Consider the following 56,952-nt stretch of genomic DNA (forward strand, 5'->3'; position numbering starts at 1 on the left):
GGCCGGTTCCGGCCGGCGTCGCCGGGGCGGTGCCGGGGCCGTCGTTCTTTTGTGTGGCAAACCCGGGCATCCCGTACCCCGTGAGTGGGGGAGGGCCCGTGCGCGCTTCTTCCGAGTGGCCGCGCACTGTTAGAGTCCGTGGAGTTCCCTTGTAGGCTGCGCGTAGGCTCGCCTGTGCCGTCTGTACGGGAGCCCGAACCGCAAACTCCCCATTCAGGACCGACCCTCCCGCCGACGACGCGCGGGAGGCGCAGGAGGCACCGTGCTCAGTGCGTTCGCGCGGGCGTTCCAGACGCCCGACCTGCGCAAGAAGCTGCTGTTCACGCTGGGCATCATGGTGCTGTTCCGGCTGGGCTCGCACATTCCCATCCCGGGCGTGAGTTTCACGGCCGTCAACGAGTGTGTGAAGGACACCCGGAACAACGGCCTGTTCGGGCTCGTCAACCTGTTCAGCGGTGGCGCGCTCCTCCAGCTGACGATCTTCGCGCTCGGCATCATGCCGTACATCACCGCGAGCATCATCCTCCAGCTCCTCACCGTCGTGATCCCGCGACTGGAGGCCCTGAAGAAGGAGGGGCAGGCCGGTACGGCGAAGATCACCCAGTACACCCGCTACCTGACCATCGCGCTCGCCGTGCTCCAGGGCACCGGCATCGTGGCGACGGCCTCCAGCGGTGCGCTGTTCTCGGGTTGCCCGCTGGCGAACCAGATCGTGCCCGACACGTCGGTGTTCCGGATCGCCGTCATGGTCATCACGATGACCGCCGGCACCACCGTCATCATGTGGCTGGGCGAGCTGATCACCGACCGCGGCATCGGCAACGGCATGTCGCTGCTGATCTTCACCTCGATCGCCGCGCAGTTCCCGACCTCGATGTGGGCCATCAAGCAGTCCGGCACCATCGGCGGCGGCTGGGTCGAGTTCCTCTCCGTCATCGCGGTCGGCATCATCGTCGTGATGCTGGTCATCTTCGTCGAGCAGGCCCAGCGCCGGATCCCGGTCCAGTACGCGAAGCGCATGATCGGCCGCCGGGCGTTCGGCGGCACCTCGACGTACATCCCGCTCAAGGTGAACCAGGCCGGTGTCATCCCGGTCATCTTCGCCTCGTCGCTGCTGTACATCCCGGCCCTCGTGGTCCAGCTCACCAACAGCCAGGCCGGCTGGGCGGTGTGGATCAAGCAGAACTTCGTCAAGGGCGACCACCCGATCTACATGGCGACGTACTTCCTGCTGATCGTCTTCTTCGCCTTCTTCTACGTCGCCATCTCCTTCAACCCCGAAGAAGTTGCCGACAACATGAAGAAGTATGGTGGCTTCATCCCGGGCATCCGGGCCGGCCGGCCGACGGCCGAGTACCTGAACTACGTGCTGACCCGAATCACGTGGCCGGGTTCGCTCTACCTGGGCCTGATCGCGTTGATCCCGATGATCGCCCTGGTCGCCTTCGGACAGCAGACCAACTTCCCGTTCGGCGGCACCAGCGTTCTCATCGTCGTCGGCGTCGGACTCGAAACTGTGAAGCAGATCGAGAGCCAGCTCCAGCAGCGCAATTACGAAGGGTTCCTCCGCTGATGCGTATCGTCCTCGTTGGTCCTCCCGGGGCCGGGAAGGGTACTCAGGCGCACTTGCTCGCCGCGACCCTGTCCATCCCCCACATCTCCACCGGCAACCTGTTCCGTACGAACATCAGCCAGGGCACCCCGCTGGGGCTCGAGGCGAAGTCGTACATCGACAGCGGCCGTCTGGTGCCGGACGTGGTGACGATCGGGATGGCCAAGGACCGCATGCTCCAGGAGGACGCCGCCAACGGCTTCCTGCTGGACGGCTTCCCGCGCAACCTGGGCCAGGCCGAGGCGCTCGACGAGTTCCTCGCCGAGCAGGGCATCAAGCTGGACGGGGTGCTGGACCTGGAGGTCCCCGAGGACGAGGTCGTCAAGCGGATCGCGGGCCGTCGCCTGTGCCGCAAGAACGACACCCATGTCTTCCACGTCGCCTACAACCCGCCGAAGGTCGAGGGCGTCTGCGACGAGTGCGGCGGCGAGCTGTACCAGCGCTCGGACGACACCGAGGAGGCCGTGCGGGTCCGGCTGGAGGAGTACCACTCCAAGACCGAGCCGATCATCGGTTACTACAAGGAGCAGGGCCTCCTGGTGACCATCCCGGCGCTCGGCAAGGTGGACGAGGTCACCCAGCGCGCGATCGAGGCGCTCAAGCAGGACCGCTGAGCCTCTCGGCGGAGTACGCGTCGAACGGCCGGGTCGCCCGTGGAGCGGGCGGCCCGGCCGTTTCGGCGTCGTACGGTGGTAGCAGTGGAATCCGGACTTGGAAGGCGTGACCTGATGGTGGAGATCAAGACCCCCGAGCAGATCGCGAAGATGCGAGCGGCCGGGCTGGTCGTCGCCGAGGCGCTCAAGGCCTGCCGCGAGGCAGTCGCCCCCGGGGTGACCACCCAGGAGCTCAACGACATCGCGGACAAGGTCATCACCGACCACGGTGCCACCTCGAACTTCCGCGCCCACCACGGAGGCCTGTGGTTCCCCGGCGTGATCTGCGCCTCGGTGAACAACGAGGTCGTGCACGGCATCCCCGGTGACCGGGTGCTGCAGGAGGGCGACATCATCTCGATCGACTGCGGCGCGATCCTGGACGGCTGGCACGGCGACGCGGCGATCACCGTCCCGGTCGGCGAGGTCCGCCCCGAGGTGGAGATGCTGAGCCGGGTGACCGAGGGCTCGATGTGGGCCGGCATCGCCCAGATGAAGAAGAACAACCGCCTGGTCGACGTCTCCAAGGCGATCGAGGGGTACATCCGCCGCCAGCCGCTGCCGCCCAAGGGCAAGTGGGGCATCACCGAGGGCTACGGCGGCCACGGCATCGGCACCGCGATGCACATGGAGCCGCACGTGCTCAACTACGTCGAGCGCGGCCGCGGCAAGGGCCCGAAGCTGGTCCCCGGCACCGTGCTGGCGATCGAGCCGATGGTCTCGCTGGGCACCCCGCACACCACCGTGCTGGACGACGAGTGGACGGTCGTCACCAACGACGGCACCTGGGCCTCGCACTGGGAGCACTCGGTGGCCGTGACCGAGCAGGGCCCGCTGGTGCTGACCGCCTTCGACGGCGGCAAGGCCGCGCTCGCCCAGCTGGGCGTCACCGCGGCTCCGGACCCGCTGGCGTAGTCACGGCGGCGCCGACCGGCGCGCCTGACGAGGGATCAGGGCCCTGGAGGTTTGGACCTCCGGGGCCTTTGTCCTATTTTTATCGGCTGGCAGTGGCAGCGAACGGCTTACGAGCGAGCAGGAGAGAGCACGTGCTCAAGGGATTCCGCGACTTCATGATGCGCGGCAACGTCGTCGACATGGCGGTCGGCGTGGTGATCGGTGCCGCGTTCACGGCCGTGGTGACCGGCTTCGTGTCCGCCTTCCTCACGCCGCTGGTCGGCGTGGTGGTCGGCGCGGCCGGCGACTTCAGCTCGTACCGGGCGACGGTCGCCGGGGTGACCTTCCCGTACGGCCAGTTCCTGAACGTGGTGATCGCCTTCGTGATGACCGCCGCGGTGCTGTACTTCTGCGTCGTGCTGCCGATCACCAAGGCCACCGAGCGCTACCTGCCGAAGAAGCCCAAGGCCCCCAAGCGCCCCTGCCCCGAGTGCCTCACCGAGATACCGGTGGCCGCCCGCCGCTGCGCGGCGTGCACCGCCCACGTCGAGCCGCTGGCCGCGCCCACCGCGTCCTGACCTGCCGGTGTGACGGGCGCCGCCTCCCGGGCCCCGGTTTTGGAGCACCGGACGCGCTGGCGTAGGATGGACCGTCGGCTCACTCGTAGCGTGCTTCAGCACGCCCTCTTCCCCTCGGGGCTGGGGTGAACCCAGGTTCGCACGAGCGTTCCGCATACGGTAGCCGGTCCCGGAAGGTGGATCTCGCAGTTCATGGCTAAGAAGCAAGGCGCCATTGAGATCGAGGGCACCGTGATCGAGTCTCTTCCGAACGCGATGTTCAAGGTCGAGCTGCAGAACGGTCACAAGGTCCTCGCGCACATCAGTGGCAAGATGCGCATGCACTACATCCGCATCCTGCCGGACGACCGGGTCGTCGTGGAGCTCAGCCCCTACGACCTCACGCGCGGCCGGATCGTCTACCGCTACAAGTAAGAACGTCAGATCTAGACCCGGAGAACCTGAACATGAAGGTCAAGCCGAGCGTCAAGAAGATCTGCGACAAGTGCAAGGTGATCCGCCGCCACGGCCGGGTCATGGTGATCTGCGACAACCTGCGCCACAAGCAGCGCCAGGGCTGATCTCTCCCCAGCATTTCTCGTAGTACTTCGCGCGACGCGAAAACGTCATAAGCGGGCTACCCGATCCGTTCCGCGACGAACGGACTGCCACCCCCGGTCAGAGGCCGGGGCTCCCTCACCGTGAGGTGTCGGAGTAGGTAGCGCGCAAGACCTCTGAAGAACCACAGGAGCCTTGAATGGCACGCCTCGCCGGCGTTGATCTCCCCCGTGAGAAGCGGATCGAGATCGCCCTCACCTACGTGTACGGCATCGGCCGTACCCGCGCCCAGCAGACCCTGGCCGAGACCGGTGTCAACCCGGATGTCCGCGTTCGCGACATCTCCGAGGAAGACCTCGTCAAGCTGAGCCAGTACATCGACGCCAACTACACGGTCGAGGGTGACCTCCGCCGTGAGGTGGCCGCCGACATCCGCCGCAAGGTCGAGATCGGCTGCTACGAGGGTCTGCGTCACCGCCGCGGCCTGCCGGTCCGCGGTCAGCGCACCCACACCAACGCGCGTACCCGCAAGGGCCCGCGTCGCGCGATCGCCGGTAAGAAGAAGCCGGGCAAGAAGTAGTCCGTCCCGTCACCGGACATCCCTCCGGCCCGCGGGTCAGCGGACCGACCACCTCAGTAGGAGAACAGACTTATGCCCCCCAAGGGTCGTCAGGCTGCCGGCGCGAAGAAGATCCGCCGCAAGGAAAAGAAGAACGTCGCTCACGGCCACGCGCACATCAAGAGCACGTTCAACAACACCATCGTTTCGATCACCGACCCCTCGGGCAACGTGATCTCCTGGGCCTCCGCCGGCCACGTCGGCTTCAAGGGCTCGCGCAAGTCCACCCCGTTCGCCGCGCAGATGGCCGCCGAGGCCGCTGCCCGTCGCGCGCAGGAGCACGGCATGCGCAAGGTCGACGTCTTCGTGAAGGGTCCGGGCTCCGGCCGCGAGACCGCGATCCGCTCGCTCCAGGCCACCGGCCTGGAGGTCGGCTCGATCCAGGACGTCACCCCCACCCCGCACAACGGCTGCCGTCCGCCGAAGCGCCGCCGCGTCTGACCCAGCGCCTTCGGGCGTGCGGGTAACGCGTCACACCTCGTACGGGCTCCCACGTAGTGATTCGTCGCTGCTCGCGGGAGCCCGTACGCTTGGTCCTGTCGGCATCAAATAGTGGGTGCCGAAGACAACTGGAGGAACATCCCCCATGCTTATCGCTCAGCGTCCGTCGCTGACCGAAGAGGTCGTCGACGAGTTCCGCTCGCGGTTCGTGATCGAGCCGCTGGAGCCGGGCTTCGGCTACACCCTCGGCAACTCCCTGCGCCGCACGCTCCTGTCGTCGATCCCGGGTGCCGCTGTCACCAGCATCCGCATCGACGGCGTCCTGCACGAGTTCACCACCGTGCCGGGCGTCAAGGAGGACGTGACCGACCTCATCCTCAACATCAAGCAGCTGGTCGTCTCCTCGGAGCACGACGAGCCGGTCGTGATGTACCTGCGCAAGCAGGGCCCGGGTGTCGTCACCGCCGCCGACATCGCCCCGCCGGCGGGTGTCGAGGTGCACAACCCGGAGCTGGTCCTCGCCACCCTGAACGGCAAGGGCAAGCTGGAGATGGAGCTGACCGTCGAGCGCGGTCGCGGCTACGTCTCCGCCGTCCAGAACAAGGCCTCCGGCCAGGAGATCGGCCGCATCCCGGTCGACTCGATCTACAGCCCCGTGCTGAAGGTCACCTACAAGGTCGAGGCCACCCGTGTCGAGCAGCGGACCGACTTCGACAAGCTGATCGTCGACGTCGAGACCAAGCCCGCCATGCGTCCGCGCGACGCCATGGCCTCGGCCGGCAAGACCCTGGTGGAGCTGTTCGGCCTCGCCCGCGAGCTGAACATCGACGCCGAGGGCATCGACATGGGCCCGTCCCCGACGGACGCCGCCCTGGCCGCCGACCTGGCGCTGCCGATCGAGGAGCTGGAGCTCACCGTCCGCTCCTACAACTGCCTCAAGCGCGAGGGCATCCACACCGTGGGTGAGCTCGTCGCCCGCTCCGAGGCCGACCTGCTCGACATCCGCAACTTCGGTGCGAAGTCGATCGACGAGGTCAAGGCGAAGCTGGCCGGCATGGGCCTGGCCCTCAAGGACAGCCCGCCCGGGTTCGACCCGACCGCCGCCGCCGACGCCTTCGGCGCCGACGACCTCGACGACTCGCACTTCGCCGAGACCGAGCAGTACTGAGAGATTTGGCCGCGGGGGCGGTTCCACGGAGCCGCCCCCGTCGTCATGAAAGCCGTACGGGCACCGTGCCCGTACGCCCGCTGCGGTACCTGGTACGGCCGCAGTCGGAGATTCGAGGAGTAATTCCATGCCGCGTCCCACCAAGGGTGCCCGTCTGGGCGGTGGCCCGCACCACGAGCCGCTGCTGCTCGCCGGTCTGGCCCGTGAGCTGTTCCAGTACGGCCGCATCACCACCACCGAGGCCAAGGCCCGCCGCCTGCGCCCGCTGGCGGAGAAGCTGATCACCAAGGCGAAGAAGGGCGACCTGCACAACCGTCGCCTGGTGCGCAAGACCATCACCGACGTCTCGGTGCTGCACACCCTCTTCACCGAGATCGCGCCGCGCTACGAGAACCGCCCGGGTGGCTACACCCGCATCACCAAGATCGGTCCCCGTCGTGGCGACAACGCCCCGATGGCCGTGATCGAGCTGGTCGAGGCGCTGACCGTCGCGCAGACCGCCGTCGGCGAGGCCGAGGCCGCCACCAAGCGCGCCTCGAAGGAGGCTGCCGCCGAGAGCGCTGCCGCCGCCCCCAAGGCCGACGAGACCAAGGCCGACGAGGCCGAGGCCGCCGAGCAGGCCTGACACCTCTGGGTGTGTTGCGGGCCCGTTCTCCCAGCGATGGGGGAGCGGGCCCGTTCCCTTGTTCTTCGAGGTCCCGGGAGAAGAGAGACACGTGGTCAACGATTGCGCCGAGCAGCCGCCGGTGAAGGACGGCCCGGCGGACGGGCACGTCCGGGTCCGGCTCGACCTCGCCTACCACGGTGCCGAGTTCTCCGGCTGGGCCCGCCAGAAGGGCGGCCGGCGGACCGTCCAGGAGGAGATCGAGACCGCGCTGCAGGTCGTCACCCGCAGCCCGGAGCACTTCCCGCTCACCGTGGCCGGCCGCACGGACGCCGGGGTGCACGCCCGCGGCCAGGTCGCCCACGTCGACCTGCCGGCCGAGCTCTGGGAGGCGCACCGCGAGAAGCTGCTGCGCCGGCTGGCCGGCCGGCTGCCCGGGGACGTCCGGATCTACCGGGTCGGCGAGGCGCCGGCCGGGTTCGACGCGCGGTTCTCGGCGATCTGGCGCCGCTACGCGTACCGGGTCGCCGACCACCCCGGCGGCGTCGACCCGCTGCTGCGCGGGCACGTGCTGTGGCACGACCGGCCGCTGGACCTGGACCGGATGAACGCGGCCGCGAAGCTGCTGCTCGGCGAGCACGACTTCGCCGCGTACTGCAAGAAGCGCGAGGGCGCCACCACCATCCGCACCCTGCTGGAGCTGCGCTGGGACCGCGTCCCGGTGGACTCCTACGCCGCTCAGGAGGGCTCGCTGGCGGTCGCCACCGTTCGCGCCGACGCCTTCTGCCACAACATGGTCCGGGCGCTGGTCGGCGCGATGCTGCTGGTCGGCGACGGGCACCGGCCGGTGGAGTTCCCCGGCGAGGTGCTGGCGGGCGGGGTGCGCAACTCGGCCGTCAACGTGATCCGGCCGTACGGGCTCACCCTCGAAGAGGTCGGCTACCCGCCGGACGACCAGCTCGCCGAGCGCAACCGCCAGGCCCGGCGGATGCGGACCCTGCCCGGGCAGGGCGCCGCGCCCAGCGCCTAGGGGCCTGTCCGGCGGGCTCGGCCGGGCCGGGCCGAAATCGGTTTTGGCCGGACGCGTCCGCTTGGGACAATCCTCCTCATGGGACACGTCGAGATTTCGCACCTGGAGTACTACCTGCCGGACGGGCGGGTGCTGTTCGACGACGCGTCCTTCCGGGTCGGCGAGGGCGCCGCGGTCGCCCTGGTCGGCGCCAACGGGGCCGGCAAGACCACCCTGCTGCGCATGATCGCGGGGGACGTCCAGCCGCACGGCGGCTCGGTGACGATCAGCGGCGGGCTCGGCGTGATGCGCCAGTTCGTCGGCACCACCGGCCGCGAGGACCAGGCGGCCGGCCCCGGCGCCCTGCCGGCCGACGCGTCGGTGCGCGACCTGCTGGTCTCCGTCGCCCCCGAGCGGATCGCCAAGGCCGCCCGCGCGGTGGACGCCGCCGAGCTGGCGATGATCGCCCAGGACGACGAGAAGACGCAGATGGCCTACGCCCAGGCGCTCTCCGACTGGGCGGACGTCGGCGGCTACGACTACGAGACCGACTGGGACGTCTGCACCACGGCGGCCCTCGGCATCCCCTTCGACAAGGCCCAGTGGCGCGGTCTGAACACCCTCTCCGGCGGCGAGCAGAAGCGGCTGGTGCTGGAGGCGCTGCTGCGCGGCCCGGAGGAGGTGCTGCTGCTCGACGAGCCGGACAACTACCTCGACGTGCCCGCCAAGCGCTGGCTCGAGGAGGCCATCAAGGCCACCTCGAAGACCGTGCTGTTCATCTCGCACGACCGCGAGCTGCTCTCCCGCACCGCCGACAAGATCATCAGCGTCGAGACCGGCGCGGCCGGCAGCAGCGTGTGGGTGCACGGCGGTGGCTTCGACACCTTCCACGAGGCGCGCAAGGCCCGGTTCGAGCGCTTCGAGGAGCTGCGCCGCCGCTGGGACGAGGAGCACGCCAAGCTGAAGAAGCTGGTCGTCACCCTGCGCCAGGCCGCCGCCGTCAGCCACGAGATGGCCTCCCGCTACGCCGCCGCCCAGACCCGGCTGAAGAAGTTCGAGGACGCCAGCCCGCCGGAGACGCCGCCGCGCGAGCAGACGATCACCATGCGGCTCAAGGGCGGCCGCACCGGCGTGCGCGCCTTCACCCTGGAGCAGCTGGAGCTCACCGGCCTGATGGACCCCTTCGACCTGGAGGTCTTCTACGGGGAGCGGGTCGCGGTGCTGGGTGCCAACGGCGCCGGCAAGTCGCACCTGCTGCGGCTGCTGGCCGGGGACACCAGCGTCGCCCACACCGGCAGCTGGAAGCTCGGCGCCCGGGTGGTGCCCGGCCACTTCCGGCAGACCCACGCCCACCCGGAGCTGTTCGGCCGCACCGTCCGCTCGATCATCGAGGAGGAGCACGCGCTCAGCCGCGGCGCCGCGATGGGCGCGCTGCGCCGATACGAGCTGGACCGCCAGGAGGAGCAGAAGTTCGAGTCGCTGTCCGGTGGGCAGCAGGCCCGGCTGATGATCCTCAAGCTCGAACTCTCCGGCGTGACGGCCCTGTTGCTCGACGAGCCGACCGACAACCTGGACCTGGAGAGCGCCGAGGCGCTGCAGGCCGGGCTGGAGGCCTTCGACGGCACCGTGCTGTGCGTCACCCACGACCGCTGGTTCGCGAAGACCTTCGACCGCTTCCTGGTGTTCGGGGCGGACGGTCGGGTGTACGAGTCGCCGGAGCCGGTCTGGGACGTGACCAGGGTGGAGCGCGAACGCTGAGCGGCCGGGCGGGGGGCCGTCGACCGGCGGCCGAGGCGATTTTTGACCCCTTCGGGTCGTGCCGGTAACCTGGACGCTTGATGTGCGTATTGGCTCGCTCTATCTCACGTGAGAGGTCGGTACGCCGGAGACATCAGGTCGACGACCAGCGGCCACCCTTGAATTGCGTCCAAGGTTGGCCAGGCTGCTCTTCCGTCCGGGTGCTCCTGTCAGGACTCACTCACTGAAAAGCGAAGGCTACGACCGTGCGTACGTACAGCCCCAAGCCCGGCGACGTCCAGCGTCAGTGGCACGTCATCGACGCGACCGACGTCGTGCTCGGCCGCCTGGCCTCCCAGGCCGCCAACCTCCTCCGGGGCAAGCACAAGGCGATCTACGCGCCGCACGTTGACACTGGTGACTTCGTCATCATCATCAACGCCGACAAGGTGCACCTGTCCGGTAACAAGAAGACCCAGAAGCTGGCCTACCGCCACTCGGGCTTCCCGGGCGGTCTCCGTTCGGTGCGCTACGACGACCTGCTGGCGAACAACCCCGAGAAGGCCGTCGAGAAGGCCATCAAGGGCATGATCCCCAAGAACAGCCTGGGCCGTCAGATGCTCTCGAAGCTGAAGGTCTACTCGGGCGACCAGCACCCGCACGCTGCCCAGCAGCCGGTGCCGTTCGAGATCACCCAGGTCGCGCAGTAATTCGGCCACCAAGCCCCCCATCACTGAAAAGAGCTGAGGAACACCGTGGCCGAGACCACTGAAACCCTTGAGGTCGACTTCGACGAGGCCGCCGAGGCCGTCGAGGGCGAGTACACCTCCGAGGAGAGCTACACCTCCGAGTCCCTGGCCGGCCGCTTCGGCGAGGCCACCCCGGGCGCCGGCCTCGGCCGTCGCAAGGAGGCGATCGCCCGCGTGCGCATCGTCCCCGGCACCGGCCAGTGGAAGATCAACGGTCGCACCCTCGAGGGCTACTTCCCCAACAAGGTGCACCAGCAGACCGTGAACGAGCCCTTCAAGCTCCTCGAGCTGGACGGCCGTTACGACGTCGTCGCCCGCATCAGCGGTGGCGGCGTCTCCGGCCAGGCCTACGCGCTGCGCCTCGGCGTGGCCCGTGCCCTGAACGAGGCCGACGTGGACAACAACCGCGGCGCCCTCAAGAAGGCCGGCTTCCTGACCCGTGACGCCCGCGCCGTCGAGCGCAAGAAGGCCGGTCTGAAGAAGGCCCGCAAGGCGCCGCAGTACAGCAAGCGCTAATCGCGTCCCCGGGGGTGCGTTCCGCCCTGGCGGCGCACACCCCCTGGTTGCGCAAACCGTCGCCCCGGAGTACCCCGCGTACTCCGGGGCGACGTGTTCCCCGGCTATCGTGCGGCGGCCGGGGTCATCGGTGGGTTCCGAGCATGGTGATGGAGGACGTGACAGTGGGACGACTCTTCGGTACGGACGGCGTGCGCGGGGTGGCCAACGAGGGCCTGACGGCGGAGCTGGCGCTCGGCCTGTCGGTCGCGGCCGCCCACGTGCTCGGCGAGGCCGGCGCCTTCGACGGGCACCGGCCCGTCGCGGTGGTCGGCCGGGACCCGCGTGCCTCGGGCGAGTTCCTGGAGGCGGCGGTCATCGCCGGTCTGGCCAGCTCCGGCGTCGACGTCCTGCGGGTCGGTGTCCTGCCCACCCCGGCCGTGGCCTACCTCACCGGCGCGCTCGGCGCCGACTTCGGCGTGATGCTGTCCGCCAGCCACAACGCCATGCCGGACAACGGCATCAAGTTCCTCGCCCGCGGCGGCCACAAGCTGGACGACCGGATCGAGGACGCCATCGAGGCGCACTACCGCAAGCACACCGTCGGCGGCGAGGACTGGAACCGTCCCACCGGTGCGGCGGTCGGCCGGGTGCGCGAGTACACCGAGGGCTTCGACAAGTACGTCGCCCACCTGATCGGCGTGCTGCCCAACCGCCTGGACGGCATCAAGGTCGTCATCGACGGCGCCCACGGCGCGGCCGCGTACGTCGCCCCCGAGGCCTTCGCCCGGGCCGGCGCCGAGGTCGTCCACACCCTGGGGGCCGAGCCCACCGGTCTGAACATCAACGACGGGGTCGGCTCCACCCACCTGGACCGGCTGCGCGCCGCGATGAAGGAGCACCGGGCCGACCTCGGCATCGCCCTGGACGGCGACGCCGACCGCTGCCTGGCCGCCGACGCCGAGGGCAACGAGGTGGACGGCGACCAGATCATCGCCATCCTCGCCGTCGCCATGCGGGAGGCCGGCACCCTGCGCCGCAACACCGCGGTGGCCACCGTGATGTCCAACCTCGGCTTCAAGCTGGCGATGGAGCGCGAGGGCATCGACCTGGTGGAGACCGCCGTCGGCGACCGCTACGTGCTGGAGGCGATGAAGGAGCACGGCTTCGCGCTGGGCGGCGAGCAGTCCGGCCACGTGATCCTGCTGGACCACGCCACCACCGGTGACGGCACCCTGACCGGCCTGATGCTGGGCGCCCGACTGGCCGCCACCAAGCAGCCGCTGGCCGACCTGGCCGCGGTGATGACCCGTCTGCCGCAGGTGCTGGTCAACGTCAAGGGCGTCGACAAGAGCCGGGTGGGGACGAGCACCGGACTGGCCGCGGCGGTCGCCGCCGCCGAGGCCGAGCTGGGCGCCACCGGCCGGGTGCTGCTGCGCCCGTCCGGCACCGAGCCGCTGGTCCGGGTCATGGTCGAGGCCGCCGACGCAGCGCAGGCCGAGACGGTCGCGCAGCGGCTGGCCGAGGCGGTCCGCACCCACCTGGGCTGAACCCCCGCCAGGCCGTCGGCCCCGGCCGTACGGCGCCGCAGGACGGCGAAGGCCCCCACCGGTTCCGGTGGGGGCCGCTTGCCGTCGCCCGTGCGTCCGGTGGGCTCAGAGCTTGCGCAGCAGCGCCCGGCGGACCTTGTGGTCCGCGCCCTTCTGCAGGATCAGGGTGGCCCGGCCCCGGGTGGGCAGCACGTTCTCCAGCAGGTTGGGCTTGTTGATGGTGCGCCAGACCTGCCGGCCGTACTCCATGGCCTCCTCCTCCGGCACCTCGGTGAAGCGGCGGAAGTAGGAGTTCGGGTCCTGGAAGGCGGTCTGCCGCAGTTTGCGGAAGCGGTCCAGGTACCAGTGCTCGATGTCGTCCGTGCGGGCGTCGACGTAGATCGAGAAGTCGAAGTAGTCGGCCACCGCGAGGCGGGTGCGGCCGTCGGTGCCGGGCAGGGCCGGTTGGAGCACGTTGAGGCCCTCGACGATCAGGATGTCCGGGCGTTCCACCGTCAGCCGCCGGTCCGGCACGATGTCGTACACCAGGTGCGAGTACACCGGCGCGGTGACCCGCTCCTTGCCCGCCTTGACGTCCGCGACGAAGCGCATCAGCGCCCGGCGGTCGTACGACTCGGGGAAGCCCTTGCGGGCCATCAGGCCGCGCCGGCGCAGTTCGGCGTTGGGCAGCAGGAAGCCGTCGGTGGTGACCAGCTCGACCCGGGGGTGCTCGGGCCAGCGGGCCAGCAGGGCCTGGAGCAGACGGGCGGTGGTCGACTTGCCGACCGCGACCGAGCCGGCCACGCCGATGATGAACGGGGTGCGGGTGCGTTCGGTGTCCGGGGTGTCCAGGAAGGTGCCCAGGGCGCCGCGCAGGTCGTGCGTGGCATGGATGTACAGGTTGAGCAGCCGGGACAGCGGCAGGTAGACGTCACGCACCTCGTCCAGGTCGAGGGCTGTGCCGAGACCGCGCAGCTGCTCCACCTCCTCGGCGGTCAGCGGCAGCGGCGTACGCTCGCGCAGCGCACTCCACTCGGCCCGGCTGAGGTCCACGTAAGGGGACGGCGACGGGCCGGGCGTGGGGGCGCCCCGCGTACAGAGTTCGGTCAGCACATGCTCCATTGTGAGCCGTCGCGGTGTTCACGGTGGCTGTGGTGTCGGTCACGCAGAGTTGGCCCGAGAGGGGAAAAGGGCCACAGAACGGCCCTTATGCTGGCACGCATGTGCGGAATTGTTGGATACGTGGGCGCGCAGTCCGCCCTCGACGTAGTAATCGCGGGCCTGCAGCGGCTGGAGTACCGGGGCTACGACTCGGCCGGTGTCGCGGTGCAGGCGAAGGACTCCCAGGGGCAGTGGGGTCTGGTCACCGACAAGCGGGCGGGGAAGCTCGCCAACCTGGAGAAGTCCCTCGCCGAGTCGCCCCTGCCCGGCGGCACCACCGGCATCGGCCACACCCGCTGGGCCACCCACGGCGGCCCGACGGACGCCAACGCCCACCCCCACCTGGACGACGACAACCGGGTGGCCGTGGTCCACAACGGCATCATCGAGAACTTCGCCCAGCTGCGCGCCGAGATCGCCGAGCGCGGCCACACCCTCCGTTCCGAGACCGACACCGAGGTCGTCGCCCACCTGCTGGGCGAGGCGTACCAGGGCGACCTCGCCGAGGCCATGCGGGTGGTCTGCCGCCGCCTGGACGGTGCCTTCACCCTCGTCGCCGTGCACGCCGACGCGCCCGGCGTGGTGGTCGGCGCCCGCCGCAACTCGCCGCTGGTGGTCGGCCGCGGCGAGGGCGAGAACTTCCTCGCCTCGGACGTCGCCGCCTTCATCGCCCACACCCGCGAGGCGATCGAGCTGGGCCAGGACCAGGTCGTCGAGCTGCGCGCGGACGCCGTCACGGTGACCGACTTCGACGGCAACCCCGCCGAGGTGCGCGAGTACCACGTCGACTGGGACGCCTCCGCCGCCGAGAAGGGCGGCTACGACTACTTCATGCTCAAGGAGATCGCCGAGCAGCCGAAGGCCGTCGCCGACACCCTGCTGGGCCGGATCGGCACCGACGGCCGGCTGACGCTGGACGAGCTGCGGATCTCCGACGCTGACCTGCGCTCCGTCGACAAGGTCGTCATCGTCGCCTGCGGCACCGCGTTCCACGCGGGCATGATCGCCAAGTACGCGATCGAGCACTGGACCCGCATCCCCTGCGAGGTCGAGGTCGCCTCGGAGTTCCGCTACCGCGACCCGATCATGGGCCCGGGCACGCTGGTCATCGCCATCTCGCAGTCCGGCGAGACGATGGACACCCTGATGGCCCTGCGGCACGCCCGGGAGCAGGGCGCCAAGGTGCTGGCGATCTGCAACACCAACGGCTCCACCATCCCGCGCGAGTCGGACGCGGTGCTGTACACCCACGCCGGCCCGGAGGTCGCGGTCGCGTCCACCAAGGCGTTCCTGACCCAGCTGGTCGCCTGCTACCTGGTCGCCCTCTACCTGGGCCAGGTGCGCGGCACCAAGTGGGGCGACGAGATCTTCGCCGTCATCAAGGAGCTCGGCGACGCGCCGAAGCAGGTCGAGCAGGTCCTGGAGACCATGGAGCCGGTGCGCGAGCTGGCGCGCTCGCTGGCCGACGCCCGCTCGGTGCTGTTCCTGGGCCGCCACGTCGGCTTCCCGGTGGCCCTGGAGGGCGCGCTCAAGCTCAAGGAGCTGGCGTACATGCACGCCGAGGGCTTCGCGGCGGGCGAGCTCAAGCACGGCCCGATCGCGCTGATCGAGGAGGGGCTGCCGGTCGTGGTGGTCGTGCCCTCGCCGCGCGGGCGGTCGATCCTGCACGACAAGATCGTCTCCAACATCCAGGAGATCCGGGCCCGCGGCGCCCGCACGATCGTGATCGCGGAGGAGGGCGACGAGGCGGTCGTGCCGTACGCGGACCACCTGATCCGCATCCCGGTCACCCCGACCCTGCTCCAGCCGCTGGTCTCCACCGTCCCGCTCCAGGTCTTCGCCTGCGAGCTGGCCACGGCCAAGGGCCACGAGGTCGACCAGCCGCGCAACCTGGCGAAGTCGGTCACCGTCGAGTAGTACGCGCGTGCGTCCCTGCGGTGGCTGCGTCCTACCGCAGGGGCGCCGTGTCGAGCGTGAAGGAGAACGGCGGGGGCAGGTCGATCGACTTGCCGAAGGGGACCGACTCCTTCTCGGTGTAGTCGCCGTCCTCCGGTTCGGTGAACAGGGTGACCGTGCCTTCGCTGCGGTCGACCAGCAGGTAGCAGGGGATGCCGGCGGCGGCGTACCCGCGGCGCTTCTGCTCACGGTCCCGGCGGGGAGCGGTGGATGTGACTTCGAAGACGAGCAGTACGCCGGCGGGGTCCGCCCACGAATGGGAGTTCAGGAAGTGCCCGACCGGGCTGACGGTGCCGTCCGGGATGAACCGGCCTGTCGGCACAATGAGCCCCTTGTTGCCCGACAGATCGAACTCGGCCGCGGCCTTTCGCATGAACTGCCGGTTCAGCAGGGAGAACGCGGTTTCGTGCTCGCCGTCCGGCGGTGGTGTCACGACGATCTCCCCTTCGATCAGTTCGGCCTTGTAGCCGGGCGGCGTGTCCAGCTCCAGAAACGCCTGGAGGAGGTTGTCCTGGCCCAGCGGGCCCTCGACAGCTGGCATGGCGACCATGGCCCTTCTCCCTCCTGTGGGTCCGTGCCGAGCCACAAGGTAGGCATACGGACCGACACCGGAGGGGGATCGACGTGGGTGTCACTCGAAAGTGTGCCGCAGGCCCGGCTCCCGCGGGGCGGTGGCGCGGGCTAGCGTCGGCGGTAGCCGACCGCTGAAGGAGTTCTCCCCATGCGTCATGCACACCCTGTGGAAACCGTCCGCGCCGCCGAGGCCGCGCTGATGGCGCTGCTGCCGGAGGGCACGCTGATGCAGCGGGCGGCCGCCGGGCTGGCGGCGACCTGTGCGCGGCTGCTGATCCGGCGTCGGGGGCGGGTGTACGGCAGCCGGGTGGCGGTGCTGGCGGGCAGCGGGGACAACGGGGGTGACGCCCTGTACGCCGGGGCGGCGCTGGCCCGGCGCGGGGCGCGGGTGACGGCGGTGCTGCTGACGCCGGAGAAGGCGCACCCGGGCGGGCTGGCCGCGCTGCGGGCGGCCGGCGGCCGGGTGACGGCGGAGCAGGAGGTCGGCCTGGCCGACTTCTCGCGCGCGGACCTGGTACTGGACGGGATCGTCGGCATCGGCGGCCGGGGCGGGCTGCGCCCCGAGGCGGTGCCGTACGCGCGGGCCGAACGGCGCGGCGTCGTGGTGGCGGTGGACCTGCCCAGCGGGGTGGACGCGGACAGCGGCGAGGTGCCCGGCGAGGCGCTGCGCGCGGACGTGACGGTGTGCTTCGGCACGTACAAGCCCGGGCTGCTGGTCGACCCGGGCGCCGAGTACGCGGGCGCGGTGCAACTGGTGGACATCGGGCTGGAGCTGCCCGACCCGGAGTTGACGGCCCTCCAGCACGCGGACGCGGCGGCGCTGCTGCCGAGGCCCGGCACGGAGAGCGACAAGTACCGGCGCGGCGTGGTCGGGGTGGCGGCCGGCTCGGCGACGTACCCGGGGGCGGCGCTGCTGGCGGTGGCCGGGGCGCTGCGGGGCGGCGCGGGCGCCGTCCGGTACGTCGGCACGGCGGCCGAGGAGGTGGTGCGGCGCTTCCCGGAGGTGCTGGTCACCGAGGGCGGCCCGGCCGGGGCCGGGCGGGTGCAGGCCTGGGTGGTCGGGCCGGGCGGCGGCGAGGGGGCGCGGCAGGCGCTGACCGAGGCGCTGGCGGGCGACGTCCCGGTGCTGGTGGACGCGGACGGGCTGACCGAGCTGGGCCGGCTCGGGCCGCGGGCACTGGCCGGCCGGACGGCGCCGACCCTGCTCACCCCGCACACCGGCGAGGCCGCCCGGCTGCTCGCGGGCGCGGAGGGCACCGCGCCGCCCGCGGCCGACGCGCTGGCCGCGACCCGGCTGGCGACCGCCCGGCGGCTGGCGGCCGCCTACCGGGCGACGGTGCTGCTGAAGGGCTCCACCACGGTGGTGGCCGACCCGGGCGGGGCCGTCCGGGTGAACCCGACCGGCACCTCCTGGCTGGCCACCGCGGGCAGCGGGGACGTGCTGGCCGGCCTGGCCGGCTCCCTGCTGGCCTCGGGCCTGGCACCGCTGGACGCCGCCTCGGTGGCCGCCTACCTGCACGGTCTGGCGGGGCGCGAGGCGGCGGGCGCCCCCGGTGCGCCGGTGACCGCGATCGGCGTCGCCCAGGCGCTCCCGGCGGTCTGGCGGGCGGTCCGCGCGGGGTAGCCGAACGGAACCGGCCGGTCCGTTCCCGGCGTCCCAGACCACGCGGACCAGCCGTCCGCCGCAGGTCGGAGGGGTGCCCGGCGTCCCGGTGCCGACCGCCGCGCCGACGGGCCGTTCGGCGAGGACTCCGGGACGTCTGGGAGACTGACCCTGATGACAACTGCGAACACGACCGGCACGGCCACCCTCACCGACGGCGTACGGGCCGAGGCGACCATCGATCTCGCCGCCCTGCGCGGCAACCTCGCCGCGCTGCGCGAGCGCGTCGGCGGCTCCGCCGTGATGCTCGCGGTCAAGGCCGACGCCTACGGCCACGGCGCGGTCGAGTGCGCCCGGGAGGCGGTCGCCGCCGGCGTGGGCTGGCTCGGCTGCGCGACGCCCGAGGAGGCGCTGGCGCTGCGGGCCGCGGGCATCCGCCCGGGGCAGGCCCGGATCCTGTGCTGGCTGTGGACCCCGGGGGGGCCGTGGCGCGAGGCGCTGCGCGCCGACCTGGACATCTCGGTGAGCGGCCAGTGGGCGCTGGACGAACTGCTGCCGGCCGTCCGGGAGACCGGCATCCGGGCGCGGGTCCACCTGAAGGCCGACACCGGCCTCGGCCGCAACGGCTGCCAGCCGCACGACTGGCCGCAGCTGGTGGCGAACGCCCGGCGCGCCGAGGCCGAGGGCCTGCTCGAGGTGGTCGGCGTCTGGTCGCACTTCGCCGCCGCGGACGAGCCCGGCCACCCGTCCATCCGCGCCCAGCTGGACTCCTACCGCGCCGCGCTGGCGCACGCCGAGGCCGCCGGGCTGCGCCCGCAGGTCCGGCACCTGGCGAACTCGCCGGCCACCCTGCTGCTGCCCGAGGCGCACTTCGACCTGGTCCGCACCGGCCTGGCCGCGTACGGGCTGTCCCCGGTGCCCGAGGTGGGCTCGCCGGCCGACTTCGGGCTGCGCCCGGTGATGGCGCTGACCGCCCGGCTGGCGCTGGTCAAGCACGTGCCCGGCGGACACGGGGTCAGCTACGGCCACCACTACGTGACGCCCGGCCCGACCACGCTCGGGCTCGTCCCGGTCGGCTACGGCGACGGCGTCCCGCGCCACGCCAGCGGCACCGGCCCGGTGCAGATCGGCGGCAAGTGGCGCACGGTGGCCGGCCGGGTGGCGATGGACCAGTTCGTGGTGGACCTGGGCGGTGACACCCCGGAGACCGGCGACGAGGTGCTGCTGTTCGGCAACGGCGAGCGCGGTGAACCGACCGCCGAGGACTGGGCCCGCGCGAGCGGCACCATCTCGTACGAGATCATCACCCGGATCGGCGCCCGGGTGCCCCGCCGCTACCTCGGCGGCAGCCACCGAGAGGGCCTGCCGGCATGACCGGGGCACCGGCCGAGGGCAATCCGGCCGCGGCGGTGGCCAAGGCGGCCGGTGTGGCCACGGGGGTGAGCCGGGCCGGTGTGATCGGGATCTCCGTCGGGGTGCTCGCGGCCGGCGCGGCCGCGGGCGTCGCGCTCGAGCGGCTGACGGTCGGCCGGGCGATGCGCCGCCGCGCCCGGGCCGAGCTGGACGCGGCCGCCCCGTACGGCTCGCTGCGCGGGCGCCCGACGACGGTGGCCGCGCCGGACGGCACGGATCTGTACGTCGAGCTGGACGGCACCGGCTGGGACGAGCCGGACGGCGCGGGGCCCGAGCGCCCCGAGCCGCTGACCGTGGTGTTCAGCCACGGCTACTGCCTCAACCAGGACAGCTGGCACTTCCAGCGGGCGGCGCTGCGCGAGGGCATGCGGCTGGTCTTCTGGGACCAGCGCAGCCACGGCCGCTCCGAGCGCTCCCGCTCCTACCTGGCGGGGGAGTCGGCCAGCATCGACCACCTGGGCGGCGACCTCAAGGCGGTGATCGACGCCGTCGCGCCCACCGGGCCGCTGGTGCTGGTCGGCCACTCGATGGGCGGCATGACGGTGATGGCGCTGGCCGACCAGCACCCGGAGCTGTTCCGGGAGCGGGTCGCCGGGGTCGCGCTGGTCGGCACCCTGGCGGGGGGCTGGAACGAGGTGAGCCTCGGTCTCCCGAAGGCCGGGGCGAAGCTGTTCCGGAGGGTGGCGCCCGGCGTGGTGAAGCTGCTCGGCCGTCAGGTCGAGCTGGTGGAGGCTACCAGGCGGGCGGGCTCGGACCTCAGCGCCGTCCTCTACCGGCGGTTCTCCTTCGGGAGCCGGGACGTCGACCCTTCGGTGGTGCGGTTCGCCGAACAGCTGCTGGACGCCACCCCGATCGACGTGGTCGCCGAGTTCTTCCCGGTGTTCGGCGCGCACGAGAAGTACGAGGCGCTGGCCGCCCTGCGCGGCCTGCCGGCGCTGGTGCTGGCCGGGACGAAGGACCTGCTCACGCCCGCCACGCACAGCGAGGCGATGGCCGAACGGCTGCCCGGCGCCGAGCTGGTCCTGGTCGAGGGCGCCGGGCACCTGGTGCTGCTGGAGTGCCCGGGGCTGCTCGACCACGAGCTGGCCCGGCTGCTGCGCCGGGCCGCGGCCTTCGCCGGCGCCGCGCCGCTGCCGGCCGGTGTCCTCCGGCTGGCCGGCGAACAGCCCCAGGATCAGGACCAGGGCGAGGACCGGGACCGGGCCGGCGACCAGGGCCCGGACCCGGCCGTCGACCCGGCCTGACCCCCCCGCCCGCCACGGCGGGGCCCGGCGATGTGGCACGGTAGCGGTGGCGGCCGGTGGTCGGTGCGCCGCTACGGAGCGAAGGGCAAGACACACGCATGGGCTCGCACGCCACTCTCACCGTCCCCACGCCGGAGCGGATGGGCCGGCTCGGCCGGGAGCTGGCCGCGCTGCTGCGGCCGGGTGACCTGGTGCTGCTCTCCGGGGAGCTGGGGGCCGGGAAGACCACGCTGACCCGCGGCCTGGGGGAGGGGCTGAAGGTCCGCGGGGCGGTGACCTCGCCGACCTTCGTGATCGCCCGAGTGCACCCCTCGCTGGTCGGCGGGCCGGCCCTGGTGCACGTGGACGCGTACCGGCTGGGCGGGGACCTGGACGAGATGGAGGACCTCGACCTGGACGTCTCGCTGCCGGAGTCGGTGGTCGTGGTCGAGTGGGGCGAGGGCAAGGTCGAGCGGCTGTCCGACGACCGGCTGGAGGTGCGGATCGAGCGGGCGATCGGTGACACCGCCGGGGAGGACCACGACCCGCGCCGGGTGGTGCTGACCGGCATCGGGGACCGCTGGGCGGGTGCGCGGCTGGAGGAACTGGCCTGACCGGACCGCCCCCGTTTTGCCGACAGCGTGTCGGCATGGTGTTGCGGGCGGGGTGCCGGGCGTGGTGGGATGGGTGCTGCGGTTAGGTCTGCCTAACTAGGGAGGCGCCATGTCGAGCACCACCCCCGCCCCGGAGCGCTCCGCGCGCGACACCGGGGCCGGAGAGTCCGCCCGCCGTGCCGCGGGAGCGCCGATGCGGGCGCTGCTGGCCGCCTGCGCGGCCGCCGAAGCGGTCTCCACCCCGCCCGAACCCGAGCCGCGGCAGGCCGACGAGCCCGGGACGGGAACACCCCGGGCCGCCGCCTGACGGCGCCCGCCTCAGGGGATCACGACCACCTTGGTGCCGTTGGGCGCGAAGTCCCACAGCAGCTGACCGTCGGCGCGGCCGCTGCGGATGCCGCCCGTCCTGGTCTTCGGGTCGGGGGTCGGCGTCGTGCCGTCCAGTGCCGAGCTGAAGCCGAAGACCACGCCGTTCTGCTGGGCGAACCGCACCACGTGCTCGATCTGCCGGCCGTCCGTACCGGTGCCGCTCGGGGTGCGGCTGTACACCGAGTAGCTGCCCGGGGTCGGCTCGACCGAGCCCGGGGCGACCTGGAAAACGGCCGTGACCTGCGGGTTCTTCTTCGGGTCGACCAGCCAGACGTAGTGGGTGCTCACCGAGTAGACCACCCGGGTGCCGCTGCCCGAGCTGACCGGCAGCGCCGGCGCGGTCGGGGTCGCCGAGGCGCTCGGCGTCGCGGAGGCGGCCGGCCCGGTGGACGTCGCCGCGGTGGTGGGGCGGGCTCCGCCGGCGCGGTCCTGTGCGCCGTTGGCCTGGAAGGCCAGCAGGCTCACCACTGCCAGGGCCCCCAGGGTCAACCCCGTGACCACCACTCCAGGACCCATCTTCGCCACGTGCCGCTCCCCGCTGTCGTCCGCTGTCCGTACCGCCCCTTATCGTGCCAGGTCCGCCCGGCCGGTCCGCAGCGCCCAGTACGTGTGTTCCCGAGGGGGACACCAGCTCGATCGGCCGGTCGGCCCAACGTCGGTCTAACCTTGACCCGTGCTGCTGCTCGCGTTCGACACCGCTACCCCCGCCGTCACCGCCGCCGTCCACGACGGCACGGCCGTCCTCGCCGAGACCCACCAGGTCGACGCCCGGCGCCACGGCGAACTGCTGCTGCCCGCGATCGACGAGGTCCTGAACGCCGCCGGGGTGGACAAGCACCGCCTCACCGGCATCGCGGTCGGCGTCGGCCCGGGCCCGTACACCGGTCTGCGGGTCGGCCTGGTGACCGCCGCCGCGCTCGGGCACGCGCTCGGCCTGCCGGTGCACGGCGTCTGCACCCTGGACGCGATCGCCTTCCAGGCCCGCGCCGAGGGCCTGGACGGCGAACCGTTCACGGTGGCCACCGACGCGCGCCGCAAGGAGGTCTACTGGGCCTCCTACGACGCCGAGGGCCGCCGCACCGAGGGCCCGGGCGTGGACCGCCCCGCCGAGCTGACCCCGCAGGCCCGCTCGGTCGGCGCCGGCGCGCTGCTCTACCCCGACGCCTTCCCCGGCGCCCACGGGCCCGAGCACGTCTCGGCCGGCGCCCTGGCCGGCTTCGCCGCCGCCGAGCTGGCCGCCGGCCGCGAGCTGCTGCCGAACCTCCCGCTGTACCTGCGCCGGCCGGACGCCCAGGTCCCGGCGGGGTACAAGACCGTTCTCGGGGGCAAGGCGGTGCTCCCGGCGTGAACCACGGCACCACCCTGCGCCCGATGCGCTGGTGGGACATCGAGCCGGTGATGGAACTGGAGCTCAAGCTCTTCCCCGAGGACGCCTGGTCCCCCGGGATGTACTGGTCCGAACTCGCCGAGGCCCACCACGGCGGGACGCGCCACTACACCGTCGCCACCACCGGGGACGGCGCGGTCGTCGGCTACGCCGGGCTGATGGCGGTCGCCGGCGAGGGCGACGTCCAGACCATCGCCGTCGACGAGCGCCACCAGGGCACCGGCCTCGGCGCGGCGCTGCTCACCGACCTGATCCGCGAGGCGGGCCGGCGCGGCTGCGCCGAACTGCTGCTGGAGGTGCGGGTGGACAACCCCCGCGCCCAACGGCTCTACGAGCGCCATGGCTTCGAACCGGTGGGCATCCGGCGGGGCTACTACCAGCCCGCCAACGTCGACGCCCTGGTGATGCGCCTCGACCGCCCCAGCCCCGACCACCGGGGCCCCGACCGCCCCAGCCCGGACCGTCCGGGCCCCGACCACCCCCGCACCGACAGCACCGACCCGAAGGACATTGAGGACACCCCCCATGGCTGACGAACCGCTCGTCCTCGGCATCGAGACCTCCTGCGACGAGACCGGCGTCGGCATCGTGCGCGGCACCACCCTGCTGGCCGACGCGGTGGCCTCCAGCGTGAACGACCACGCCCGGTTCGGCGGCGTCGTCCCGGAGATCGCCAGCCGCGCCCACCTGGAGGCGATGGTCCCGACCATCCAGCGCGCCCTGGACACGGCCGGGGTCAAGGCCAGCGACCTGGACGGCATCGCCGTCACCGCCGGCCCCGGGCTGGCCGGCGCGCTGCTGGTCGGCGTCAGCGCCGCCAAGGCGTACGCCTGGGCGCTGGACAAGCCGCTGTACGGGGTCAACCACCTCGCCTCGCACATCTGCGTCGACCAGCTGGAGCACGGCCGGCTGCCCTCGCCGACGATGGCCCTGCTGGTCTCCGGCGGGCACTCCTCGCTGCTGCTCAGCGAGGACATCACCACCGACGTCCGCCCGCTCGGCGCGACCATCGACGACGCGGCCGGCGAGGCCTTCGACAAGGTCGCCCGGGTGCTCGGCCTGGGCTTCCCCGGCGGCCCGGTCGTCGACCGGACGGCCCGCGAGGGCGACCCGGGGGCGATCGCCTTCCCGCGCGGCCTGACCGGGAAGAACGACCCGGAGTACGACTTCTCCTTCTCCGGGCTGAAGACCGCCGTCGCCCGCTGGGTGGAGGCCAAGCGCCGGGCCGGCGAGGAGGTGCCGATCGCCGATGTCGCGGCGTCCTTCCAGGAGGCGGTCACCGACGTGCTCACCCGCAAGGCCGTCAAGGCGTGCAAGGACAACGGCGTCGACCACCTGATGATCGGCGGCGGCGTCGCCGCCAACTCCCGGCTGCGCGAGATGGCCCAGCAGCGCTGCGACCGGGCCGGCATCCGGCTGCGGGTGCCCCGGCCGGGCCTGTGCACCGACAACGGCGCGATGGTCGCCGCGCTCGGCTCCGAGATGGTGTGGCGCGGCCGCACGCCGTCCGCCTTCGACCTGTCGGCGGACTCCTCGCTGCCCGTCACCGACGTCCACGTGCCCGCCCCGGCCATCGGGCACGGCGACCTCCACGGCCAGGCCTACGACGCGCTGGGAGGCGGCGCCGCGTGACCGTCGCCGTCATGTGGGAGGCCCGGGCGGCGGACGGCCGCGGCGCCGAACTCGCCGCCTGGGTGCGGGAGTCGGCGCTGCCCGCGGTGCGCGGAGCGGCCGGGCTGGAACGCCTCGAGCTGCTCTCGGCACCGGGCGCCCGGCCGGCCGACGACCGGGAGCGGGTGCTGCTGATCACCTGGTGGAGCGGCGAGCCGGTACCCGTCGCCGACCCGCCGGCCGAGCTGATCGGCCGCCCGGTGCACCGCTGGTCCTTCACCAGTGAGCACGTCGAACGGCCGGACGGCGGCGCAGCCGGATAGCCGGGAGCCGCACGATCGAAGGGCCGCACGGCTGAACAGTCGCACAATCGAACGGCCGGTCAGCCGGAAGCCCGGGCCGCCGGAAGGACGTGGTCGGGAACCGCCGCCCCCGCCGCTACCGTGCATAGCTGAGAGGAAGCTGGACGGAACCGGGAGCGCGGTGCGGTGAACAGGGACGGGCGGAGCAGGACCAGGACGTGCGCGGCGGGGGCGCTGGCCCTGCTGGCCTTCACCACCGCGTGCGGCGACAACGGGGGCGGCGGAGGTACGGCGGCCGCGACGAGGACCGCTCCGGCGGCGTCCCAGCCGTCCGGCGGTGGCGCCGCACCGACGGCCGCGGCCACCACGCCCGGCGCGGCCCCGGTCCAGGGCGACACCGCGGCCTGGGCGAAGTGGAACCTCAAGCCGCTCGCCCCGGCCCCCGCGCCGCCGGCCGACAAGCCGGTCAAGCTCGAACGCAGCGGCACCGTGCCGGTGTTCAGCGACGTGAAGACGAACGACAAGGTCGTCTTCATCACCATCGACGACGGCGCCGAGAAGGACCCGAAGTTCGTCGAGATGCTGACCGACCTCAAGGTGCCGATCACGATGTTCCTGACCAAGGACATCGTCAAGAACGACTACGGCTACTTCAAGCCGCTCCAGGCGCTCGGCAACCACATCCAGAACCACACCGTCACCCACCCGGTGATGAGCAAGCTCCCGCCGGACAAGCAGAAGGCCGAGATCTGCGACGACCAGGCCGCCCTCACCCAGCAGTACGGCACCGCCCCGCTGCTGTTCCGCCCGCCGTTCGGCGACGGCGCCAACACCCCGACGCTCAACTCCTCGGTGCAGCAGTGCGGTCCGCGCGCGATCGTGCTGTGGCGCGAGTCGATGCAGATCCACGACATGCAGTACCAGGCCGCCGACAAGAAGCTGAAGCCCGGCGACATCATCCTGGCGCACTTCCGGGGCCCCAAGGAGCTCAAGGGCGCCACGATGACCCAGATGTTCGGCGACCTGCTGGCGCGGATCCAGGAGCAGGGCTTCTCGGTGGCCCGGCTGGACGACTACATCCAGCCGCCCGCCTCCTAAGGGCCCGACGGGGCCGTCACGGGCTGCCCCAGCATCATCAGCGGCCCCCGGTCGGTGCGGCTGAGGATCACCGTGGCGGTGTTCGGCCCGGAGGGCTTGAGCTGGCGGCGCAGCTCCTCCGGGGTGATCGCCATCCCGCGCTTCTTGATCACCACGGTGCCGACGCCGCGCTCGCGCAGCAGGGCCTTCAGCTTCTTGATGTGGAAGGGCAGCACGTCGGTGAGCTCGAAGGCGTGCGCGTACGGGGTGGCGACCAGCCGGTCCGAGGTCAGGTAGGCGATCTTCGGGTCGATCAGCCGGCCGTCGACCTGCTCGGCGACCTCGGCCACCAGGTGCGCCCGGATCACCGCGCCGTCCGGCTCGTACAGGTACCGCCCGACCGGGCCGGGCGCCGGGTCGGGCAGGTCCCCTCCGGCCAGGCTGGCGCCCTGCGGCAGCAGGGTGGCGCGGTGCGGGCGGTCCGCCCGGGTGCCGAACCAGAGCACCGCCTCCTTGACGTCCCCGTGGTCGGACACCCACTCCGCCTCGGCGTCCGCCGGGACGGCCTCGTGCGGAATGCCGGGGGCGACCTTCAGCGCGCCGATCGGGGTCCGCCGCCCGGCCTCGACCGCCCAGGACAGCGGCGGGGTGTAGGCCTCGGGGTCGAACACCCGGCCGCGCGAGGTGCGGCGGGCCGGGTCCGTGAACACCGCGTCGTAGCCGGTGACGTCCACCTCGGTGACGTCCGCGCAGCGCACCTCGACCAGCTCGGAGAGGCCGAGCGCGGCGGCGTTGGCCGCCGTCGCGGCGCAGGCCGCCGGGTCCCTGTCGACGGCCAGCACCTCGATGCCGGCCCGGGCCAGCGCCAGCACGTCCCCGCCGATGCCGCAGCACAGGTCGGCGAGCCGCCGCACCCCCAGTCCGGCGAACCGGCGGGCCCGCCACTCGGCCACGCTGCGTCGGGTGGACTGCTCGACGCCGTTGGGCGTGAAGTACATCCGGTCGGCGTCCGCACCGAACTTCGCCCGCGCCCGCTGCCGCAGCCGGGCCTGGCCGAACGCCGCGGACACCAGCTCCGCCGGGTGCTCCCGCCGCAGCCGGGTGGCCAGGGCCAGCTCCTCCTCGGGGGCGAACTCGCGCAACTCGGCGAGCAGGGCCTGACCTTCGGGGGTCAGCAGGGGCTGGAGGTTCTCGGTGTCCACGGGGCCATTCTCGCCGGTGCCCGGGCCGGGCTCACGACGGCGTCCCGGCCGGTGCGCCGGGCGCCCGGGCGCGGTGCGCCGGTCCGAACGGACCGCCCGCCGCAGGCCCCGGGCCGCACACACGTACGGCCGGTCGCCCGCGACACGGGCCCTCCGGGCGCGCCGTTGGCACTCTGGTTGACTGAGTGCTAACACAGGCCTATGGTCGTCCTTGGCACTCCCCAGTGGGGGAGTGCTAACGCGAAGACGCGTGTCTGACCCCCGCGACGGCAGGCTCGCAGGTTCGCCCCATACCCGTAAGAAAGCCCCGTAATCTCCGAAGGGGAGCTCGGACGTGACCACCAGCAGCAAGGTTGCCATCAAGCCGCTCGAGGACCGCATCGTGGTCCAGCCGCTCGACGCCGAGACCACCACGGCCTCCGGCCTGGTTATCCCGGACACCGCCAAGGAGAAGCCCCAGGAGGGCGTCGTCCTGGCCGTCGGCCCGGGCCGCTTCGAGGACGGCCAGCGTCTGCCGCTCGACGTCGCCGTCGGTGACATCGTCCTGTACTCGAAGTACGGCGGCACCGAGGTGAAGTACCAGGGCGAGGAGTACCTGGTGCTCTCCGCTCGCGACGTCCTCGCGATCATCGAGAAGTAAGACGTCCCCGACCCGCCCCGGAACCGTGTCCTCCATGACAGCGGCCCGGGGCGTGGTTGTTGGTTCACGTTTGTCGGCGGCCGGTCGGTCGGCCGCAGCCCCGAGGGAATAGGGAACATGGCGAAGATCCTGCAGTTCGACGAGGACGCCCGCCGCTCGCTGGAGCGCGGTGTCAACAAGCTGGCCGACACCGTCAAGGTGACCATCGGCCCCAAGGGCCGCAACGTCGTCATCGACAAGAAGTTCGGCGCCCCGACCATCACCAACGACGGTGTCACCATCGCCCGTGAGGTCGAGCTGGACGACCCGTACGAGAACCTTGGCGCGCAGCTCGTCAAGGAGGTCGCCACCAAGACCAACGACGTCGCGGGTGACGGCACCACCACCGCCACCGTGCTGGCCCAGGCCCTGGTCAACGAGGGTCTGCGCAACGTCGCCGCCGGTGCCGGCCCGGCCGCCCTGAAGAAGGGCATCGACAAGGCCGTCGCCGCCGTCTCCGAGCACCTGCTGTCCGTGGCCCGCGAGATCGAGGGCAAGGACGACGTCGCCGCCGTCGCGTCCCTCTCCGCCCAGGACCCCCAGGTCGGCGAGCTGATCGCCGAGGCGATCGACAAGGTCGGCAAGGACGGTGTCATCACCGTCGAGGAGTCGAACACCTTCGGCGTGGAGCTGGACTTCACCGAGGGCATGCAGTTCGACAAGGGCTACCTGTCGCCGTACTTCGTCACCGACGCGGAGCGGCAGGAGGCGGTCCTCGAGGACCCGTACATCCTGATCAACCAGGGCAAGATCTCCTCCATCCAGGAGCTGCTGCCGCTGCTGGAGAAGATCCTGCAGGGCGGTTCCTCCAAGCCGCTGCTGATCATCGCCGAGGACGTCGACGGCGAGGCGCTGTCGACCCTGGTCGTCAACAAGATCCGCGGCACCTTCAACGCCGTCGCCGTCAAGGCGCCGGGCTTCGGCGACCGCCGCAAGGCGATCCTCGGCGACCTCGCCGTCCTGACCGGCGGCCAGGTCATCTCCGAGGAGGTCGGCCTCAAGCTCGACCAGGTCGGCCTGGACGTGCTGGGCACCGCCCGCCGCGTGACCATCACCAAGGACGCCACCACGGTCGTCGACGGTGCCGGTGACGCCGAGGCCGTGGCCGGCCGCGTCGCCCAGATCAAGGGCGAGATCGCCGCGACCGACTCCGACTGGGACCGCGAGAAGCTGCAGGAGCGCCTGGCCAAGCTGGCCGGCGGCGTCTGCGTCATCAAGGTCGGCGCCGCCACCGAGGTGGAGCTGAAGGAGCGCAAGCACCGCCTGGAGGACGCCATCTCGGCGACCCGCGCCGCGGTCGAGGAGGGCATCGTCGCCGGTGGTGGCGCCTCCCTGGTCCACGCCGCCAAGGTGCTGAACGACGGCCTGGGCCTGTCGGGCGACGAGGCCACCGGTGTCGCCGTGGTCCGCAAGGCGCTGCACGAGCCGCTGCGCTGGATCGCCCAGAACGCCGGCCTCGAGGGCTACGTCATCACCTCCAAGGTCTCCGAGCTGGAGCTCGGCCAGGGCTACAACGCCGCCACCGGCGAGTACGGCGACCTGGTGAAGGCCGGCGTCATCGACCCGGTCAAGGTCACCCGCTCCGCCCTGGAGAACGCCGCCTCGATCGCCTCCCTCCTGCTCACCACCGAGACCCTCGTGGTGGAGAAGAAGGAGGAGGAGGCCGAGAACGGTCACGGCCACTCGCACGGCCACGGCCACTCGCACTGAGGCTCCGACGCCTGACCGGAGGCCCGGTCCGCACCCCGCAAGGGGTGGCGGGCCGGGCCTCCGGCTGTAACTCGCCCGCTCGCCTCCGGGGCGCGCTGTTGTTCGCCCGCTCGCCTGCGGGGCGCTCCGACCCGGTGCCGACGGTCGGCGCTCCAAGGCCCCTCGTCCCTCGGGGCCTCCTCGCTTCTCCCTTTCGGCACCGGCGCGCCCCTTCGGCTCGGGGCGGGCTCGCCCGCTCGCCGGTTCGGGTGGCTCGGGGCTGTTGCTCGCCCGCTCGCCTGCGGGGCGCTCCGACCCGGTGCCGACGGTCGGCGCTCCAAGGCCCTCGTTCCTCGGGCCTCCTCGCTTCTCCCTTTCGGCACCGGCGCGTCCCTTCGGCTCGGGGCGGGTGCTCGCCCGATCGCCGGACCTTTGAGGCTTCAACTATCAGTAGAATTTTGCAGAATGCAAAGATTGCCTTATAACTGAGGCATGATCGAGGCCCGCCACCTGCGCGTCCTGCGTGCCGTCGCCCGCACCGGCTCCTTCTCCGCCGCCGCCCGCGAGCTGGGGTGCACCCAACCCGCCATCAGCCAGCAGATGAAGGCGCTGGAGAAGTCGGTCGACACCCCCCTGGTGGTCCGCTCGGGCCGCGGGATGCAGCTCAGCGAGGCCGGGCGGGTGCTGCTCAAGCATGCCACCGGAATCCTGGCCGGGCTCTCCGCCGCCGAGGAGGAGGTCGCCGCGATCGCCGGACTGCGGGCCGGCCGGGTCCGGCTGGTCTCGTTCCCGACCGCGAGCTCCACCCTGGTGCCGCCCGCGGTAGCCCGGCTGCGGGACGGCCATCCGGGGGTGCGCGTGTCGCTGGTCGAGGCGGAACCGCCGGAGTCGCTGGCGATGCTGCGCGGCGGCGAGTGCGAGATCGCGCTGGCCTTCCGCTACCCGCAGTCGGACGGCGCCGTGGCGCTGCCCGCCCCCGCCCCCGTGCACGGGACGCCGCGCGAGGCGCGGGCGGAGGCGAACCTGGAGGCGCAGCAGCTGTCCGCCGGGTCGGACTGGTCCGATCTGGTGGTCACCCCGCTGCTGGACGATCCGCTCGTGGGCCTGCTGCCCGCCGCCCATCCGCTGGCCGGGCGGGGCGGGCCGGTCGGCCTGGCGGAGCTGGCGGGGGAGCAGTGGATCGCCGGCTGTCCGCAGTGCCGGGGGCACCTGGTGGAGCTGTGCGCCGGAGCGGGCTTCGAGCCCCGGATCGACTTCGCGACCGACGACTACCCGGCGGTGGTCGGCCTGGTGGCGGCCGGGCTCGGGGTCGCGGTGCTGCCCCGGCTGGCCCTGCGGTCGGTGCGCCCTGACGGCGTGTCGACGGTGCCGGTGCGGACGGCCTCCGGGGCTCCCGCGCTGCGCCAGGTGGTGGCGCTGACCCTGCCGGACCTGGCCGAGGTGCCGGCCGTCGCGCTGATGCTGGAGCGGCTGGCGGGCGCGGCCGCCGACCACTGACGTCCGGCGATGCCCTTCTCTCGGGGCGCGCACCGACTGTGCGCGGCCTGAGGCGCAGCGAAGAAACGTTTCTTCACGGCGCACCGCGGAGGCGGGTCTAACGCCGCGCGACGGCCGGCGGGGTCAGCGGGACCTCCACCAGGCGGTGCCGCGAGCGGCCCAGCATCTCCTCGCGCTCGTCCTCCGTCATTCCTCCCCAGACGCCGTACGGCTCGCGGACCGCCAGGGCGTGCGCGGCGCACTCGGCGATCACCGGGCACCGCATGCAGACCTCCTTGGCGCTCGCCTCGCGCGAACTGCGGGCCGCCCCGCGCTCGCCCTCCGGGTGGAAGAAGAGCGAGCTGTCCACGCCGCGGCAGGCTGCCGAGAGCTGCCAGTCCCAGAGGTCCGCGTTGGGACCGGGGAGGCGGGAGAAATCTGCCATGGCTCATTCCCTTCGGATGCGGTCGGCCTTCAGCCGGGCGTGTCGGCGGGCTGCTGCCGAGCGGTGCCCGGCGGGGCGTCCCGCGCTGGTGTGGACACCTGGAAATATGACTTAAGGCAACTCCATGGACAAGTCACCCACACACGGGCACAACAGTCAATGACCATGCGAAAGCTATAAAAACGGGCAAAGTGGGCAAGGGGTTTCGGCGGACGAGGGTGCGGCAATCGGGTGGCCGACGGGCGCGCAGGCGACCCGCACCGGTGTGCGGGTCGTGCGCCGACCGCGCGCGAGCTGCGCAAAAGTGCGGCGTGTGCACCGCGATGCGGCTGATCCGTAACGGGTCGGCCACGTACAGTGGTGGAGATGGCCTGAAGGCCGTAACTCATTCGAGTGACGGTCGTTGGAAGTGCGGAGGCGGTTAGCGGGCGCCGGACGTCGGGAACGATCGCGGGCAAGTCGGGGCGATCAGGCCGGGGTCCGTCGCCGATCGGCCGTGTCGGAGAGGTTCGTACCAGCCAGGAGGCTCAACGTGACGCGGATCAGCTGCGGAGGACGACGGTCATGACTTCCGTTCTCGTTTGCGACGATTCCCCGCTCGCCCGCGAGGCGCTTCGCCGCGCCGTCGCGACCGTACCCGGCGTGGACCGGGTCACCACCGCGACGAACGGGGAGGAGGTCCTCCGCCGCTGGGTGGCCGACCGCTCCGATCTCGTCCTGATGGACGTCCGGATGCCCGGCCTCGGCGGGGTCGAGACGGTCCGGCGGCTGCTGTCGGCCGACCCGGGCGCCCGGATCATCATGCTCACCGTCGCCGAGGACCTCGACGGTGTCGCGCTCGCGGTGGCCGCGGGTGCCCGCGGGTACCTGCACAAGGACGCCTCGCGCGCCGAACTGCGGGCCACCGTCACCCAGGCCCTCGCCGACCCGACCTGGCGGCTCGCCCCGCGCCGGCTGCGCAGCCCCGACATGGGCGCCGCACCGACCCTGACGGCGCGTGAGATCCAGGTGCTGGAGGGCATGAGCCACGGCCGCAGCAACGCCGAGATCGGCCGCGAGCTGTTCCTCTCCGAGGACACCGTCAAGACCCACGCCCGACGGCTGTTCAAGAAGCTCGGGGCCTCCGACCGCGCGCACGCGGTGGCGCTGGGCTTCCGCTGGGGCCTGGTCCGCTGACCGCGGCGGCGCCGGGGAAGCGGCGCGCCGCCGTCGATCCCCGGAGCGGGAGCCGCACGGGCGTGTGACGTTCCGGTCCCGAGGTTGCACCATGGAGGAGTGGAGCACCTCGGGGACCAGCGGACAGGCACTGCGGCGAACCACGCAGCCGCAGGACACTCGGCGGACGGCGCGACGGACGGGACCACCCACGGCGGCGGTGCGGGAGGCGGCACGGTGCAGGAGGGGCCGGTGAGGCGCGGAACGCCGCGCAGTGCCGCAGCGCATAACGTTCCGGTGCACAACTCCGGACGCGGTGCCGCGTTTTCCCGGTCGACCAGGCACCATGGACCGATGCGCGACGACGTCGCCGGTGCGGCCGGCCAGGCGGACCCGGGTGAGGCCGAGCCCTCCGGCCCGGGTCACGATCCGTCGTACGCCGGATCCGGCGGCCCCGGCGCGGGGGCCGGACCGGGGCGCCCCCCGGTGCTCGGCACGGGCGGTTCGCCGTTGGTGGGCGAGCTGGTCGCGGCCGCCGTCCGCGGCGAGGGCCCGGCCATCGACGCCCTGCTCGCCTACGTCCACCCGCTGGCCCTGCGCTACTGCCGCGCCAAGCTGGTCCGGCTGCCCGGCGGGGCCCGGCACCACGTGGACGACGTGGCCCAGGAGGTCTGCGTCGCGGTGCTGTGCGCGCTGCCCCGGTACAAGGACCAGGGGCGGCCGTTCGAGGCCTTCGTCTACGGGATCGCCGCGCACAAGATCGCCGATCTGCAGCGGGCCGCGATGCGCGGGCCCGGGTCGACGGTCGTGCCGCAGGACGACCTGCCGGAGGTGCCGGACGAGGCGCTCGGCCCGGAGGAGCAGGCGCTGCTCAGCAGTGACGCGGCCTGGGCCAAGGAACTGCTCTCCAACCTGCCGGCCCGTCAGCGCGAGCTGGTGCTGCTGCGGGTGGCCGCGGGGCTGTCCGCGGAGGAGACCGGCGAGGTGCTCGGGATGTCGCCGGGGGCCGTCCGGGTGGCCCAGCACCGGGCGCTCAGCAGACTTCGGGCGCTCGCCGAGGAGTCCTCCTGAGGCGTGAGCCTCCGAACGGGGTTCCGGTCGGGCTCCCGGTGCGGGGTTCCGTTGCGGGTCCCGGTGCGGCTCCGCGTCGGGCCGGGCGATCGGCGCCGGGGCTTCGCCGTCCGGAATGAGCTCCGGCGGGGGGTTGTTGTCAAGGGCACACGAGGGCACATTCGAGGTGCCAGTACCATGGGGTATCGGCGCCTGGGCAGGTTGCCAAAGTTTCGCGGGTGTGCGCGGGGTTCCCTTGGAGGTTCCTCCAATCCCACCCGGCTTTCGGCGGTCTGCGCGAGTGAGCGATGAACGCGCCCCCTCCCTCAGGGCGTGAGCGGATAAGGCCGGCCACGGAAGGTACCCCCCACCATGTCTTACAACGCCGCAGGCGTACCCGAGAAGTTCGCCATGCTCGGGCTCACGTTCGATGACGTCCTGCTGCTGCCCGGGGCCTCCGAGGTGCTGCCGAACCAGGTCGACACCTCCTCGCGGGTCTCCCGGAACGTCCGCGTCAACATCCCGCTGCTGTCCGCGGCGATGGACAAGGTGACCGAGGCGCGGATGGCCATCGCGATGGCCCGCCAGGGCGGCGTCGGCGTGCTCCACCGCAACCTGTCGGTCGAGGACCAGGCCAACCAGGTCGACCTGGTGAAGCGCTCCGAGTCCGGCATGGTCAGCGACCCGATCACCGTCGGCCCCGACACCACCCTGGCCGAGGCCGACGCGCTCTGCGCCAAGTTCCGCATCTCCGGCGTCCCGATCGCCGACGAGAGCGGCAAGCTGCTCGGCATCGTCACCAACCGGGACATGGCCTTCGAGTCGGACCGCAGCCGCCAGGTCCGCGAGATCATGACCCCGATGCCGCTGATCACCGGCAAGGTCGGCATCTCCGGCGTGGACGCGATGGCGCTGCTGCGCCGCCACAAGATCGAGAAGCTGCCGCTGGTCGACGACGAGGGCCGGATCAAGGGCCTGATCACCGTCAAGGACTTCGTCAAGGCCGAGCAGTACCCGAACGCCGCCAAGGACGCCGAGGGCCGTCTGCTGGTCGGTGCCGCGGTCGGCGCCAGCGCGGAGGCCTTCGACCGGGCCCAGGCCCTGGTCGAGGCGGGCGCGGACTTCCTGGTCGTCGACACCTCGCACGGCCACAGCCACAACGCGCTGGCCTGGATCGAGAAGATCAAGTCGGCCGTCCGGATCGACGTGGTCGGCGGCAACGTCGCCACCCGCGACGGCGCCCAGGCGCTGATCGACGCCGGCGTGGACGGGGTCAAGGTCGGCGTCGGCCCCGGCTCCATCTGCACCACCCGCGTCGTCGCCGGCATCGGCGTCCCGCAGATCACCGCCATCTACGAGGCCGCCCAGGCCTGCCAGGCGGCCGGCGTGCCGGTCATCGGCGACGGCGGCCTGCAGTACTCGGGCGACATCGGCAAGGCGCTCGCCGCCGGTGCCGACACGGTGATGCTCGGCTCGCTGCTGGCGGGCTGCGAGGAGTCCCCGGGTGAGCTGATGTTCATCAACGGCAAGCAGTTCAAGTCCTACCGCGGCATGGGCTCGCTGGGCGCCATGCAGTCCCGCGGCCAGGGCCGCTCGTACTCCAAGGACCGCTACTTCCAGGCCGAGGTGGCCTCGGACGACAAGCTCGTCCCCGAGGGCATCGAGGGCCAGGTGCCCTACCGCGGCCCGCTGTCGGCCGTGCTGCACCAGCTGGTCGGCGGTCTGCGCCAGACCATGGGCTACGTCGGCGCCGCCACCATCGCCGAGATGGAGAGCAAGGGCCGCTTCGTCCGGATCACCTCGGCGGGCCTCAAGGAGAGCCACCCGCACGACATCCAGATGACCGTCGAGGCGCCGAACTACTCCTCGCGCTGACCGGCCCGGCCGGTCCGGACGGCTCGAACGGCCGAGGTCCGAGGGCCCGCTGTCGCACCGCGACGGCGGGCCCTCGGCCTGTTCGGGGTGTGGGCCGTCGGGGCGCCGCCGGCGCGGGTACGGGATACTGGGGGCGGCCGGGGTGACCCGGCGGGCATGAGCAACAAACCAGAAGGGCTCGAAGTGACTGAGATCGAGATCGGGCGAGGCAAGCGCGGCCGCCGGGCGTACGCCTTCGACGACATCGCCGTCGTCCCCAGCCGCCGTACGCGTGACCCGAAGGAGGTCTCGATCGCCTGGCAGATCGACGCCTACCGCTTCGAGCTGCCGTTCCTGGCCGCCCCGATGGACAGCGTCGTCTCGCCCGAGCAGGCCATCAAGATCGGCCGCCTGGGCGGTCTGGGCGTGCTGAACCTGGAAGGCCTCTGGACCCGCTACGAGGACCCGCAGCCGCTGCTGGACGAGATCGCCTCGATCACCGACGCGTCGACGGCGACCCGCCGCCTCCAGGAGATCTACTCCGCCCCGATCCGCGCGGAGCTGATCAAGCAGCGGATCCAGGAGGTCCGCGACTCCGGCGTGGTCACCGCCGCCGCGCTCTCGCCGCAGCGCACCGCCGAGTTCTCCAAGGCCGTGGTGGACGCCGGCGTGGACGTCTTCGTCATCCGCGGCACCACCGTCTCGGCCGAGCACGTCTCCGGTGCCGCCGAGCCGCTCAACCTCAAGCAGTTCATCTACGAGCTGGACGTGCCGGTGATCGTCGGCGGCTGCGCCACCTACACCGCGGCGCTCCACCTGATGCGGACCGGCGCGGCCGGCGTGCTGGTCGGCTTCGGCGGCGGCGCCGCCCACACCACCCGCAACGTGCTCGGCATCCAGGTGCCGATGGCCACCGCCGTGGCCGACGTGGCGGCCGCCCGCCGCGACTACATGGACGAGTCCGGCGGCCGCTACGTGCACGTGATCGCGGACGGCGGCGTCGGCTACAGCGGCGACATCCCCAAGGCCGTTGCCTGCGGCGCCGACGCGGTGATGATCGGTGCCGCGCTGGCCCGGGCCACCGACGCGCCGGGCAAGGGCTTCCACTGGGGGATGGAGGCCGTCCACGAGGAGCTGCCGCGCGGCAAGCGGATGGACCTCGGCACGGTCGGCACCACCGAGGAGATCCTCACAGGGCCGTCGCACACCCCGGACGGGACCATGAACCTGTTCGGTGCGCTGCGGCGGGCGATGGCGACGACCGGGTACACCGAGCTGAAGGAGTTCCAGCGGGTGGAGGTCACGGTGAACCCGGCGCTGGACCACCGCTGAGTCGACGTGCGGGGGCCCCTGTCCGGATCGCCGGGCGGGGGCCTTCGGCGTTCCCGGGGCCGGCTCAGGTGCGGGTGGCGGTGCGGCGGGTGAGGAGGAAGCCGCCGATGAGGGCGATGGCGTAGAAGGTGGCGTCGAGGGGGCGGAGGTCGGCGCGCCAGGAGGAGAGGGCGGCCGGGAGGAGGCCGTCGGGGGCGGGGCCGGCGGCGTGGGTCAGGCGGAGGTGCTGGACGAGCTGGCCGAGGAGGAGGGCGGTGGCGGCGAGGAGGGCGCCGAGGGGTGGGAGCAGGCGGTTCCGGCCGCCGAGGAGGCCGAGGGGGAGGGCGACCAGGCCGGCCTGGGCGATGGTGAGCCAGCCGAGGCTGTCGGCGGCGCGCAGCGGGGCGCAGCCGTAGGCGAGGCCGCCGAGCAGGGCGGCGAGCAGGGCGAGGGTGACCGCCAGGGCGGTGCGGCGGCGGGGGGCGGCCCGGCGGCGGTCCGCCCGGGTGGTGGGGTCGTAGCCGGGGACCGGGACGCCGGGCATGCCGGGGGCGACGTACCCGTCCGGGGTCTCGAGGGCCGGTGCGACCGAGTAGTGCTCGGCGGTGCGCGGCCGGGGCGATGGGCCGTCAGCGCCGGGTGCTGGTGCGGACATGGGCGTCGAGTTCCCCCGGAAAAAGACGATCAGCTGCCGAACGTTAGCAGCGCTTCGAACAGATCTTGGCGAGTTTTCGATCACAGATCGAGCACGGAGCGCCGCACCCGTTCCGGTTCGTCCCGGCTTGGGACGGGGGTCGGGTGGTCGGGGCCCCTCGGGACAGGAGATGATGGAGGCTTGGGCGTTCGGGCCCGGGCCGGGCCGACGCGCCGTCACCACGACCGCCAGCAGCACATGGGGGAACGTTCCGAATGACCCAGGCGCAGGGTTCCACCGGCCGCCTCCTGGCCGGCCGCTACCGGCTGAACGGCGTGCTCGGGCGTGGCGGCATGGGCACCGTCTGGCGCGCCGAGGACGAGATGCTGGGCCGGACCGTCGCGGTCAAGGAACTGCGGATGAACGCCAGCGTCGACGAGGAGGAGAAGCACCGGCTGATCGTCCGGACGCTGCGCGAGGCGAAGGCGACCGCGCGGATCCGGCACAACTCGGCGGTGACCGTCTTCGACGTGGTCGACGAGGACGACCGGCCGTGGATCGTCATGGAGCTGGTGGAGTCCCGCTCGCTGGCCGACGTGGTCCGGGAGGACGGCCCGCTGGCCCCCGGCCGGGCGGCGGAGATCGCGCTGGACGTGCTGGGCGTGCTGAGTGCGGCCCACGCGCTGGGCATCCTGCACCGGGACGTCAAGCCGTCCAACGTGCTGATCGGCGAGGACGGCCGGGTGGTGCTGACCGACTTCGGGATCGCCAGCGTGGAGGGCGACGCCTCGGTCACCTCCACCGGCATGCTGGTCGGCGCGCCCTCGTACATATCCCCGGAGCGGGCGCGCGGGCAGAAGCCCGGGCCGCCGGCGGACCTGTGGTCGCTGGGCGGCACGCTGTACGCGATGGTCGAGGGGCGGCCGCCGTACGACCGGGGCTCGGCGCTGGCGACGCTGACCGCGGTGATGACCGAGGAGCTCGCCCCGCCGGCGAACGCCGGGCCGCTGCTGCCGGTCATCAAGGGGCTGCTGGAGAAGGACCCGGCGAAGCGCCTGGACGCCTCGCAGACCCGGTCGATGCTCAAGCGGGTGGTCGCCGAGGCGACCGTGAAGGCGGAGTCGACCACCGAGCACGCGATGCCGGTCGAGCAGGTGGTGGCCACCGCCGAGCCGGAGGCGCCGAAGCGGACCGTGGGCGGGCTGCTGGGAACGGTCCGGGTGGGCAGCCGGGCCCGGGACGAGGAGGCGGCGGAGCCCGTCGCGAAGCCCGCCGCCGAGCCGGAGCCCGCTCCGGCGGGCGAGCCGATCCGGCCGGTGACCAGCGAGTGGACCAGGGGGGCGACCCAGGCGGCCGGGGCCGACCCGCGCACCGGCCGGCGCCGGCTGGCGATCGCCACGGTGGTGGTCGTCCTGCTGCTGATCGCCGGAGTGGTCGCGGTGGTCAAGGCCGTGGGCGGCGAGGACGGCGGTTCGAACGGCGGGGGCACCCACAGCGCGGGCGCCACCGCGCCGGTGGCGGCGACCACCGAGGCCGTGCCGAGCCACGCTCCGGCGGCGCCGTCCACCGAACCCGAGCCCGCCGGTACGGCCGCCGCGCCGGAGACCACGGCGGCCGCGGCGCCGCCGTCGGCCGCGCCGGCCCCGACCGCACCGCCGTCGGCCGCCGGTACTCCGACGGCCGCGCCCGCCCCGACCCAGGCCGTGCCGGCCGGGTACCACGAGTACAAGGACCCGAGCGGCTTCTCGGTCGTCCTGCCGGACTGGCTGCAGCCCGCCGGGTCGGACGCCAACCGGCGGATCTTCAAGAACGCGGCCGACGGCAGCCAGCTGCGGATCGAGTGGAGTACCACCCCGCACGCGAGCGCCGTCGCGGACTGGCAGGACTCCGAGCCCGACCTGCGCGCCCAGGTGACGAATTACCAGCGGCTGAACCTGTCGGCGATCACCTACCGGCAGTGGACCAACGCGGCGGACTGGGAGTGGACCAGCGGCACGCCCCGGACGCACTCGCTCAACCGCGGCTTCGTGACGGGCACCCCGGCCAAGTACGGCTACTCGATCTACTGGATCGTCCCGGACGCCCAGTGGGCCGCCCAGGCGCCGGTCCGCGACGTGGTGTTCAACAGCTTCCAGCCGGCGCCGTAGCCCGCCCGCCGGACTCCTCCTCGGCGCGGGCCGCGGTGGCGCCGGCGGCGTCGGTGACGCCCGTCGACGGAACCGGAACGGGCGGGTTCGCCGTCTTTCCCAGGGAGCATCCGACGAGCGGCCCGCGCCGGCACGCCCATCCGAGGCGGTCCGGGTGGGCCGGCCGGCCGAGGCGGCGGGCTTCTCGCCGTCGATGACCGTGGCTCCGCGCGTGCGGACGACCCGCGCCTGGTTGGCTTGGCCGTGGCCCCCCGCGGCAGGCGGTGCGGGTCGGATCTGTCCGGTCCGGTCCGGGACGTGGGGCCGAGCCCGAGGAGCCGCTCAGTAGGCTGCTCGTGAGCGAGAGGAACTGGCATGCGAGGCGGCCCTGGGCAGTTGCTGGCGGGGCGGTACCGGCTGACGGACCGTCCGGAACTGCTGCGCGCCTTCGCGGTGGACGAGCGGACCGGCGAGTCGGTGCTGCTGCGCGCCGTGGAGCTGCCCGTGCTGCTGACCGCCAATCAGGACCCGGAGGCGGAAGCGACCGGGCAGGGGGACCGGCTGGTGCGGCGGGTGGCGGCGGTCGGTTCGGCCGCGCCGTCCTGGCACCCGCGGCTGCTGCGCGGGGTCGGGGCCTTCGTCGAGGGCGAGCTGCTGTGGACGGTGGAGGAGCGTCCGGCCGGGCAGACGTTGGCCGAGCTGCTGGCCGCCGGTCCGGTGCCGCCCTACCGGGCGGCCGAGCTGGCGGCGGACGTGGCCGGTGCCCTGCGGGCGCTGCACGAGGCCGGGCTCTCCCACGGCAATCTGACCGCCGAGTCGGTGCTGGTCTGCGAGGACGGCGCGGCGATGCTCGGCGGGCTGCTGGCCGGGGTGGCCCAGGAGGCGCTGGCCGAGGACCTCGGCGGGCCGGGGGGCCGCCGCCGGTACGAGGTCCGGGCCACCCTGGTCGGCCCGGTGGCCGAGCGCTGGCCGCTGGACGGCGGTCCGGCGGGGGACTGCTGGGCGCTCGGGGTGCTGGTGCAGCGGATGGTCACCGGCCGTGCGCCGTACCCGGAGGGCGGGGTGCCGGAGCTGGTGACGGCCGTGCGGGACGGGCGGCGCGAGCCCTCGGTGGCCTGCGGGCCGCTGGCCCCGCTGGCCGAGCGGCTGCTGCAGCCGGACCCGGCGCTGCGGCCGACCGCGGAGGGGGTGCGGGGGGAGCTGGCGGTGCTGCTCGCGGGTGCGCCGGAGCCGGTCGACGGCGAGCGGGTGGCGCGGGCGGTGGAGCTGAAGCCCGAGGCGCCGCTGGTGCCGCTGCGGCGCCGGCGCGTCCGGGCCGGCCGGCCGGGGCCCCGGGTGGAGCCCGGCGCCAGGACGCCGCGGATACCCCCCGCGCTGCTGGGGCCGCTGCTGGTCGGGGGCGTGTTCCTGCTGCTGGTGCTGGGAATGACCGCCGTGGTGCTGTTCGCAGGCTGACGGCCCCGGCGCGCACCCGCCCGCCGGTCCGGGGGGTGGGCGTGATTACCGGGGTGCGCGAGGTACGCCTAATGTGTGCGTGGGATTTGTTCGAACAGTGGTCTGCACCATGCGATCCGTCGCGGTGACGGCGAGTGGAATCGAGAGGGGGAGCGGTCGCCGATGGGCGTGCAGGACCGGCCGGAGGCGGCTGAGGCGGAGCGGCTGTTGGCCGGGCGGTACGAGCTCGGCGAGCGGCTCGGCCGCGGCGGGATGGGGACGGTCTGGCGGGCCTGGGACCGGATGCTGGACCGCGAGGTCGCGGTCAAGGAGCTGACCGTCAACCACCTGCCCGAGGAGGACCTGCAGATCCTGCACGCGCGGATGAAGCGCGAGGCCAGCGCGGCCGCCCGGATCAAGCACCCCGGTGTGATCACCGTGCACGACGTGCTGGAGCAGGACGGCCGGCCGTGGATCGTGATGGAGCTGGTCGACGGCCGTTCCCTGGCCGACGTGATCAGCCAGGACGGCACCCTCCCGCCGCGCGCCGCCGCCGAGGTCGGCAGCCAGGTGCTGGCCGCGCTGCACCGCGGCCACCAGCTCGGCGTGCTGCACCGGGACGTCAAGCCGGCCAACGTGCTGCTGGAGCGCGGCACCGGGCGGGTGGTGCTGCTGGACTTCGGCATCGCGAAGTACGAGGGCTCCACCGAGCTGACCCGGCCGGGGGACCTGGTCGGCTCGCCGGACTACCTGGCGCCCGAACGCGCCCAGGGCCAGCGGCCCGGGCCGGCCTCCGACCTCTGGGGCCTGGGGGCGACGCTGTACGCGGCGGTCGAGGGGCAGTCGCCGTTCCGCCGGGACTCGCCGATCACCACGCTCGCCGCGGTGGTGGACGAGCCGCTGCCGGAGTCGCGCCGGGCCGGGCCGCTCGGGCCGGTGCTGGCCGCGCTGATGGCCAAGGACCCGGCCGAGCGGCCGAGCGCGGACGAGGCGGCCCGGATGCTGGCCGAGGTGCAGGCCGGGCACACCATGGGCCTGAAGTCGGTCGCGCCGGTCCGCATGCCGACCCAGTCGGTGCCCGTGGTGGACCGCAGCGAGGTGACGGAGGGCGCCGCGGAGCCGCCGGTGGAGGGGTCGGAGGAGCCCACCGAACCGCGCCCGGTCCGGGCCGGGACCGCCGACACCCCCGCCGTCCCGGCCGTCGCCGAGAGCGCATCCACCACGCCGCAGGCGCACGCCGCTGTCGGTACGCCCGTCGCGCACACCGTCGCGCCCGCGCGCGGTCCGGCCAAGCGTCGCGGCCGGATGAAGCTGGTCGCCGTCGCGGTGGCGGTCGGGCTGCTGGCGGCCCTGGCGACCTTCTTCGCCACCCGGCACGTGGTCGACGCCCCGGACGCCGACACCACCCCGACCGGCCCGGCCGAGACCACCGAGCCGGAGCCGAGCAGCACCGCCGACTCCGAGGCCTCCGCACCCGGCGGCTACCACTGGGTCGACGACCCGGCGGGCTTCCGCTTCCCGCTGCCGACCGGTACTCCGGCCTGGCAGCGGATCACCGGGACGGACAACAACCAGATCTTCTACAGCCCCGACGGCAAGGTGCACTACCTGCAGTTCGCGGTCACCGTCGGCCAGTCGATCAAGCCGCTGGACCACATGAGGCAGATGGAGGCGACCGTCTCCAAGTCGCTCAAGGACTACAAGCAGCACCGGCTGGCGAGCGCCGCCGTGAACGGCCACGAGGCGGCCGTCTGGGAGTTCAGCTACCTGGCCCAGGGCGGCGGCCGGCGCCGCGCGATCGAGGCCGAGTTCATCGACGAGGACGGCACCGCGTACGCGATCTACTCGTCCAGCCCGGACAAGGGCAACGAGTGGAACGAGGCCGAGCAGCGCTTCACCACGGTGCTCAACCACTTCACGCCGACCCGCTGAACCCGCCTGCGGGCCGCCGCGCCCGGTATCGCCCGACTGCGGCAGATTCTTGTTACCGACGGGTACCGCACCGGCCCCCGAAGGCCTAGGCTGCGCCGTATGTCGGACCTCACAGCAGATGCAGCGGCCACCGAACACCCCGGCGCCGGGCCCGCGAGCGGCAACCCGGCAGCTCCCGGCGGCGGACGCACCGTCTCCGCCGCCGTCCCGCCGTCCCTGGTGGCCCGGCTGGCCGCCGGGGTCACCGCGACCGGCGAGCCCAGCGTGGTGGAGACCGTCGCCCCGCTGACCGGTGAGCGGCTGGCCGGCCTGCCGCAGTCCACCCCGGCCGACGTCGAGGTCGCCTTCCAGCTGGCCCGGCGCGCCCAGCCCGCCTGGGCCGCGCTGCCGGTGCGCCGCCGCGCCGCCGTCCTGCTGCGCTTCCACGACCTGCTGCTCAAGCGGCAGGACGAGGTGCTGGACCTGATCCAGGCCGAGACCGGCAAGGCCCGGCTGCACGCCTTCGAGGAGGTGCTCGCCGTCGCCATGGCCGCCCGGCACTACGGGCGCGGCGCGCAGGGGTACCTCCGGGACCGCCGCCGCGGCGGGGCGCTGCCGGTGCTCACCCACACCGTCGAGGCCCGCCGCCCCAAGGGCGTGGTCGGCCACATCTCGCCGTGGAACTACCCGCTGGAACTGTGCGTCGGCGACCTGCTGCCCGCCTTCGCGGCCGGCAACGCCGTGGTCAACAAGCCCGACACCCAGACCGCGCTGACCGGCCTGTGGGCCCGTGAGCTGCTGATCGAGGCCGGGCTGCCCGCCGACCTGTGGCAGGTGGTGATCGGCGACGGCCCGGTGATCGGCCCCGCCGTGGTGGAGCACGCCGACTACGTCTCCTTCACCGGCTCGACCCGCACCGGCCGCGAGGTCGCCCAGCGGGCCGCCGCCCGGCTGGTCGGCGCCTCGCTCGAACTCGGCGGCAAGAACGCCATGCTGGTGCTCGCCGACGCCGACCTCGACGCGGCCGCCGCGGGCGCCGTACGGGCCTGCTTCTCCTCGGCCGGGCAGCTGTGCATCTCGATCGAGCGGCTGCTGGTGCACCGCTCGGTGGCCGACGACTTCCTGGAGCGCTTCACCGCCCGCACCCGGGCGCTGCGCCTCGGCGGCGGCCTCGCGTACGGCGCCGACATGGGCTCGCTGGTCTCCGCCCGCCAGCTGGACACCACCACCCGGCACGTGGAGGAGGCGGTCAAGGCCGGCGCCACCGTGCTGGCCGGCGGGCGGGCCAGGCCCGACCTCGGCCCGTACTTCTACGAGCCGACCATCCTCGACGGGGTGACCCCGGAGATGGCGGTCTGCGCCGAGGAGACCTTCGGCCCGGTCGTCTCCGTCTACCGCTTCGACACCGAGGAGGAGGCGGTCACCGCCGCCAACTCCACGCCGTACGGCCTGAACTCCAGCGTCTGGACCAGGGACCAGCGGCGCGGCCGGGCGGTCGCGGCGCGGCTGCGCACCGGCACGGTCAACGTCAACGAGGCCTACGCGGCCGCGTACGGCTCGGTCGCCTCCCCGATGGGCGGCATGGGCGACTCCGGGCTCGGCCGGCGCCACGGCGCGGAGGGGATCCTGCGCTTCACCGAGGCGCAGACCGTCTCGACCCAGCGGGTGATGCCGCTGGCGCCCGCGTTCGGCCTGGACGACCGGCAGTTCGCCGCCGTGATGACCGGCGGGCTGCGGGTGCTCAAGGCCCTGCGGCTCAAGTGACGCCCCACGGGCTCATCCCCCCAGGCAGGTTCGACCCCCGAAGGAGCAGTGGCAGATGGTGGAGTCCGGCGGTGCGGCGGAGTTCGACTACGACGTGGTCGTGGTCGGGTCCGGCTTCGGCGGTTCGGTCGCGGCGCTGAGGTTGTCCGAGAAGGGCTACCGGGTCGCCGTCCTGGAGGCCGGGCGGCGCTTCGAGCGGGACGAACTGCCGCGGAACTCCTGGGACCTGCCGAACTACCTGTGGGCGCCGCAGCTCGGGCTGTACGGCATCCAGCGGATCCACCTGCTGGCCAACGTGCTGATCCTGGCCGGCGCCGGGGTCGGCGGCGGCTCGCTGAACTACGCCAACACCCTGTACGTCCCGCCGAAGGCGTTCTTCGAGGACCGGCAGTGGCGCCACATCACGGACTGGCAGCAGGAGTTGGCGCCGTTCTACGACCAGGCGCAGCGGATGCTCGGGGTCCGGCTCAACCCGACCGTCACCCCCTCGGACGTGCACCTCAAGGCGGCCGCCGAGCGGATGGGCGTCGGCGACACCTTCCACATGGCACCGGTCGGCGTGTTCTTCGGTGATGGCGAGGACGCCGGGGGCGCCGCCAAGGCGGCGCCCGGGGAGGAGGTCGCCGACCCGTACTTCGGCGGCGCCGGCCCGGCCCGCAAGGCCTGCGTGGAGTGCGGCGAGTGCATGACCGGCTGCCGGCACGGTGCCAAGAACATGCTCACCGAGAACTACCTGTACCTGGCCGAGCGACTGGGTGCCGAGATCCACCCGCTCACCACGGTGGCCCGGATCCGCGAGCAGGCCGACAGCCGCGGGAACGCCGGCTACGCCGTGGACGTGCGCCGTACCGACTCCCGCTCCAGGACGGACCGCGTGAAGGCGGGCGCGCGGACGATCACCGCCGCCCGGGTCGTCGTCGCGGCCGGCACCTACGGCACCCAGTCGCTGCTGCACCGGATGCGCGACGCCGGCCACCTGCCCCGCATCTCCGCCCGGCTCGGCGAGCTGACCCGCACCAACTCCGAGGCCCTGGTGGGCGCGCAGACCACCGACCGGCGCTACGGCGCCAAGGCGGACTTCACCAAGGGCGTCGCGATCACCTCCTCGATCCACCCCGACGCCAACACCCACATCGAGCCGGTCCGCTACGGCAAGGGCTCCAACGCGATGGGTGCGCTGTCCATCGCGCAGGTCAAGGGCGGCGGGAAGGTCCCGCGCTGGCTGCGCTACCTGGGCAACTCGGTGCTCCACCCGGTGACCTTCGCCCGTTCGATGAACCAGCGCGGCTGGTCCGAGAAGACGATCATCGGCCTGGTGATGCAGTCGCTGGACAACTCGATCACCGTCTCGCTCAAGAAGGGCCCGATCGGCAAGCCCCGGCTCACCTCGACCCAGGGCCACGGCACCCCCAACCCCACCTGGATCCCGGCCGCCGAGAAGGGCGCCCAGGCGCTGGCGGACGAGATCAACGGCTTCCCGGGCAGCACCGTCGGCGAGATCTTCGACATCCCGATGACCGCCCACTTCCTCGGCGGCTGCCCGATCGGCGACGCGCCCGAGACCGGCGTGGTCGACCCGTACCACCGGCTGTACGGGCACCCCGGGATCAGCGTGGTGGACGGCGCGGCCGTTTCCGCCAACCTCGGTGTCAACCCCTCGCTCACCATCACCGCGCAGGCCGAGCGCGCCATGTCGATGTGGCCGAACAAGGGCGAGGAGGACCCGCGCCCCGCCCCCGGCGAGGCGTACCGGCCCGTCCCCGCCGTCGCGCCGGTGCGGCCGGCCGTACCCGAGGGCGCGTTCGGCGCGCTGCGGCTGCCGCTGCTGCCCGTCCCGGAGGTGCCGAAGAAGCGCTGATCGTGACGGCGGGCCGGCCCCGGAGCCCGTCGGTTCGTGGCCAACCCGCCCACGGGCCAACACGGTTGACAGCCGTTCGGGTCCGATGGGATAAACGGGCTCCCTGGGGGACCAGGGACTCGTCGAGCGGGGGGAACACGGTCCATGGCCAACTGCGCATCGTGTGGCGCGACTTCGGCGGAGGGGGCGCCCGCCTGCGGCTCGTGCGGCCGACCGTCGGCACCCCCGCCTCCGCCCCCGGCCCCGCCGTCGCCCCAGGCCCCGCCTCCGCCCCAGGCCCCGGCCGCGGTACCGCCGCCTCCGCCCCAGGCCCCGGCCGCGGTGCCACCGTCGGCGCCCGGGTACGGGCCGCACCCCGGCCCGCCGCCCGGCGACCACCCGCAGCCCGCCCCGGGCGCCGGGTACCCGCCGGCCGGCGGCCCGCCCCCGGTGGGCCGCTGGGGTGCCGGCGTCCCGTACGAGGAGCCCAAGCGGCTGCTCGTCGGACCGGGCTGGCGCCCGGCCTTCCTGGCGGCCGTCGCCCCGACGCTGGTCCTGCTGCTGACGGCGCTGATCGTGGCCGTCCCCAGCGGCTACACCTATGACGGCGCCTTCCCCGCGCCCGACTTCGGCGAGCGCTTCTGCGGGGCGCTGTCCCTGGCCCTGAACGCGCTCGGCGCGCCGTTCCGGCTCGGTTACCAGAACCCGCTCTCCAGGAGCCGCTCGGAGGGCATGGCCATCACCCTCTGGACGGTGCCGCTGACCGTCACCGTCCTGTGGTGCCTGGCGCTCTGGCTCGGTCTGCGGGCCGGGCTGCGCCGGCGCAGGGCCGACGGCTCCCAGCTGACCCGCGCCCAGGCGGCCGGCGAGGCCCTGCGCACCGCCGCGGTCCTCGGCGTCGCCGCGCTGCTGCTCGGGCTGCTCGGCAGCACCAGCTGGCAGCCCGGCGGCCGCGGGCTCGACTCCGACTACTACGGCACCGGCGCCACCAGCCTGGGCAAGTCGACCTTCACCGCGGACTCCGGCTGGCTGTGGGCGGTCGGCTGGGCCGCCGTGCTGGGCGGGCTGCTGGCCTTCGCCGTGTACGGCACCGACGCGTTGCGCTGGGCCGCCTGGCGGAGCCGGGCCGTGCGCGGCTGGGCGGTGGCCGCGCTGACCGCGGGCCGGGCGCTGGCGCTGACCGTCGCCGTGGCCTCGGTGACGGGCTTCGTGCTGGTCGCGGTCAACAGCGGCAACGGCTCGGTGACGGCGGGCTCGCTGGCCTTCCTGCCGAACCTCGGCCTGGTCCTGCTGGGCATCGGCTCGGGCGCGACCTTCCGCAGCCGCAGCGACCTCGGCGGGGAGGTGTCGGACTGGCCCGGCCGGGGCGGCGACAGCAGCGAGTTCTCCTTCTTCGACCTGCACGACCAGAGCGCCGACTGGCGCTGGACCGGCCTGCTGGCGCTGGCCTCGGCGGGCTTCCTCGGCTGGGCGGCCTACCGGCGGCGGCTGGACACCGCCGACCGGCTGCGGCTGGCGGCCGTGTACGCCGGGGTGCTCACCCTGCTCTCGGCGGTGTCCGGCGCACTGATGACCACGTCGATGTCGTACGCGACGCCGGCGGTCCAGGGCTGGGGCGGTTCGGGCAGCCGGACCACCTCGCAGGAGACCGCCGTGGCCCTGTCGTTCCCGAGCGTGCTGGTCGCCGCCGCGGTCTGGGCGGTGGTCGGCGCGCTGGTGGTGCCCGCGCTGTTGTCGGCCCTCGGGGCCCGGGGCCCGGTCGTCGAGCCCGCCTCCGGCACCGCGCCGTACGGGCCCTACGGCGCCGTGCCGCCGCAGGCGCCGTACCCCGCGGGTCCGGCGTACGGCGCCCCGCCGCCGGCCGTCCCGCCGCAGGGCCCCGTCCCGTCCCAGGGCCCTGCCCTGCCGCCCGCGCTGCCGCCCGTCACGCCGCCGGCGCCGCCGGCCGCTCCGCAGGACGTGGTGCCGGGTGTCCCCGGGACCGCGGTGAGCGAGGTGATCGGCTCGCACGAGGCGCCGCCGACCCCCGCCGCCGCGCCCCCGCCGGCCGAGGAGCCGGTCGACCCGAGCGTCTGGCGCAAGCAGCCGTGACGCCACCGGGCCGGGTGGGCGGGGCCGCGGACCCGGCCCCACCGCCCGGTCCGGGATGTCCAACGAATCGCCTGATCCGTTAATGTCCCGCGAGTGATGCGAATCCGACAACTCCTCACCCCGCTCGCGGCCCGTCGCTCCCGTGGCGCCGCTGCCGGCGCCGCCCAGTCCAGGCTCGGCTGGCTCGACGCCGTGCGCGGGATCGCCGCGTTCGCGGTCGTCCTCCAGCACTTCGACATCTGGCGGCTGGTGCCCTGGGGCAACGAGGTCTGGGTCCACTTCGACTTCGGCCTCTACGGCGTGATGACGTTCTTCCTGGTGAGCGGCTACATCATCCCGGCCTCGCTGGAGCGGCGTGGCGACGTCCGGGCGTTCTGGCTCGGCCGGATCTTCCGCATCCACCCGGCGCTGATCGTGACGATCGTGATCTGCCTGCTGACGCTGCCGGACGAGCACATGCCCGTGCTGCTCCTCAACGTGCCGCACGTGCCGACCGTGCTGACGGCGAACGCCATGATGCTCCAGGACATGCTCGGCCAGCCGAACTCGCTGCGGGTGATGTGGACCCTCTCCTTCGAGATGGTCTTCTACTTCATGGTCACCGCCCTGTTCGTGCGCGGCTGGCACCGCCGGACCAGCGGGATCGCGGTCGGGCTCGCCGCCGGCGCCCTGCTGCTGGGGGTCACCCTCACCCAGCACGGGCTGTCCACCGGCCCGGCGGCGACCACCCACCTGGTGATGGCGGTCGCCCTGCTGGTGGGCTCGGCCCTCGTCTTCATCATGACCGGCCGGACCGAGCTGGTCCGCACCGGTGCGCTGCTACTCGGCGTCGTCGGCGTGGTGCTGGCCTTCCAGAACGGCCGGGCGATCGGCTTCGAGACCTTCATGGTCTTCGCGACGATGTTCGCCGGCACCGTGGTCTACCGGGCGGAGAACGGCCAGATCGACCGGCTCCAGGGGTGGCTCGTCTGCGGGTTCGTCGTCGCCGCCGGCGCCCTCGTGGGGTGGCTGTACAACCGGGGCGCCAACGCCGAGGCGACCTGGACCTCGGGCTGGATGGCCTGGTGCAACTCCTACGTGCTGGCCTGGGCCACCTTCGGCGTCGCCATGCTGTTCCGCAAGCGCCGGTTCCCGCGGCCGCTGACCTGGCTCGGTGCCATCAGTTTCTCGATGTACCTGGTGCACGTCCCGGTGCTGTACGCGGTGGACGGCCCGCTCCTGACCCACCCGACGGTGGCCAGCCCCGCCTCCCAGAAGGTCGTCTGGGTGCTCGGCTACCTGGCCTGCGTCCTGGTGGCCAGCCAGCTGCTCTACACGCTGGTCGAGATGCCGATGCAGAAGCTCGGCCGCAAGGTGATCAAGCGGCTGAACGCGTTCGACGCGCGCCGGGCCGAAGCCGTGGCCCTGGCCGCGACCGTGGCCGCCGCGGTGCCCGCGGCCCGGGCGGAGGGCGAGGGGCCCGAGCGGGAGCAGCAGGAGCCGGTCCTGACCCGCTGACCGTCCGGCGCCGGTGGCGGAAAGGGCAAAGGGCCCCGCGGGGGAACGGGGCCCTTTGTCGCTCAGCACTGGCGTCAGGGCGGCGCCGGTGCTGGAGTGACGGCGCCGGGGGAGGAGCGCCGTCGTGTCGGTTGGTCCGGGGTCGCGTCCGTGTGCTCCGGCATGGGTGGCCGGCGCGGCGGGGCGCGCACGTCCGTGCGGCGGCGGGTCGGCGCCTGGCGTGCGCCGGGCCCGCGCTCACGGAGCGTGAAGTGAGGGCCGCTGTCGCCCCGGTGCGGGGCCACGGCGGGGACGGTGGTCCCGGTCTCCGCGATGTGCCTGCCGGCCGCCGGGAGAACCGTTCACACGGAGCATCGTGCTGGACGGAGGGCGTGCTCTGCAACCGGTTCGGCACACTTCGGTACGGCCCATTTACGGCGGACTCCGCTCCGAATGATCACGGTGAGTAGTGGTCGAAGCGGTTGCGGCGCACGGGGACGCGCGTAGCGGCGCGCGAGGGGTGAGGGGTGGTGCGCCCGGGGTGTGCCCGGAGTGAACCATCGGTGCGACGGCCGGCCCCCGGGCGTCCCCGGGGGCCGGCCGCCCCACCTGTCGGCCCAGTCGCGGCCGGGGTCGCTGTCCCCTGCTGGCCGGCCGCGGCACCCGCGCACGGTCCCACGGAACCGCGCTCCCCGGCCGGGCCGGGGCGGCGGCGCCTCGTGCGCCGGTGGACTGGGGTGAAGCTCCACGCGTGGTCGTGCAGCCCGTACGGCTGGTGCCCCCGGCGGGGGCGGAGCGGCGCGTCTGGCGGACGCGGCGCGGCCGTGCGGTCGTCAGAAGCAACGAACCGGGGGCCCGACCGGTCACGGTCCTTTGGACGGGCAGACGAGTGAAACCGGACAGCCCGGTAGAATCGGAGTCCAGACACCCCACACCCGTCCGCCGCCGCAGCCCCTGCCGGGGCGCGGTTCAGCGCGACACCTCGATACCGCTGCCGGAAGGCCGTCTGTGTCCTCTGCAATTCCCGTCCAGTCCGCGCCGGACAACGACCCCGTGCTGGTGGTCGACTTCGGTGCCCAGTACGCCCAGCTCATCGCCCGTCGGGTGCGTGAGGCGCGGGTCTACAGCGAGATCGTGCCGAGCAGCATGCCGGTCGCCGAGATGCTCGCCAAGAACCCCAAGGCGATCATCCTCTCCGGCGGCCCGTCGTCGGTCTACGAAGAGGGCGCGCCGCAGATCGACCGCGCGATCTTCGAGGCCGGTGTCCCGGTCTTCGGCATGTGCTACGGCTTCCAGCTGATGGCCGTGATCCTCGGCGGCACCGTCGACAACACCGGTGCCCGCGAGTACGGCCGCACCCCGCTGACCGTCTCCCGCAGCGGCTCCACCCTGTTCGAGGGCGTTCCCGCGCAGCACTCGGTGTGGATGTCGCACGGTGACGCCTGCTCCGCCGCGCCGGAGGGCTTCACCGTCACCGCCTCCACCGACGTGGTCCCGGTCGCGGCCTTCGAGAACGACGAGGCCCGCCTGTACGGCGTCCAGTACCACCCCGAGGTGCTGCACTCCGACCACGGCCAGCAGGTCCTCGAGCACTTCCTCTACCGCGGCGCCGGCATCGCCCCGACCTGGACCACCGGCAGCGTGGTCGAGGAGCAGATCGCCCTGATCCGCGAGCAGGTCGGCGACAAGCGCGCGATCTGCGGCCTGTCCGGCGGCGTGGACTCCGCGGTCGCCGCGGCCCTGGTCAACAAGGCCATCGGCGACCGGCTGACCTGCGTCTACGTCGACCACGGCCTGATGCGCAAGGGCGAGACCGAGCAGGTCGAGAAGGACTTCGTGGCCGCCACCGGCGTCCAGCTGAAGGTCGTCGACGCCTCCGAGCGCTTCCTGGGCGCGCTGAAGGGGGTCACCGACCCCGAGGAGAAGCGCAAGATCATCGGCCGGGAGTTCATCCGGGTCTTCGAGCAGGCCCAGGCCGAGATCGTCGCCGAGGCCGGCGAGCACGGCGAGTCGGTCGACTTCCTGGTCCAGGGCACCCTGTACCCGGACGTGGTGGAGTCCGGCGGCGGCACCGGCACCGCCAACATCAAGTCCCACCACAACGTCGGCGGCCTGCCCGAGGACCTCCAGTTCCAGCTGGTCGAGCCGCTGCGCAAGCTGTTCAAGGACGAGGTCCGGATGGTCGGCCAGGAGCTGGGCCTGCCGGAGGAGATCGTCCAGCGCCAGCCGTTCCCGGGCCCGGGTCTGGGCATCCGGATCGTCGGCGAGGTCACCAAGGAGCGTCTGGACCTGCTCCGCGAGGCCGACGCGATCGCCCGCGAGGAGCTGACCGCGGCCGGTCTGGACCGCGAGATCTGGCAGTGCCCGGTCGTGCTGCTCGCCGACGTCCGCAGCGTGGGCGTGCAGGGCGACGGCCGCACCTACGGCCACCCGATCGTGCTGCGCCCGGTCTCGTCCGAGGACGCGATGACCGCCGACTGGTCGCGCCTGCCCTACGACGTGCTGGCCCGGATCTCCACCCGGATCACCAACGAGGTCCGCGACGTGAACCGAGTCGTCGTCGACGTCACCAGCAAGCCGCCGGGCACCATCGAGTGGGAGTGAGAACTCCGCACCGCTGAGCCGGTGCTGAACGGCCGCGCCGTCGTTCCCGTACAGGGGAGCGGCGGCGCGGCCGTTCGTTCCTCCGGGGCGGGAGCTCCTGCTCCCGGGTGGGGACCTCCCGCCCCCGGGGTGGGACCTCCCACCGAAAGCGAGCAGGAGCGGGCAGAATGCGGACCGGACCTGTCAGGGAGTGGCAGGCCGTGAAGGAAGGTGTGAGGGATGTCGGAGGCCAGCAACTCCGTGGTGACCGACGGGGACGCGTCCGGCCGGGCCGACCGGGCCGACCGGGCGGCCGAGCGACGGGCGTTCGCGTCCACGTACGCGCTGCTGCCGCTGCGGCTCTTCCTCGGCGTCACCTTCGTCTACGCGGCCCTGGACAAGCTCTCCGACGCCCACTTCCTGGCCGGCGCGGGCGATCCGGCCTCCTTCGTCTCCCAGACCCGGGCGGCCCGGGCCGGCGGCAGCCCGATCTCCTTCCTGCTCGGCCCGGCCCTCGACGCGCCCACCCTGTCCGCCCTCGCGATCGCCTTCGGCGAGCTGGCGGTCGGCCTCGGCACCCTGCTCGGCCTCTGGGGGCGGGTCGCGGCGCTCGGCGGCGCGCTGATCAACCTGAGCCTCTGGCTCACCGTCAGCTGGGGCGTCTCGCCGTACTACCTCGGCAACGACCTCGCCTACCTGATGGCCTGGACGCCGCTGCTGCTGGCCGGCACGCCGTACCTGTCGGTGGACGGCTACCTGGCCCGCCGGGCCCGGCGGGACCGCTCGCGCGGGCTGGCCGAGGACCACGTCAGGCGCCGGGCGCTGGTGGACGGCGGGATCGCGGCGGTCGCGATCGGCGGCGCCGGCCTGCTGGCCGGCTCGCTCACCCGGACCTTCGGCCGGAAGGACCAGGCCGCCCCCAAGCAGTCCGCGGCCCCGACCCCCGCCACGACGGCGCCGGCCCCCTCGGTGGCCGCGGCGAGCGTGCCCGTCGGCGGCTCGGCGCAGGTCAAGGACCCGGCCACCGGGGACGCCGTCTACATCGTGCAGCCCAAGGCCGGCCAGTACTGCGCCTTCTCCTCGGTCTGCACCCACTCCGGCTGCGCGGTGGACGCACCGAAGAACGGACAGCTGTACTGCCCGTGCCACGGCTCCCGGTTCGACGCCGCGACCGGCGCGGTGGTCAACGGGCCGGCGGTCAAACCGCTGCCCAGGTACGCCGTCCGCAAGGACGGCGACAAGCTGACCCTGGGCCCGCTGCAGAGCTGAGCACGGCTCAGCCGTCGCGGTCGGGCCGGTTGCGCCGGGCCACCGCGGCCACGGCGCCGGCCAGGCCGCCGACGCCCAGCACGATGAAGGCGACCGGGACGACGATCCGCCCGTTCACCGTCCGGTCGTCGAGCGCCGCCACCAGGTAGAGCACGGCGATCGCGGTGAACAGGGCGCCCGCGATCAGCGAGAACAGGTCGAGCCGGTGCTTCCTCACTGCTGGACCACCTTGATGTCGCCGATGCCGATGCCGAGTTGGAGGTCGAGCGTGCCCTTGGAGGCGTGGCCGACCGGGGGGCTGAGCAGGTAGGTGTGCCGCCCGGTCCCGCTGTTGTGGTCGCCGGGGACGTTGATGCTGCCGACGCCGACCCGGGCCACCAGGTTCACCGTGACGTCCGGCGGCAGGGTGACGGTCAGCTGGCCGGCGCCGAGGTCGACCCGGGTGGCCAGGGAGCCCCCGGCGGGGTCGAGCCCGGCCAGGTCCAGCCGGATGTCGCCGGCGCCCAGGTTGTAGCGGTCCTTCAGGTCGGCCGCCGAGGCGACCGTCCACGAGCGGTCGCCGATGGCGTCCTGCACGGCGTGCGGGGTACGGCCGACGAAGGCCAGCGCCAGGGTGACCAGCAGGCCCAGCACCGCGAGCTTGCGGGCCTTGCCGAACTTCGCCGCCAGCAGCAGCGTCAGGCCGATCACCAGCAGCCCGGTGGCCAGGACGACGGTGCTCAGCCTGGTGACGTCGGTGTGGCCGACCGAGGCGGACCAGACCGCGGTCGCCGCGCCGATCGCCAGCAGGAGGCCGAAGAAGCCGAGCGCCGAGTGCTCCTTGGGGTGCCGGACGGCGGCCGGCTCGCGGCGGCCGTCCGGGCGGCCCTTGCGCAGCGGATCGCCCTCCGGCAGGTCGGCGCGCTGCCACCAGGCCTGGGCCGGGCTGCCCGGCGGCGGCAGCTTCGTGCCCCCTCCGGCCTCCGGCCGGGGTGTCCCCCAGGCGGGCGCGGCCGAGGAGGCCGGGGCGGTGGCGCCGTACGGGTTGCGCTCGGGGTGGCGCGGATCCCACAGGTAGCCGCTCGGGCCGGGGACGGGGGAGTCGGCGGGGACGGTGCCGGCGGCCTGGTCGGCGGTGTGCCGGGCGCGGGCCGCGTCGTCCTGTCCGGGGCCCGGCCAGGTGTGCTCCTCGGCCCCGGGGGAGTGGCGGTCGTACGGTCCGCCGCGCCGGCGCCCGCGGATCCGGCCGCGGCGGCGGTCCGGGTCGTAGCGCACCGCCAGGAAGACCAGGCCGCCGAGGAGCAGCAGCGGGAACAGCTGGTCGCCGTCGCCCATCGAGGAGAAGAACACCCCGGTGCCGATCACGGTCAGCAGCACCGCCCCCACGGACTGGCCGTCGACCCGGCCGGTCAGCACCCGCTGGAGCTCGGTCCGCGCCCCCCGGCCCTTGCCGTCGGCGGCGCCCTCGGTGGGGACGATCAGCCAGGCCAGGCCGTACAGGAACAGTCCGAGGCCGCCGGAGAGGCAGAGCACCACGGTGACCACCCGGAAGACCACCGGGTCGATGTCCAGGTGCCGCCCGAGGCCGCCGCAGACGCCGGCCACCACCCGGTGGTGCTCGGTCCGGGTCAGCGGCGGGCGTTCCGGTTCCGGCGGGGCGGCGGGCCCGGCCTCCTGGATGCGGTGGTCCTCGGTCATGGGCTCCATCCTTCCGGCAGGGGCCGGTCCGGCCCAACCGGGCCCGGCCCTGCCCGTACCCTGACTTGTCCCTGATACCGGCCAGGGGCACACCCTGATGCGCCCGGCCGTCCGCGCGTGGAACCATCGGTGGCGTGGCAGCACCCGGTACCGACCCCCGATCCCTCGCCCCCGACGCCGCTGCGCCGGCCGGCGGTGACCCGACCGTGCCCGACGGCGGGCGGCCGCCGTACCGCAGGCTCTACCGCAGCCCGCAGGGGCGGATGCTGGGCGGCGTCGCGCACGGTCTGGCGGTGCACCTCGGGCTGCCGGTGCGCTGGGTCCGGCTCGCCTTCGTCCTGCTGTTCTTCGCGCAGGGCATCGGCGCGCTGCTGTACGCCGCGTTCTGGTTCGTGGTGCCGATCGGCATCGGCGAGCCCTCGCAGCGCGGTGGCACCCACTGGGTGAACGTCAACGGCGTCTACATCCCGACCTCGCCCTGGCTCCGGCCGGGCACCCGGCTGTCCAAGCCCGGCCGCGGCTGGGTCGGCCGACTGCGCGAACTGCTCCAGCACGCCCTCCAGGGCGAGCCGGTGGCTCCCCCCGCCGCCGGCGGCGAGGCCGGTGCGGCGCCCGGGACCGCAGGCACCACCGGGACGGCCGGCACCACCGAGACCGCGGGGACCACCGTGACCGCCGCGGGCGCCGGAGCCGCCGCCCTGCGGCCCGCCGCGCGGAGCGGGCAGGGCGGCCTCGGCCAACTCGCCGCCCTGGTCATGGTCGTGATCGGGCTGATCGCCCTGCTGAACGTGCTCGGCTGGCAGACCGCCAAGCCCTACACCTGGCCGCTGCTGGCGATCGGGGTCGGCGTCGCGCTGGTCTGGCGGCAGGCCGACGACTCGCGCTGGCAGCGCTGGTTCGGCATCGAGGAGGGCGAGAAGCGCCGCGGCGCCTACACCCGCGTCGGCGCCGGCGTGCTGCTCGCGATGGCCGGCACCATCGCGCTGCTGGCCATGCAGGGCAGCGGCTCCACGCTCGGCTCGGTGATCGAGGCCTCGCTCGCGGTGCTCGCCGGGGTGCTGGTCCTGCTCGGCCCGTACGGCCTGCGGCTGTGGCAGGACCTCGGTGCCGAGCGCACCGCCCGCATCCGCGCCCAGGAGCGGGCCGAGATCGCCGCGCACATCCACGACTCGGTGCTGCACACCCTGACCCTGATCCAGCGTCGGGCCGAGGACCCCAAGGAGGTGCTGCGGCTGGCCCGCTCCCAGGAGCGCGAGCTGCGGCTGTGGCTGTACCGGCCGGAGGCCGCCGCCGAGGCCGCGCCGGACACCATGGCGGAGACCCTGCGCGCCGCCGTCGCCGAGGTCGAGGACCGGCACGGCGTCCCGGTCGAGCT

The 56,952-nt window shown here is 73.2% G+C and carries 51 protein-coding genes and 1 pseudogene (1 of these 52 only partly in view); 44 read left to right on the forward strand and 8 right to left on the reverse strand.

Annotated features, from left to right (window positions below):
- Positions 1–262 precede the first annotated feature (262 nt).
- From secY to glmM, 15 genes are all read left to right on the forward strand, one after another.
- Complete coding sequence (gene secY, locus ABT247_RS00645) at positions 263–1,573, forward strand: preprotein translocase subunit SecY (RefSeq protein WP_350735708.1); 1,311 nt, start codon at positions 263–265, stop codon at positions 1,571–1,573.
- Entirely contained in the window at positions 1,573–2,226 is a 654-nt protein-coding gene (locus ABT247_RS00650) for an adenylate kinase (protein WP_350735711.1), read from the forward strand. Before secY ends, ABT247_RS00650 begins: the two co-directional genes overlap by 1 nt.
- A 114-nt stretch (positions 2,227–2,340) precedes the next feature.
- A complete protein-coding gene (gene map / locus ABT247_RS00655; RefSeq protein WP_350735714.1) occupies positions 2,341–3,180 on the forward strand; it encodes a type I methionyl aminopeptidase in 840 nt (279 codons plus the stop codon).
- 131 nt (positions 3,181–3,311) lie between these two features.
- On the forward strand, positions 3,312–3,737 hold the full coding sequence (mscL, locus tag ABT247_RS00660) for a large conductance mechanosensitive channel protein MscL (protein ID WP_350735717.1): 426 nt from the start codon (positions 3,312–3,314) through the stop codon (positions 3,735–3,737).
- Positions 3,738–3,929: 192 nt separating this feature from the next.
- Positions 3,930–4,151, forward strand: a complete 222-nt coding sequence (gene infA / locus ABT247_RS00665; RefSeq protein ID WP_003956442.1) for a translation initiation factor IF-1 — start codon at positions 3,930–3,932, stop codon at positions 4,149–4,151.
- A 32-nt stretch (positions 4,152–4,183) separates the two neighbouring features.
- Entirely contained in the window at positions 4,184–4,297 is a 114-nt protein-coding gene (gene rpmJ / locus ABT247_RS00670) for a 50S ribosomal protein L36 (protein WP_003956441.1), read from the forward strand.
- A 176-nt stretch (positions 4,298–4,473) separates the two neighbouring features.
- Positions 4,474–4,854 carry a 30S ribosomal protein S13 gene (gene rpsM, locus ABT247_RS00675; protein ID WP_097237495.1) on the forward strand — a complete coding sequence of 127 codons (381 nt, stop codon included), beginning with the start codon at positions 4,474–4,476 and terminating at the stop codon, positions 4,852–4,854.
- A 72-nt stretch (positions 4,855–4,926) separates the two neighbouring features.
- Positions 4,927–5,334 carry a 30S ribosomal protein S11 gene (gene rpsK / locus ABT247_RS00680; protein ID WP_014136257.1) on the forward strand — a complete coding sequence of 136 codons (408 nt, stop codon included), beginning with the start codon at positions 4,927–4,929 and terminating at the stop codon, positions 5,332–5,334.
- Between the two features lie 145 nt (positions 5,335–5,479).
- Positions 5,480–6,502 (forward strand): DNA-directed RNA polymerase subunit alpha, encoded by a 1,023-nt coding sequence (locus ABT247_RS00685; RefSeq protein ID WP_049649049.1) that lies wholly within the window; start codon positions 5,480–5,482, stop codon positions 6,500–6,502.
- 127 nt (positions 6,503–6,629) lie between these two features.
- Positions 6,630–7,127, forward strand: a complete 498-nt coding sequence (gene rplQ, locus ABT247_RS00690; protein ID WP_350735722.1) for a 50S ribosomal protein L17 — start codon at positions 6,630–6,632, stop codon at positions 7,125–7,127.
- 91 nt (positions 7,128–7,218) lie between these two features.
- The gene (gene truA, locus ABT247_RS00695) at positions 7,219–8,136 is read left to right on the forward strand and encodes a tRNA pseudouridine(38-40) synthase TruA (protein ID WP_350735724.1); all 918 of its coding nucleotides are present in this window, start codon (positions 7,219–7,221) and stop codon (positions 8,134–8,136) included.
- 78 nt (positions 8,137–8,214) lie between these two features.
- Entirely contained in the window at positions 8,215–9,873 is a 1,659-nt protein-coding gene (locus tag ABT247_RS00700) for an ABC-F family ATP-binding cassette domain-containing protein (RefSeq protein WP_350735727.1), read from the forward strand.
- A gap of 245 nt (positions 9,874–10,118) precedes the next feature.
- Positions 10,119–10,562, forward strand: a complete 444-nt coding sequence (gene rplM, locus ABT247_RS00705) for a 50S ribosomal protein L13 (protein ID WP_030055846.1) — start codon at positions 10,119–10,121, stop codon at positions 10,560–10,562.
- Between the two features lie 33 nt (positions 10,563–10,595).
- On the forward strand, positions 10,596–11,117 hold the full coding sequence (gene rpsI, locus ABT247_RS00710) for a 30S ribosomal protein S9 (protein WP_392899910.1): 522 nt from the start codon (positions 10,596–10,598) through the stop codon (positions 11,115–11,117).
- Between the two features lie 164 nt (positions 11,118–11,281).
- Positions 11,282–12,646, forward strand: a complete 1,365-nt coding sequence (glmM, locus tag ABT247_RS00715; protein ID WP_350735999.1) for a phosphoglucosamine mutase — start codon at positions 11,282–11,284, stop codon at positions 12,644–12,646.
- A gap of 105 nt (positions 12,647–12,751) precedes the next feature.
- On the opposite strand, the gene coaA is transcribed toward glmM, so the two are convergent.
- Entirely contained in the window at positions 12,752–13,747 is a 996-nt protein-coding gene (coaA, locus tag ABT247_RS00720; RefSeq protein ID WP_350735731.1) for a type I pantothenate kinase, read from the reverse strand.
- A 99-nt stretch (positions 13,748–13,846) separates the two neighbouring features.
- On the opposite strand from coaA, the gene glmS reads away from it, so the two are divergent.
- Positions 13,847–15,703 carry a glutamine--fructose-6-phosphate transaminase (isomerizing) gene (glmS, locus tag ABT247_RS00725; RefSeq protein WP_350735734.1) on the forward strand — a complete coding sequence of 619 codons (1,857 nt, stop codon included), beginning with the start codon at positions 13,847–13,849 and terminating at the stop codon, positions 15,701–15,703.
- Between the two features lie 31 nt (positions 15,704–15,734).
- On the opposite strand, the gene ABT247_RS00730 is transcribed toward glmS, so the two are convergent.
- Positions 15,735–16,292 (reverse strand): Uma2 family endonuclease, encoded by a 558-nt coding sequence (locus ABT247_RS00730; RefSeq protein WP_350735737.1) that lies wholly within the window; start codon positions 16,290–16,292, stop codon positions 15,735–15,737.
- A 171-nt stretch (positions 16,293–16,463) separates the two neighbouring features.
- Between ABT247_RS00730 and ABT247_RS00735 the strand changes: the two genes are divergently transcribed.
- From ABT247_RS00735 to ABT247_RS00755, 5 genes are all read left to right on the forward strand, one after another.
- Complete coding sequence (locus ABT247_RS00735; protein WP_350735740.1) at positions 16,464–17,939, forward strand: NAD(P)H-hydrate dehydratase; 1,476 nt, start codon at positions 16,464–16,466, stop codon at positions 17,937–17,939.
- Between the two features lie 153 nt (positions 17,940–18,092).
- The gene (alr, locus tag ABT247_RS00740) at positions 18,093–19,292 is read left to right on the forward strand and encodes an alanine racemase (RefSeq protein WP_350735743.1); all 1,200 of its coding nucleotides are present in this window, start codon (positions 18,093–18,095) and stop codon (positions 19,290–19,292) included.
- Positions 19,289–20,575 (forward strand): alpha/beta fold hydrolase, encoded by a 1,287-nt coding sequence (locus ABT247_RS00745; RefSeq protein WP_350735746.1) that lies wholly within the window; start codon positions 19,289–19,291, stop codon positions 20,573–20,575. The genes alr and ABT247_RS00745 overlap by 4 nt, the downstream gene beginning before the upstream one ends.
- Positions 20,576–20,673: 98 nt before the next feature.
- Complete coding sequence (gene tsaE / locus ABT247_RS00750) at positions 20,674–21,168, forward strand: tRNA (adenosine(37)-N6)-threonylcarbamoyltransferase complex ATPase subunit type 1 TsaE (RefSeq protein WP_350735749.1); 495 nt, start codon at positions 20,674–20,676, stop codon at positions 21,166–21,168.
- Positions 21,169–21,277: 109 nt separating this feature from the next.
- Entirely contained in the window at positions 21,278–21,475 is a 198-nt protein-coding gene (locus ABT247_RS00755; protein WP_350735752.1) for a hypothetical protein, read from the forward strand.
- A gap of 11 nt (positions 21,476–21,486) precedes the next feature.
- Here the strand turns inward: ABT247_RS00755 and ABT247_RS00760 are convergent, their stop codons facing one another.
- Positions 21,487–22,053 (reverse strand): hypothetical protein, encoded by a 567-nt coding sequence (locus tag ABT247_RS00760; RefSeq protein ID WP_350736002.1) that lies wholly within the window; start codon positions 22,051–22,053, stop codon positions 21,487–21,489.
- Positions 22,054–22,210: 157 nt separating this feature from the next.
- On the opposite strand from ABT247_RS00760, the gene tsaB reads away from it, so the two are divergent.
- The 5 genes from tsaB to ABT247_RS00785 all read left to right on the forward strand — a co-directional run bounded on the left by tsaB (position 22,211) and on the right by ABT247_RS00785 (position 25,935).
- Complete coding sequence (tsaB, locus tag ABT247_RS00765) at positions 22,211–22,885, forward strand: tRNA (adenosine(37)-N6)-threonylcarbamoyltransferase complex dimerization subunit type 1 TsaB (protein ID WP_350735755.1); 675 nt, start codon at positions 22,211–22,213, stop codon at positions 22,883–22,885.
- Positions 22,886–22,908: 23 nt separating this feature from the next.
- The gene (rimI, locus tag ABT247_RS00770; protein WP_350736005.1) at positions 22,909–23,457 is read left to right on the forward strand and encodes a ribosomal protein S18-alanine N-acetyltransferase; all 549 of its coding nucleotides are present in this window, start codon (positions 22,909–22,911) and stop codon (positions 23,455–23,457) included.
- On the forward strand, positions 23,450–24,556 hold the full coding sequence (gene tsaD / locus ABT247_RS00775; protein WP_350735758.1) for a tRNA (adenosine(37)-N6)-threonylcarbamoyltransferase complex transferase subunit TsaD: 1,107 nt from the start codon (positions 23,450–23,452) through the stop codon (positions 24,554–24,556). The genes rimI and tsaD overlap by 8 nt, the downstream gene beginning before the upstream one ends.
- Positions 24,553–24,858, forward strand: coding sequence for a hypothetical protein (locus ABT247_RS00780; protein ID WP_350735761.1), 306 nt, complete (start codon positions 24,553–24,555; stop codon positions 24,856–24,858). Before tsaD ends, ABT247_RS00780 begins: the two co-directional genes overlap by 4 nt.
- A gap of 165 nt (positions 24,859–25,023) precedes the next feature.
- Positions 25,024–25,935, forward strand: coding sequence for a polysaccharide deacetylase family protein (locus ABT247_RS00785; RefSeq protein WP_350735764.1), 912 nt, complete (start codon positions 25,024–25,026; stop codon positions 25,933–25,935).
- Here ABT247_RS00785 and ABT247_RS00790 read toward each other — a convergent pair.
- A complete protein-coding gene (locus tag ABT247_RS00790; RefSeq protein WP_350735767.1) occupies positions 25,932–27,116 on the reverse strand; it encodes a THUMP-like domain-containing protein in 1,185 nt (394 codons plus the stop codon). The genes ABT247_RS00785 and ABT247_RS00790 overlap by 4 nt on opposite strands.
- Positions 27,117–27,450: 334 nt before the next feature.
- On the opposite strand from ABT247_RS00790, the gene groES reads away from it, so the two are divergent.
- The 3 genes from groES (at position 27,451) to ABT247_RS00805 (ending at position 30,981) form a co-directional block, all read left to right on the forward strand.
- Positions 27,451–27,756, forward strand: a complete 306-nt coding sequence (gene groES / locus ABT247_RS00795) for a co-chaperone GroES (protein WP_014136232.1) — start codon at positions 27,451–27,453, stop codon at positions 27,754–27,756.
- Positions 27,757–27,873: 117 nt separating this feature from the next.
- Positions 27,874–29,505 carry a chaperonin GroEL gene (groL, locus tag ABT247_RS00800; RefSeq protein WP_350735770.1) on the forward strand — a complete coding sequence of 544 codons (1,632 nt, stop codon included), beginning with the start codon at positions 27,874–27,876 and terminating at the stop codon, positions 29,503–29,505.
- A 471-nt stretch (positions 29,506–29,976) separates the two neighbouring features.
- The gene (locus tag ABT247_RS00805; RefSeq protein WP_350735773.1) at positions 29,977–30,981 is read left to right on the forward strand and encodes a LysR family transcriptional regulator; all 1,005 of its coding nucleotides are present in this window, start codon (positions 29,977–29,979) and stop codon (positions 30,979–30,981) included.
- Between the two features lie 97 nt (positions 30,982–31,078).
- Here the strand turns inward: ABT247_RS00805 and ABT247_RS00810 are convergent, their stop codons facing one another.
- Positions 31,079–31,405 carry a WhiB family transcriptional regulator gene (locus tag ABT247_RS00810; protein WP_350735776.1) on the reverse strand — a complete coding sequence of 109 codons (327 nt, stop codon included), beginning with the start codon at positions 31,403–31,405 and terminating at the stop codon, positions 31,079–31,081.
- 564 nt (positions 31,406–31,969) lie between these two features.
- Between ABT247_RS00810 and ABT247_RS00815 the strand changes: the two genes are divergently transcribed.
- The 4 genes from ABT247_RS00815 to ABT247_RS00830 all read left to right on the forward strand — a co-directional run bounded on the left by ABT247_RS00815 (position 31,970) and on the right by ABT247_RS00830 (position 36,796).
- Positions 31,970–32,581 (forward strand): response regulator transcription factor, encoded by a 612-nt coding sequence (locus tag ABT247_RS00815; protein ID WP_014136228.1) that lies wholly within the window; start codon positions 31,970–31,972, stop codon positions 32,579–32,581.
- Between the two features lie 333 nt (positions 32,582–32,914).
- The gene (gene shbA / locus ABT247_RS00820; RefSeq protein ID WP_350735779.1) at positions 32,915–33,631 is read left to right on the forward strand and encodes an RNA polymerase sigma factor ShbA; all 717 of its coding nucleotides are present in this window, start codon (positions 32,915–32,917) and stop codon (positions 33,629–33,631) included.
- 351 nt (positions 33,632–33,982) lie between these two features.
- A complete protein-coding gene (guaB, locus tag ABT247_RS00825) occupies positions 33,983–35,485 on the forward strand; it encodes an IMP dehydrogenase (RefSeq protein WP_350735781.1) in 1,503 nt (500 codons plus the stop codon).
- A gap of 183 nt (positions 35,486–35,668) precedes the next feature.
- Complete coding sequence (locus tag ABT247_RS00830) at positions 35,669–36,796, forward strand: GuaB3 family IMP dehydrogenase-related protein (protein WP_350735784.1); 1,128 nt, start codon at positions 35,669–35,671, stop codon at positions 36,794–36,796.
- 64 nt (positions 36,797–36,860) lie between these two features.
- Here ABT247_RS00830 and ABT247_RS00835 read toward each other — a convergent pair whose 3' ends face one another.
- The gene (locus ABT247_RS00835; RefSeq protein ID WP_350735787.1) at positions 36,861–37,430 is read right to left on the reverse strand and encodes a hypothetical protein; all 570 of its coding nucleotides are present in this window, start codon (positions 37,428–37,430) and stop codon (positions 36,861–36,863) included.
- A 254-nt stretch (positions 37,431–37,684) separates the two neighbouring features.
- Here ABT247_RS00835 and ABT247_RS00840 point away from each other — a divergent pair, with 254 nt between their 5' ends.
- The 10 genes and pseudogenes from ABT247_RS00840 (at position 37,685) to ABT247_RS00885 (ending at position 53,900) form a co-directional block, all read left to right on the forward strand.
- On the forward strand, positions 37,685–39,556 hold the full coding sequence (locus ABT247_RS00840; protein ID WP_350735790.1) for a serine/threonine-protein kinase: 1,872 nt from the start codon (positions 37,685–37,687) through the stop codon (positions 39,554–39,556).
- A 354-nt stretch (positions 39,557–39,910) separates the two neighbouring features.
- The gene (locus ABT247_RS00845; RefSeq protein ID WP_350735792.1) at positions 39,911–40,990 is read left to right on the forward strand and encodes a protein kinase domain-containing protein; all 1,080 of its coding nucleotides are present in this window, start codon (positions 39,911–39,913) and stop codon (positions 40,988–40,990) included.
- Positions 40,991–41,152: 162 nt separating this feature from the next.
- Entirely contained in the window at positions 41,153–42,901 is a 1,749-nt protein-coding gene (locus ABT247_RS00850) for a serine/threonine-protein kinase (RefSeq protein ID WP_350735795.1), read from the forward strand.
- 99 nt (positions 42,902–43,000) lie between these two features.
- The gene (locus tag ABT247_RS00855; RefSeq protein WP_350735797.1) at positions 43,001–44,644 is read left to right on the forward strand and encodes a succinic semialdehyde dehydrogenase; all 1,644 of its coding nucleotides are present in this window, start codon (positions 43,001–43,003) and stop codon (positions 44,642–44,644) included.
- Between the two features lie 55 nt (positions 44,645–44,699).
- Positions 44,700–46,502 carry a GMC oxidoreductase gene (locus ABT247_RS00860; protein ID WP_350735800.1) on the forward strand — a complete coding sequence of 601 codons (1,803 nt, stop codon included), beginning with the start codon at positions 44,700–44,702 and terminating at the stop codon, positions 46,500–46,502.
- Between the two features lie 321 nt (positions 46,503–46,823).
- Positions 46,824–48,572: a hypothetical protein gene (locus tag ABT247_RS00865; protein WP_350735803.1), complete on the forward strand. Its 1,749-nt coding sequence runs from the start codon at positions 46,824–46,826 to the stop codon at positions 48,570–48,572.
- Between the two features lie 96 nt (positions 48,573–48,668).
- Positions 48,669–50,069, forward strand: coding sequence for an acyltransferase family protein (locus ABT247_RS00870; RefSeq protein WP_350736008.1), 1,401 nt, complete (start codon positions 48,669–48,671; stop codon positions 50,067–50,069).
- A 987-nt stretch (positions 50,070–51,056) separates the two neighbouring features.
- Positions 51,057–52,652 carry a glutamine-hydrolyzing GMP synthase gene (gene guaA / locus ABT247_RS00875; protein ID WP_350735806.1) on the forward strand — a complete coding sequence of 532 codons (1,596 nt, stop codon included), beginning with the start codon at positions 51,057–51,059 and terminating at the stop codon, positions 52,650–52,652.
- A gap of 219 nt (positions 52,653–52,871) precedes the next feature.
- A pseudogene (locus ABT247_RS00880) lies at positions 52,872–53,408 on the forward strand (DoxX family membrane protein); the annotation flags it as partial.
- Positions 53,409–53,615: 207 nt separating this feature from the next.
- The gene (locus ABT247_RS00885) at positions 53,616–53,900 is read left to right on the forward strand and encodes a QcrA and Rieske domain-containing protein (protein WP_350736011.1); all 285 of its coding nucleotides are present in this window, start codon (positions 53,616–53,618) and stop codon (positions 53,898–53,900) included.
- Between the two features lie 7 nt (positions 53,901–53,907).
- Here the strand turns inward: ABT247_RS00885 and ABT247_RS00890 are convergent, their stop codons facing one another.
- Together ABT247_RS00890 and ABT247_RS00895 are read right to left on the reverse strand one after the other, a co-directional pair.
- On the reverse strand, positions 53,908–54,117 hold the full coding sequence (locus ABT247_RS00890; RefSeq protein ID WP_350735809.1) for a hypothetical protein: 210 nt from the start codon (positions 54,115–54,117) through the stop codon (positions 53,908–53,910).
- Entirely contained in the window at positions 54,114–55,577 is a 1,464-nt protein-coding gene (locus ABT247_RS00895) for a PspC domain-containing protein (RefSeq protein ID WP_350735812.1), read from the reverse strand. The genes ABT247_RS00890 and ABT247_RS00895 overlap by 4 nt, the downstream gene beginning before the upstream one ends.
- A 134-nt stretch (positions 55,578–55,711) precedes the next feature.
- Here ABT247_RS00895 and ABT247_RS00900 point away from each other — a divergent pair, with 134 nt between their 5' ends.
- Positions 55,712–56,952 carry the 5' portion of an ATP-binding protein gene (locus ABT247_RS00900; RefSeq protein ID WP_502892356.1) on the forward strand. 319 nt of this gene lie beyond the right edge of the window, so the window shows 1,241 of its 1,560 coding nt (coding positions 1–1,241); its start codon is at positions 55,712–55,714; its stop codon lies off the right edge, out of view.

This window comes from Kitasatospora sp. NPDC001539 (assembly GCF_040298565.1).
GTDB lineage: Bacteria > Actinomycetota > Actinomycetes > Streptomycetales > Streptomycetaceae > Kitasatospora.

Excerpts from the sequence above, each read along its gene's own strand:
- ABT247_RS00850 (WP_350735795.1), top strand. The coding sequence starts at position 41,153 with ATGGGCGTGCAGGACCGGCCGGAGGCGGCTGAGGCGGAGCGGCTGTTG.
- ABT247_RS00745 (WP_350735746.1), top strand. The coding sequence starts at position 19,289 with ATGACCGGGGCACCGGCCGAGGGCAATCCGGCCGCGGCGGTGGCCAAG.
- tsaD (WP_350735758.1), top strand. The coding sequence starts at position 23,450 with ATGGCTGACGAACCGCTCGTCCTCGGCATCGAGACCTCCTGCGACGAG.
- guaB (WP_350735781.1), top strand. The coding sequence starts at position 33,983 with ATGTCTTACAACGCCGCAGGCGTACCCGAGAAGTTCGCCATGCTCGGG.
- ABT247_RS00755 (WP_350735752.1), top strand. The coding sequence starts at position 21,278 with ATGTCGAGCACCACCCCCGCCCCGGAGCGCTCCGCGCGCGACACCGGG.
- ABT247_RS00805 (WP_350735773.1), top strand. The coding sequence starts at position 29,977 with ATGATCGAGGCCCGCCACCTGCGCGTCCTGCGTGCCGTCGCCCGCACC.
- map (WP_350735714.1), top strand. The coding sequence starts at position 2,341 with ATGGTGGAGATCAAGACCCCCGAGCAGATCGCGAAGATGCGAGCGGCC.
- ABT247_RS00845 (WP_350735792.1), top strand. The coding sequence starts at position 39,911 with ATGCGAGGCGGCCCTGGGCAGTTGCTGGCGGGGCGGTACCGGCTGACG.
- rplQ (WP_350735722.1), top strand. The coding sequence starts at position 6,630 with ATGCCGCGTCCCACCAAGGGTGCCCGTCTGGGCGGTGGCCCGCACCAC.
- coaA (WP_350735731.1), bottom strand. The coding sequence starts at position 13,747 with ATGGAGCATGTGCTGACCGAACTCTGTACGCGGGGCGCCCCCACGCCC.
- rpsK (WP_014136257.1), top strand. The coding sequence starts at position 4,927 with ATGCCCCCCAAGGGTCGTCAGGCTGCCGGCGCGAAGAAGATCCGCCGC.
- ABT247_RS00760 (WP_350736002.1), bottom strand. The coding sequence starts at position 22,053 with ATGGGTCCTGGAGTGGTGGTCACGGGGTTGACCCTGGGGGCCCTGGCA.
- ABT247_RS00700 (WP_350735727.1), top strand. The coding sequence starts at position 8,215 with ATGGGACACGTCGAGATTTCGCACCTGGAGTACTACCTGCCGGACGGG.
- rpmJ (WP_003956441.1), top strand. The coding sequence starts at position 4,184 with ATGAAGGTCAAGCCGAGCGTCAAGAAGATCTGCGACAAGTGCAAGGTG.
- ABT247_RS00835 (WP_350735787.1), bottom strand. The coding sequence starts at position 37,430 with ATGTCCGCACCAGCACCCGGCGCTGACGGCCCATCGCCCCGGCCGCGC.
- ABT247_RS00840 (WP_350735790.1), top strand. The coding sequence starts at position 37,685 with ATGACCCAGGCGCAGGGTTCCACCGGCCGCCTCCTGGCCGGCCGCTAC.
- ABT247_RS00685 (WP_049649049.1), top strand. The coding sequence starts at position 5,480 with ATGCTTATCGCTCAGCGTCCGTCGCTGACCGAAGAGGTCGTCGACGAG.
- ABT247_RS00895 (WP_350735812.1), bottom strand. The coding sequence starts at position 55,577 with ATGACCGAGGACCACCGCATCCAGGAGGCCGGGCCCGCCGCCCCGCCG.
- alr (WP_350735743.1), top strand. The coding sequence starts at position 18,093 with ATGACAACTGCGAACACGACCGGCACGGCCACCCTCACCGACGGCGTA.
- infA (WP_003956442.1), top strand. The coding sequence starts at position 3,930 with ATGGCTAAGAAGCAAGGCGCCATTGAGATCGAGGGCACCGTGATCGAG.
- rpsM (WP_097237495.1), top strand. The coding sequence starts at position 4,474 with ATGGCACGCCTCGCCGGCGTTGATCTCCCCCGTGAGAAGCGGATCGAG.
- ABT247_RS00860 (WP_350735800.1), top strand. The coding sequence starts at position 44,700 with ATGGTGGAGTCCGGCGGTGCGGCGGAGTTCGACTACGACGTGGTCGTG.
- tsaE (WP_350735749.1), top strand. The coding sequence starts at position 20,674 with ATGGGCTCGCACGCCACTCTCACCGTCCCCACGCCGGAGCGGATGGGC.
- groL (WP_350735770.1), top strand. The coding sequence starts at position 27,874 with ATGGCGAAGATCCTGCAGTTCGACGAGGACGCCCGCCGCTCGCTGGAG.
- rimI (WP_350736005.1), top strand. The coding sequence starts at position 22,909 with ATGCGCTGGTGGGACATCGAGCCGGTGATGGAACTGGAGCTCAAGCTC.
- glmS (WP_350735734.1), top strand. The coding sequence starts at position 13,847 with ATGTGCGGAATTGTTGGATACGTGGGCGCGCAGTCCGCCCTCGACGTA.
- ABT247_RS00870 (WP_350736008.1), top strand. The coding sequence starts at position 48,669 with ATGCGAATCCGACAACTCCTCACCCCGCTCGCGGCCCGTCGCTCCCGT.
- shbA (WP_350735779.1), top strand. The coding sequence starts at position 32,915 with ATGCGCGACGACGTCGCCGGTGCGGCCGGCCAGGCGGACCCGGGTGAG.
- ABT247_RS00735 (WP_350735740.1), top strand. The coding sequence starts at position 16,464 with ATGCGTCATGCACACCCTGTGGAAACCGTCCGCGCCGCCGAGGCCGCG.
- ABT247_RS00855 (WP_350735797.1), top strand. The coding sequence starts at position 43,001 with ATGTCGGACCTCACAGCAGATGCAGCGGCCACCGAACACCCCGGCGCC.
- ABT247_RS00650 (WP_350735711.1), top strand. The coding sequence starts at position 1,573 with ATGCGTATCGTCCTCGTTGGTCCTCCCGGGGCCGGGAAGGGTACTCAG.
- ABT247_RS00810 (WP_350735776.1), bottom strand. The coding sequence starts at position 31,405 with ATGGCAGATTTCTCCCGCCTCCCCGGTCCCAACGCGGACCTCTGGGAC.
- ABT247_RS00730 (WP_350735737.1), bottom strand. The coding sequence starts at position 16,292 with ATGGTCGCCATGCCAGCTGTCGAGGGCCCGCTGGGCCAGGACAACCTC.
- ABT247_RS00815 (WP_014136228.1), top strand. The coding sequence starts at position 31,970 with ATGACTTCCGTTCTCGTTTGCGACGATTCCCCGCTCGCCCGCGAGGCG.